This is a genomic window from Gammaproteobacteria bacterium, assembly GCA_016195665.1.
Taxonomy (GTDB): domain Bacteria; phylum Pseudomonadota; class Gammaproteobacteria; order SURF-13; family SURF-13; genus JACPZD01.
Window position 1 is genome coordinate 57,672 of record JACPZD010000005.1, and the last position, 52,323, is coordinate 109,994.

The 52,323-nt window shown below is 63.0% G+C and carries 42 protein-coding genes and 4 pseudogenes (1 of these 46 cut by a window edge); 19 read left to right on the forward strand and 27 right to left on the reverse strand.

What is annotated here, in order from left to right:
- From HY028_02615 to HY028_02635, 5 genes are all read right to left on the reverse strand, one after another.
- On the reverse strand, positions 1 to 161 hold the 5' end (the start) of the coding sequence (locus HY028_02615) for a phosphomannomutase/phosphoglucomutase (protein ID MBI3343756.1). It extends 1,219 nt beyond the left edge of the window; only the first 161 of its 1,380 coding nucleotides appear in the window; its start codon is at positions 159 to 161; the stop codon falls past the left edge of the window.
- Positions 162 to 332: 171 nt separating this feature from the next.
- A complete protein-coding gene (gene dut / locus HY028_02620; protein ID MBI3343757.1) occupies positions 333 to 788 on the reverse strand; it encodes a dUTP diphosphatase in 456 nt (151 codons plus the stop codon).
- A complete protein-coding gene (gene coaBC / locus HY028_02625; protein ID MBI3343758.1) occupies positions 769 to 1,977 on the reverse strand; it encodes a bifunctional phosphopantothenoylcysteine decarboxylase/phosphopantothenate--cysteine ligase CoaBC in 1,209 nt (402 codons plus the stop codon). The genes dut and coaBC overlap by 20 nt, the downstream gene beginning before the upstream one ends.
- A 107-nt stretch (positions 1,978 to 2,084) precedes the next feature.
- Positions 2,085 to 3,806, reverse strand: coding sequence for an EAL domain-containing protein (locus HY028_02630; protein MBI3343759.1), 1,722 nt, complete (start codon positions 3,804 to 3,806; stop codon positions 2,085 to 2,087).
- Between the two features lie 19 nt (positions 3,807 to 3,825).
- Positions 3,826 to 5,577, reverse strand: a complete 1,752-nt coding sequence (locus tag HY028_02635; GenBank protein ID MBI3343760.1) for a PAS domain-containing protein — start codon at positions 5,575 to 5,577, stop codon at positions 3,826 to 3,828.
- A gap of 320 nt (positions 5,578 to 5,897) precedes the next feature.
- Between HY028_02635 and radC the strand changes: the two genes are divergently transcribed.
- The 3 genes from radC (at position 5,898) to rpmG (ending at position 7,074) form a co-directional block, all read left to right on the forward strand.
- Positions 5,898 to 6,572: a DNA repair protein RadC gene (gene radC, locus HY028_02640; GenBank protein ID MBI3343761.1), complete on the forward strand. Its 675-nt coding sequence runs from the start codon at positions 5,898 to 5,900 to the stop codon at positions 6,570 to 6,572.
- Between the two features lie 98 nt (positions 6,573 to 6,670).
- Positions 6,671 to 6,907, forward strand: a complete 237-nt coding sequence (rpmB, locus tag HY028_02645; protein MBI3343762.1) for a 50S ribosomal protein L28 — start codon at positions 6,671 to 6,673, stop codon at positions 6,905 to 6,907.
- 11 nt (positions 6,908 to 6,918) lie between these two features.
- Positions 6,919 to 7,074: a 50S ribosomal protein L33 gene (gene rpmG / locus HY028_02650; GenBank protein MBI3343763.1), complete on the forward strand. Its 156-nt coding sequence runs from the start codon at positions 6,919 to 6,921 to the stop codon at positions 7,072 to 7,074.
- 371 nt (positions 7,075 to 7,445) lie between these two features.
- Here rpmG and HY028_02655 read toward each other — a convergent pair.
- The 20 genes and pseudogenes from HY028_02655 to HY028_02750 form a co-directional block, all read right to left on the reverse strand.
- Positions 7,446 to 7,655: pseudogene (locus tag HY028_02655) on the reverse strand (DUF2274 domain-containing protein).
- Positions 7,652 to 8,478 (reverse strand): annotated as a pseudogene (locus HY028_02660) (TrbI/VirB10 family protein). The pseudogenes HY028_02655 and HY028_02660 overlap by 4 nt, the downstream one beginning before the upstream one ends.
- A 2-nt stretch (positions 8,479 to 8,480) precedes the next feature.
- On the reverse strand, positions 8,481 to 9,494 hold the full coding sequence (gene trbG / locus HY028_02665) for a P-type conjugative transfer protein TrbG (protein MBI3343764.1): 1,014 nt from the start codon (positions 9,492 to 9,494) through the stop codon (positions 8,481 to 8,483).
- Positions 9,491 to 10,198, reverse strand: a complete 708-nt coding sequence (locus tag HY028_02670; GenBank protein MBI3343765.1) for a conjugal transfer protein TrbF — start codon at positions 10,196 to 10,198, stop codon at positions 9,491 to 9,493. Before HY028_02670 ends, trbG begins: the two co-directional genes overlap by 4 nt.
- A gap of 239 nt (positions 10,199 to 10,437) precedes the next feature.
- Positions 10,438 to 11,310, reverse strand: a complete 873-nt coding sequence (locus tag HY028_02675) for a type IV secretion system protein (GenBank protein MBI3343766.1) — start codon at positions 11,308 to 11,310, stop codon at positions 10,438 to 10,440.
- Positions 11,311 to 11,926: 616 nt separating this feature from the next.
- Complete coding sequence (locus tag HY028_02680; GenBank protein MBI3343767.1) at positions 11,927 to 13,006, reverse strand: HAD-IC family P-type ATPase; 1,080 nt, start codon at positions 13,004 to 13,006, stop codon at positions 11,927 to 11,929.
- Between the two features lie 32 nt (positions 13,007 to 13,038).
- Positions 13,039 to 13,182 (reverse strand): hypothetical protein, encoded by a 144-nt coding sequence (locus tag HY028_02685; GenBank protein MBI3343768.1) that lies wholly within the window; start codon positions 13,180 to 13,182, stop codon positions 13,039 to 13,041.
- 363 nt (positions 13,183 to 13,545) lie between these two features.
- Positions 13,546 to 14,784: an MFS transporter gene (locus tag HY028_02690; protein MBI3343769.1), complete on the reverse strand. Its 1,239-nt coding sequence runs from the start codon at positions 14,782 to 14,784 to the stop codon at positions 13,546 to 13,548.
- Positions 14,781 to 17,438: a cation-transporting P-type ATPase gene (locus tag HY028_02695; protein ID MBI3343770.1), complete on the reverse strand. Its 2,658-nt coding sequence runs from the start codon at positions 17,436 to 17,438 to the stop codon at positions 14,781 to 14,783. The genes HY028_02690 and HY028_02695 overlap by 4 nt, the downstream gene beginning before the upstream one ends.
- Entirely contained in the window at positions 17,435 to 18,007 is a 573-nt protein-coding gene (locus HY028_02700) for a DedA family protein (protein ID MBI3343771.1), read from the reverse strand. Before HY028_02700 ends, HY028_02695 begins: the two co-directional genes overlap by 4 nt.
- 16 nt (positions 18,008 to 18,023) lie before the next feature.
- Positions 18,024 to 18,467: a universal stress protein gene (locus tag HY028_02705; protein MBI3343772.1), complete on the reverse strand. Its 444-nt coding sequence runs from the start codon at positions 18,465 to 18,467 to the stop codon at positions 18,024 to 18,026.
- A 94-nt stretch (positions 18,468 to 18,561) separates the two neighbouring features.
- Positions 18,562 to 19,105, reverse strand: a pseudogene (locus HY028_02710) (HAD-IC family P-type ATPase).
- A 78-nt stretch (positions 19,106 to 19,183) separates the two neighbouring features.
- Positions 19,184 to 21,631 carry a cation-transporting P-type ATPase gene (locus tag HY028_02715; GenBank protein MBI3343773.1) on the reverse strand — a complete coding sequence of 816 codons (2,448 nt, stop codon included), beginning with the start codon at positions 21,629 to 21,631 and terminating at the stop codon, positions 19,184 to 19,186.
- A complete protein-coding gene (locus tag HY028_02720; protein ID MBI3343774.1) occupies positions 21,628 to 22,155 on the reverse strand; it encodes a dual specificity protein phosphatase family protein in 528 nt (175 codons plus the stop codon). Before HY028_02720 ends, HY028_02715 begins: the two co-directional genes overlap by 4 nt.
- A gap of 5 nt (positions 22,156 to 22,160) precedes the next feature.
- Positions 22,161 to 23,018: a lysophospholipid acyltransferase family protein gene (locus HY028_02725; GenBank protein ID MBI3343775.1), complete on the reverse strand. Its 858-nt coding sequence runs from the start codon at positions 23,016 to 23,018 to the stop codon at positions 22,161 to 22,163.
- A complete protein-coding gene (locus HY028_02730; GenBank protein MBI3343776.1) occupies positions 22,991 to 24,109 on the reverse strand; it encodes a hypothetical protein in 1,119 nt (372 codons plus the stop codon). Before HY028_02730 ends, HY028_02725 begins: the two co-directional genes overlap by 28 nt.
- A 35-nt stretch (positions 24,110 to 24,144) precedes the next feature.
- Positions 24,145 to 27,258: an efflux RND transporter permease subunit gene (locus tag HY028_02735; GenBank protein MBI3343777.1), complete on the reverse strand. Its 3,114-nt coding sequence runs from the start codon at positions 27,256 to 27,258 to the stop codon at positions 24,145 to 24,147.
- Positions 27,258 to 28,040 (reverse strand): efflux RND transporter periplasmic adaptor subunit, encoded by a 783-nt coding sequence (locus HY028_02740; GenBank protein ID MBI3343778.1) that lies wholly within the window; start codon positions 28,038 to 28,040, stop codon positions 27,258 to 27,260. Before HY028_02740 ends, HY028_02735 begins: the two co-directional genes overlap by 1 nt.
- Positions 28,041 to 28,291: 251 nt before the next feature.
- Positions 28,292 to 29,701, reverse strand: coding sequence for a TolC family protein (locus tag HY028_02745; GenBank protein ID MBI3343779.1), 1,410 nt, complete (start codon positions 29,699 to 29,701; stop codon positions 28,292 to 28,294).
- A gap of 159 nt (positions 29,702 to 29,860) precedes the next feature.
- The gene (locus HY028_02750) at positions 29,861 to 31,924 is read right to left on the reverse strand and encodes a heavy metal translocating P-type ATPase (protein MBI3343780.1); all 2,064 of its coding nucleotides are present in this window, start codon (positions 31,922 to 31,924) and stop codon (positions 29,861 to 29,863) included.
- Positions 31,925 to 32,230: 306 nt separating this feature from the next.
- Here HY028_02750 and cadR point away from each other — a divergent pair, with 306 nt between their 5' ends.
- The 15 genes from cadR (at position 32,231) to HY028_02825 (ending at position 49,351) form a co-directional block, all read left to right on the forward strand.
- Positions 32,231 to 32,662: a Cd(II)/Pb(II)-responsive transcriptional regulator gene (gene cadR / locus HY028_02755; GenBank protein MBI3343781.1), complete on the forward strand. Its 432-nt coding sequence runs from the start codon at positions 32,231 to 32,233 to the stop codon at positions 32,660 to 32,662.
- 360 nt (positions 32,663 to 33,022) lie between these two features.
- The gene (locus HY028_02760) at positions 33,023 to 33,796 is read left to right on the forward strand and encodes a hypothetical protein (GenBank protein ID MBI3343782.1); all 774 of its coding nucleotides are present in this window, start codon (positions 33,023 to 33,025) and stop codon (positions 33,794 to 33,796) included.
- A gap of 175 nt (positions 33,797 to 33,971) precedes the next feature.
- Positions 33,972 to 34,766: a hypothetical protein gene (locus tag HY028_02765; GenBank protein ID MBI3343783.1), complete on the forward strand. Its 795-nt coding sequence runs from the start codon at positions 33,972 to 33,974 to the stop codon at positions 34,764 to 34,766.
- Positions 34,767 to 34,785: 19 nt separating this feature from the next.
- Positions 34,786 to 35,460: a response regulator transcription factor gene (locus HY028_02770; protein MBI3343784.1), complete on the forward strand. Its 675-nt coding sequence runs from the start codon at positions 34,786 to 34,788 to the stop codon at positions 35,458 to 35,460.
- Between the two features lie 14 nt (positions 35,461 to 35,474).
- Positions 35,475 to 36,812 (forward strand): TolC family protein, encoded by a 1,338-nt coding sequence (locus HY028_02775; protein ID MBI3343785.1) that lies wholly within the window; start codon positions 35,475 to 35,477, stop codon positions 36,810 to 36,812.
- A gap of 9 nt (positions 36,813 to 36,821) precedes the next feature.
- Complete coding sequence (locus HY028_02780; GenBank protein ID MBI3343786.1) at positions 36,822 to 37,862, forward strand: efflux RND transporter periplasmic adaptor subunit; 1,041 nt, start codon at positions 36,822 to 36,824, stop codon at positions 37,860 to 37,862.
- Complete coding sequence (locus HY028_02785) at positions 37,859 to 40,906, forward strand: efflux RND transporter permease subunit (protein MBI3343787.1); 3,048 nt, start codon at positions 37,859 to 37,861, stop codon at positions 40,904 to 40,906. The genes HY028_02780 and HY028_02785 overlap by 4 nt, the downstream gene beginning before the upstream one ends.
- 97 nt (positions 40,907 to 41,003) lie before the next feature.
- On the forward strand, positions 41,004 to 44,174 hold the full coding sequence (locus HY028_02790; protein MBI3343788.1) for an HAD-IC family P-type ATPase: 3,171 nt from the start codon (positions 41,004 to 41,006) through the stop codon (positions 44,172 to 44,174).
- 80 nt (positions 44,175 to 44,254) lie between these two features.
- On the forward strand, positions 44,255 to 44,620 hold the full coding sequence (locus tag HY028_02795) for a PepSY domain-containing protein (GenBank protein ID MBI3343789.1): 366 nt from the start codon (positions 44,255 to 44,257) through the stop codon (positions 44,618 to 44,620).
- A gap of 124 nt (positions 44,621 to 44,744) precedes the next feature.
- Entirely contained in the window at positions 44,745 to 45,035 is a 291-nt protein-coding gene (locus HY028_02800) for a PepSY domain-containing protein (GenBank protein MBI3343790.1), read from the forward strand.
- A gap of 123 nt (positions 45,036 to 45,158) precedes the next feature.
- Complete coding sequence (locus tag HY028_02805; protein MBI3343791.1) at positions 45,159 to 45,416, forward strand: hypothetical protein; 258 nt, start codon at positions 45,159 to 45,161, stop codon at positions 45,414 to 45,416.
- A 242-nt stretch (positions 45,417 to 45,658) separates the two neighbouring features.
- The gene (locus HY028_02810) at positions 45,659 to 46,573 is read left to right on the forward strand and encodes an ABC transporter ATP-binding protein (protein ID MBI3343792.1); all 915 of its coding nucleotides are present in this window, start codon (positions 45,659 to 45,661) and stop codon (positions 46,571 to 46,573) included.
- Positions 46,573 to 47,325, forward strand: a complete 753-nt coding sequence (locus HY028_02815; GenBank protein MBI3343793.1) for an ABC transporter permease subunit — start codon at positions 46,573 to 46,575, stop codon at positions 47,323 to 47,325. The genes HY028_02810 and HY028_02815 overlap by 1 nt, the downstream gene beginning before the upstream one ends.
- Positions 47,326 to 47,338: 13 nt before the next feature.
- Positions 47,339 to 47,869: a hypothetical protein gene (locus HY028_02820; protein ID MBI3343794.1), complete on the forward strand. Its 531-nt coding sequence runs from the start codon at positions 47,339 to 47,341 to the stop codon at positions 47,867 to 47,869.
- Positions 47,870 to 48,055: 186 nt separating this feature from the next.
- Positions 48,056 to 49,351: a two-component sensor histidine kinase gene (locus HY028_02825; GenBank protein MBI3343795.1), complete on the forward strand. Its 1,296-nt coding sequence runs from the start codon at positions 48,056 to 48,058 to the stop codon at positions 49,349 to 49,351.
- On the opposite strand, the gene HY028_02830 is transcribed toward HY028_02825, so the two are convergent.
- Both HY028_02830 and HY028_02835 read right to left on the reverse strand, forming a co-directional pair.
- On the reverse strand, positions 49,323 to 50,807 hold the full coding sequence (locus HY028_02830) for a heavy metal sensor histidine kinase (GenBank protein ID MBI3343796.1): 1,485 nt from the start codon (positions 50,805 to 50,807) through the stop codon (positions 49,323 to 49,325). The two genes, HY028_02825 and HY028_02830, sit on opposite strands and share 29 nt — an antisense overlap.
- Positions 50,785 to 51,459, reverse strand: a complete 675-nt coding sequence (locus tag HY028_02835) for a heavy metal response regulator transcription factor (GenBank protein MBI3343797.1) — start codon at positions 51,457 to 51,459, stop codon at positions 50,785 to 50,787. Before HY028_02835 ends, HY028_02830 begins: the two co-directional genes overlap by 23 nt.
- Positions 51,460 to 51,624: 165 nt before the next feature.
- Here HY028_02835 and HY028_02840 point away from each other — a divergent pair.
- Positions 51,625 to 52,044, forward strand: a pseudogene (locus HY028_02840) (DUF4372 domain-containing protein).
- Positions 52,045 to 52,323 lie beyond the last annotated feature (279 nt).

Genomic DNA, 52,323 nt, shown 5'->3' on the forward strand with positions numbered 1-52,323 from the left:
CGCCCGTCGCGACCCACCGCCACGGTGTTTTGCTTGCGCGCGATGGCCTCGCTGCCGATGGCGCGGCCGATCTCACGCACGATGCCGGCGGTCAGTGTTTTTCCGACGATGCCGCGGATGTCGTAGGCCTTGAAGATGTTTTCTGGAATGTCCACCATCATTTTCCCTTCTCTCTTACTCAGGAGTCACAAAGTAAGGTTACAATCTTTATGATGTGACTCCTGAGTAAATACCCTGTTTTACCTGCCCCCACCCTGTCCCGCCCCCTAACATAGGGACTCAGCGGGAAGTGTAATCTTACTTACTGACCGATGAGTACAACTTGTAACGTGTCACTGCCGTCCGGAATGTCCGAATCCGCCCGCACCGCGCCGTGTCTCGTTAAATTCCTCGACCACCTCGAAGTCGGCGCGCACCACGGGCACGATGACCATTTGAGCGATGCGTTCGCCCACGGCGATGGCGAACGGTTCCTGGCCGCGATTCCAGCACGACACCAACAACTGCCCTTGATAATCGGAGTCTATCAGGCCCACCAGATTGCCGAGCACGATACCATGTTTATGACCGAGGCCGGAGCGCGGCAATAACACGGCGGCCAGCGAAGTGTCCGCGATATGCACCGCCATGCCGGTCGGAATGAGATGAGTCTCGCCCGGCTTGATGACCAATGGACCATCCAGACAGGCGCGCAGATCTATACCGGCCGAACCCTCCGTCGCATACTGCGGCAAGGGGAATTCTCCGCCGATGCGCTTATCGAGAATCTTAAGCTGAATTTTTTGCATGATACCTCTCGGCGATGACATAGATGAGTTCGCGCGCCAGCCGCTCCTTGGGCGCGCGCGTCAGCAGTTTGCCGCCGCCTTCCCAAAACAGCCTTAATTCATTTTCGTCGCTGTCGAAACCGAGGCCGGGTTGATTCACCCAGTTCGCGGCGATCATATCGAGTTTTTTCGCGGCGCGCTTGGCTTGCGCATTCAGTTCAAGATTCTCGGTCTCGGCGGCGAAACCCACAGTGAAGGGCGCCGGAGTCAATGCCGCGACATCTTCCAGGATGTCCGGATTACGTACCAGGGAAAGGGCGAATTTGTCTTGTGACTTTTTCATTTTCTGCGTAACGCTCTCGGCAGGATGGAAATCTGCAACCGCCGCGGCGGCAATGAAGATGTCGCTGTGCAGTGCGCGCGTGAGCGCCGCCTCGTGCATCTCTTGGGCGCTGACCACATCAATGCGCTCCACGCGCTCCGGTGCGGGCAATGCCGTCGGCCCGCTGATGAGCGTGACCCGTGCTCCTGCCTCGCAGGCGGCCGCCGACAGCGCATAACCCATCTTGCCGGAACTGCGGTTGCTGATATAACGCACCGGATCTATCGCCTCGCGGGTGGGGCCGGCGCTCACCAATACCCGTGCGCCGCTGAGGCTGCCGGTGGTAAAGATCCCCGCCGTCAATTCGGTAATCCGCGCCGGCTCCAACATCCTGCCGGGTCCGACTTCGCCGCAGGCCTGCGCGCCTTCCGCGGGGCCGAATAGACGCGCGCCGCGCTCTTCCAGAATTTTTTTATTGGCCTGGGTGGCGGGGTTAAGCCACATCTGCTGATTCATGGCGGGCGCCAGTGCGAGCGGCGCGGCCGTCGCAAGGCACAGGGTGCTCAGTAAATCATCGGCTAAACCGTGGGCGAGCTTGGCCATGAAATCGGCGCTGGCGGGGGCGATCAATACGACGTCCGCCCAGCGCGCCAGCGTGATGTGCCCCATGCCGGCCTCGCTGGCCGGATCGAGCAAATGCTGTTGTACGGGATGGCCCGACAAGGCTTGCAGGGTGAGGGGGGTGATGAATTCGCCGGCCGCCTGCGTCATGACCACCCGCACCTCCGCCCCCGCGCTGCGCAGGCGCCGCACCAGCTCGGCGCTCTTGTACGCAGCGATGCCTCCCGTGACGCCTAACAGGATGCGTTTGTTTGTTAGAGATGACATGGGGGGATTGTAACGCAGGGTGACGCCTAGAGACTACTAGGCGTGAGGCGTTAGAAGTGGGGAGTGAGGAGTGAGGAGTGAAATGCTGTTCCCCTCACTCCTCACCCCTAATTGCGCTTGCTGAACCCGTTGCCGTTTATAGAGACTACGGACGGGGTCGTATAATCCTGGGCGAAACACTGCTCGATCTCGGACGGCGGCAGCGGCATGCTGAAATAATAGCCCTGCATCTCGGTGCACCTCAGCGAGCGCAGGAACTCTAATTGCCTCATGGTCTCCACGCCCTCGGCGATGACTTGTAATTTCAAACTGTGCGCCATGGCGACGATCGCCGTGGTGATGGCCATATCGTCCGCATCGTCGGGGATCCCCTGTACAAAGGACTGGTCAATCTTCAGCTTCGTGACGGGGAAGCGCTTTAGATAACTGAGCGACGAATAACCCATCCCGAAATCATCTATGACAAGGTGGATACCGGTATTTTCTAATTCATGCAGGATATCGGAGGTTTCCACCCCCTGCATCATGCTTTCCGTCAGCTCCAGCTCCAGGCAGTTGGGGTCGAGGCCTGTTTCGCTTAGCACCTGATTGATGGTGCTCAGTAGCTGCTGCTGATGGAACTGCCGCGCGGAGAGATTGACCGCCATGCGTATGGGCGGGTAACCGGCGGCCTGCCAGGCCACGTTCTGCTCGCAGGCGGCACGCAGCACCCACGCGCCGATCGGAATGATCAAACCGGTTTCCTCCGCCACCGTGATGAATTCGTTCGGCGACACCAGCCCGAGATCGGGACTTTGCCAACGCAACAGCGCCTCCACGGCGATGATCTTTCCCGTGAGTAGATCAATCTGCGGCTGATAGCACAGAAACAGCTCTTCGCGATCGAGGGCGTGGCAGAGCCTGTTTTCCAACTCCAGGCGGTGCGAGGCCTTGTCGTTCATCTTGGGGGAATAGAGCTGATAGCCGCCCCCCTGCTCCTTGGCGCGATACATGGCGAGATCGGCGTTTTTCAACAGGGCCTCGGGGGTTTCACCGTCGTTAGGGAAGATGCTCACGCCGATGCTGGTGATGACGTTGAGGTCATAGCCCGCGATTTCGAAGGACTCAAAAATGGAGTTGTTGATCTTCTGCGCCACCCTGGCCACGTCGGTCGGATCCGCGACATCGCCGAGTATCAATGCAAATTCATCCCCGCCCAGTCTCGCCACCGTATCGCTTTCGCGCACATGAGTGGAGAGGCGATCCGCCATCGCCGTCAGCAATAGGTCCCCGACCGCGTGCCCCAACGTGTCGTTAACACGCTTGAAGCGATCCAGATCCATAAACAACACGGCCACCATGCGGTTATGGCGCGGCGCCTGCACCAGCGCCTGGGTCAGGCGGTCCATGAACAGGAGCCGGTTGGGCAGGTTGGTGAGCACATCGTGGGTCGCCATATGATGCAGACGTTCTTCCGAGCGCTTGCGCTCGATGGCGTAGCGGAGCGAATGGACCAGCAAGCGGGTGTCCACCTGGCCCTTGATCAAATAATCCTGCGCCCGGCACTGCACGGCCTGCAGCGCGAGCTCCTCATCGTGCAGGCCGCTCAGCACCACAATCGGCATGTGCGGAACCACCGTCTGCACTTGGGTCAGGGTGTCGAGCCCACGGGAGTCCGGTAGGGTCAGATCCAGTAACACCACGTCGAAGTGCTGTTCGCCGAGCCGTTTGAGCGCCTCGGCGAACAAGTCAACATGGGTAAGGGCGAAGTTGCCGGTGCGCGCCTCGGCCAGCATCTCGAGTACCAGCCTCGCATCCCCCGGATTATCCTCCACCAGCAAAATATGTATCGGCGTGCTTATGCTTGGCTCATGCATTTTTACTTACATCCTCTTTATCCGGCAGGGTGAAGTAAAAAGTACTGCCTGCCCCCGCCTCTGATTCCACCCAGATCCTTCCACCAAGACTTTCCACGATCTTCTTGCAAATTGCAAGACCTATCCCCGTACCGGTGGGCCTCGCCTGGCCTGGCAGCCGCTGAAATAGCATAAATATCTGGCTGGAAAACTGCGGGTCTATGCCAATGCCGTTGTCGCGCACCGAAAACTGCCAGGCGCCGTCCCTATGCTCTGCGCGGATGTAGATCTGCAGGGGTCTGTCGGCACGGAATTTAATGGCATTGCTGATCAAATTTTGAAACAGTTGCACCAGTTGGGTTTCGTTGGCATACACCGTCGGCAGCGGCTCACAGGTTACCGTGGCGTTACTCTCCTGTATGGCGATCTGCAGATTGCTCACCACTTCATTGAAGACCTTGTTGCAATCAACCTGCGTCAAGCCCCCTTGCGCCAACCCGGCCCGCGAGTAGGCCAACAGGCCGTCTATCATGCGCTGCATGCGCAGCGTGCCGTCCATCACGTACTGAATGAACTCATCGGCGTTGGGGTCGAGCCTGCCCTGGTAGCGCCTCGCCAACAATTGGGTGTAACTCGACACCATCCGCAGCGGCTCCTGCAGGTCATGGGCGGCGACCTGGGCCAATTCGCTCAGCCTGTCGTTGGAAGTCATCAACTCCACGGTGCGCTCTCTCACCCTATGCTCCAGCTCCTCGGTAAGTGTGCGCTGGCGCTCCACGGCGCGTTTCTGATCCTCGATGTCGGTCGCGCTGCCCAGCCATTTGATAATGCTGCCGTCCTGATCTCTAAATGGGGCGGCACGGAACAGGTGCCAGCGGTAAGTCCTGTCGCTCGGCCTCTTGAAGCGGTACTCGGCCTCATAGGCATCGCCTCTTTGTATCACCTTAGCCCAGCGTTGCAGGCAGCTCTCCACATCATCCGGGTGCAGCACCGCCTGCCAGCTTTTACCCTGACTCTGTTCGCGCGTCAGGGTGGGGTGGTTGTACCAATAGTGGTTATAGTAATCCAGCGTGCCGTCGGGCAGGGCGGTCCATACGATCTGGGGAACAGCAGCCACAGGCTTGCCGGGAGGCGGCTCTCCGCGCGGTTTCTCTTCCCTTTGACCTAAAGGGTGTTTCTCAAGGTTGACCACCGTTTTATGCGTGCCCGGTGCTGGTGGTTCACCTTCACCGCCGGTTTGTCCCACCTCATCCATACCCCGGCGTAGCTCGAGCTGGCTCACGATCTGCCGGCCCAAGGCATGCAGGGCCTCTCGCTGGTCCATATTGAGTCCGCCAAGGACATGATCCACCACGCACAACATCCCTAACATATCTCCCTTGGGCGTAGCCCACGCAATGCCCGTGTAAAAGCGGATGTTGGGTTCGGAACTTACGAAGGGGTTGGTGGCGTAGCGTTCGCCGAGGAGCGCATCGGGGATGACAAAAATATCAGAGTGCAGCCCCGAATGGGCACAAAACGACACATCGCGCGGGACTATCGGGGTAACTGGACCGGGTCTGGACTTAAACCACTGGCGATTGGCATCAACAAGGGTAATAAAGGAGATCGGTGTCCGGCAAATGTGCGAGGCAAGCCGGAGGAAGTCTTCGATGAGATCCTCGGGCACGGTATCCAGAATGTTGAAACGGCGCAAGGCATCCAGGTGTTCCGCTTCATGGTCAGGCACTTTCATCACGATGCCTTTTGGGGCGGTAGTGCTCACTTAGGTACCCATATTCGCACGACCATCGGCACGGCCAATGCACTCGGGGAAAAGTATAACAATATTTTGACTCCCCCTTCGAAAGGTATTGAGATGTCTATTTGTCATGTGTCATTTAAATGACATACCATTGGATGCAATGGGCAATTTTCATTCCATTTATAAAAAACGTATGGTTACCAGTTACTTAAAATAAACTGCCAATAATTAGTCAAGCTAACTGTAAAAATTCCCGACAGTTAACTAAGTCTTCAATCATGATGGTGTCCTGACAAATCACTATCGCTGAGGTAAGATTTAAAGTTCAGAGGCTGTGCCCCATGCCCATCACAGATTGGCCGTCCGAGGAACGCCCGCGCGAGAAACTGCTGCTGCGCGGCCCTGGCGCACTGTCCGACGCCGAGTTGCTGGCCATCTTTTTACGCACCGGCGTGGCCGGCAAGACCGCAGTGGATCTCGCCCGCGAGTTGCTTGCCGCCTTCGGAGGTCTGCGCCCGTTGCTGGAGGCGGAAAGTGAGCGCTTTTGCGCGGAGCACGGCCTGGGTGTCGCCAAGTACGCACAGCTACAGGCCGTGTTGGAGATGGGCCGCCGTCATCTACTCGAGACCCTCGCCCGCGGCGATGCCCTGTCCAACCCCGATGACACCCGTGACTACCTCAAGGCACGGTTGCGCGGCTATGCCCATGAGGTGTTCGCCTGCCTGTTTCTCGACAGCCGGCATCGCGTCATCAGCCTTGATGAACTGTTTCACGGCACGATAGACGGCGCCAGCGTACATCCCCGCGAGGTGGTCAAGCGCGCGCTGGCGCACAACGCCGCGGCTGTGATTCTGGCCCATAACCACCCCTCCGGCGTGGCCGAGCCGAGCGAGGCTGACCGTATGATTACCCATCGTCTGAAAGACGCGCTGGGACTGGTGGATATCCGGGTATTGGATCACTTCATCATCGGCGACGGGTGCGCGGTATCTCTGGCCGAGCGGGGGCTTATGTAGGGAATCGCTGATTAAGCCGGAGTTTTTGTAGGGCCACTTTGAATATCCGTGGGTTTTGTTATAAACTATGCAGCTTAATTGCTTGTGAGTGAAAGTGTATGTCCAGAGTATGCCAGGTTACGGGTAAGCGCCCCTTGAAGGGACAGAACGTGTCCCACGCCAACAACAAGACCAAACGCCGCTTCTTGCCCAATTTGCATAGCCACCGCTTTTGGGTGGAAAGCGAAAATCGCTGGGTGCGCCTGAGGCTTACCTCGAATGCTATGCGCATCATTGATAAACACGGCATTGATCACGTGCTCGCCGATATGCGCGGCCGTGGCGAGAAGGTCTAGGGGATAACGTTATGCGTGACAAGATTAAACTCGTTTCCAGCGCCGGCACGGGTCATTACTACACGACCACCAAGAACAAGCGCACTATGCCGGACAAGATGGAGGCCAAGAAATACGATCCGGTGATCCGCAAGCATGTGCTCTATAAAGAGGCCAAGATCAAATAGGGGTGGTGTCCTCAAGCCCATAAAAAATGTCCGCTATCAAGCCTTTTTTGGCGGCGGGCATGACGCGAAAAACATATATAAAGCAACAGTTTAGGGTGTTTCCTGGCGACTTTAGCCCACTGTAGGCTTGTAGGTTGGGGGCCACATAGGAGCCTTGCGGTTGCGGGTCTTGGCGTGCCAGAGCGGGCAACAAGGATGGAGGCGTCGGCCGCTTCCTTCGTAATCATATGCCAACCAATAATAAGGCTGATCCCCAAACGCGAACGCGCAGTTCGGAGACTGCGCGTTGGGGGGGCTTTGGCTGTGACTTTGCCTACGGAGGTATTGCTTCGCTGGGGTGACTTCTGCGACGCCGGCTTTGATGCGTCCCTTTTCTTGAATCCCCGATCCCCAGCCATGAAGGCTTCCAGCATGTGCGGAATCAACGTCACCGCATCCACAGATTCGCCGTAAGTCTGAGCATGCAGCGCCGCATAGCGGTCGAGGTCAGCCTTTAGGCTGGCTGGGCAGGCGAAGGTCAGCTTGACGCTTTCGGTCTTTGGGAGCGGACCGAGGCGAAGTTTTGTGGTGGATGCGCTCATCGTGACGTACCCCTCACAAAATAAAGTGGCTGATAGGGCCGCAGCACCAGATCCCGGTTGACGATGACGCGCACCGGCAGGCCGGGCCGCTCGGTCAGCGTTGGTTGCATGTTCATGTTGCGCCGGGTTATCTCCTGGCCGACCTGGTTCACAGAATCCTTGAGGTTGTCACGTCCGGCGATGATCACGCGATCACCACCATTGCGGTTTTCCGGTGCGGCCAGCTCGGCCCCGATGCCCAGCAAGGTAGTTAGCGCAGCACCGGCGAACACGCGATCCCAGTGCCAGTCCACGCCGTCTTCCAGACCCGCATAGCCCGCCGGATCGGTGCCGACCAGTTTGTCGAGCTTGAACGAGGATGTATCCGGGAGGATGACCCGATTCCACACCACCTGCACGCGGCTCTGCCCATAGCTCACCTGGCTGTTGTATTTGCCCAGCAAGCGCGAGCCCTGCGGGATTAGCACGTACTTGCCGGTGGCCGCGTCATAGACCGGCTCCGTCACCGTGGCGATGACATCGCCCGGCAGGTCGGACTTGATGCCCGTAACGAGCGCGGCGGCGATGACTGTGCCGGCCATGACTTGATACGGCGATGCGGGCATTTGCAGGTTGCCTGAATTGCGGGTTTCCGTAGAACCAGCTTTGTTCAAAAATGCTTCCTTCTGCTCTTGGTCGCCAGTCCGCCAACGAGGACGGCCAGCATACGCCGGTTCAAGCGCGTGACCGCACGCGGCTGGGCACGCAACGTCACGTTCTCGGGGGCCATTTTGGGCGGCAGGTCTGGCACCGGAGTGTCGGGGGTATTGTTCGCTTGGCTCATGGTCAGTTCCTCCGTGTCACGCCCACAATCCCATCCGTGCGCTCGATGCGAACGACGGCGGCCTTGTCCGCACCCAGCCGCAACTCGGCCGCGCCGAACAACCGGTCCACCACGTAGTAGGGAGAACGGAACCGGTAGTTCACGAGTTGGCCATCGCCCTGCGGCCCGATCACGAACAGCGGCGGCAGCTCGCCCTGCGTGATGCCGGCGGGGAACTGGATGTAGACCCGCTCGCCGTCGTCGAAGGCGCGCAGCGGCTTCCATGGTGGGCTGTCGCCGGTGATCGCGTAGCGGAACTTGATCTGTTCCAGCGACAAGCCCGAGTCCACCGGTGCAGAGGCTTGAGCCTGCTGCGCCTGCTTCTGCAAGGCCAGCATGCGATCCTTCGGGTAGTCCCAGGATGCCGAGGCCATCCACGCCTGCGGCGTCGAGGACAGTTCGAGCAGGTAAGTGCGACGGTTCGTGGTGATGACCAGGTTCGTCTTCAGCCCAATGCGCGTGGGCTTCACGAGGATGTTCACGCGCAGGCTGGCGCCGGAACCGCTGGCCGTGTCGCCGACGATCCAACGTACGGTGTCGCCAGCCGAGACCGTCACCAGTTCCTCACCCTGCTGCAGGGCGATGACGGTGACGCGACCCGGACTCGTGTAGACCTGATACAGCGCCCCATCGGTGTAGGGCCAGACCTGGATCGCGTTAATGTAGCCCTCTCGGCTCGGCGGCACGCGTGCTTCGGCATTGGCACGCGCCACGCGGGCCTTCTCGTCAGGCGATTCAGCGGCTGGCTTGTCTTCGGGCGTGTTCCCCAAGGCCTTCAACTGCTCGGGTAGCGGCAGCAGTTTGGGCACCTCAACCACCTCGATGGGCTTGGGCAACTCCGGCAGCGCGTGCGCCGCGATGGGCTCGTCCAGCGTGATGTCCGGCGGCGGCTTGCCGTGTGTGGCGCAACCGCTGACAGTCACCAAGGCGGCGCTCAGGATCAACGGCAAAGCGTAATTGCGGATTTGGGTTTTCATGGTTTCTTGGCTCCTTCGGTTGCGTCGAGTTCACGGCTCCAGGACAGGCCGTTGACGTAAATGCCCAGCGGGTTCTTGCGCAACCGCTCCTCGGTGCGCGGCGGTTGCAGCACGATGGACAGCACAGCCGTCCAGCGCTCGGCGCCAGAGGGCGAACCATTCACATAGCTGCGCTCGATCCAGCGCACCTGGAACGAGGATTCGCTGGCGCGCACGACGCTGGTGATCTCCACGGCCGTCGAGGTCTGGCCGATGCGCGCGAACGGATCGTTGGTGCGCGCGTAATCGTTCAGCGTGGCTGCGCCCTTGTCGGTGGTGTAGTCGTAGGCTTCGAGCCAGTTCTGCCGTACGACGATGGGATCGATCGACAGTGACCGCACGTCAGTGAGGAAGCGCGCCAGGTGGTAGGCGATCTGTGCGTCGTTGAGCTTGTACGGCGTGGCGGCTTCGCCCACCGCGCGCACCTGACCGCCAGCGGCGACTTCCACCACATAGGGTGTGACGATGGATTGTGCCGAACGCCACGCCAGTCCGCCCGCCATCAGCAGTGCGAGCGAGAGACATCCAAAAGCCATCAGCCGCCAGTTCTTCGCCTGCACGCGCGCACTGCCGATGCGTTGGTCCCAGACCTGCGCGGCGGCTTGGTAGGGGGTGACGGGTTCGGGCGTTTCCGAGTACCGCACCTGGTGTCGTTTGAATCGCATGAACTGTTCTCCTCAAGGGTTCGAGTTGTCGCGCAGGCTCGGACTGGCACCGCTGCCGCCGTGATCGCCTGAGCGCAGGGTGTGGGCGGCCGTCGAGACTGCATGGCTTGCTTGCTGTTTGCGACGCATTTGTTTGGCCCAGGCGGGCTCTGCCGCAGGGGGCTTGGCTTCAGCTGCATCGGCTGATTCGGTAGAACTGGCTGCCGCCGCAGGCGCAGCAGCGTCCGCGACGAAGTTCGCTACGCGATCCTTGACCGCTTTCGCACCGGCTGCGACGCGCTGGCCGACAGCACCGGCACCGCTCCTGGCCACATTGGCGACGCCAGCACCAGCAGCGCGCACACCACCACTGCCCGATGCTGCGGCACCAGCCTGGTAGGCCGACTTCGCACCGCTGGCCATCGTGCTCTCGCACGCCCAGCCGACGCCACTCCGCCGATGGCGGCGCGTGCTGCACCCGGCCCCATGCGCGCACCTGCGGCCACCGCAGCGCCACCCGTCGCGATAGCCGCGCCGCCAGCCACCGCCAATCCGGCGGCGCCCAGAGCAGTTCCGGCTGCGGCGCCCGCGCCGAGCTGTGGCGCTCCCGATACCAGCCCGGTTGCAATTCCCGGCTCGAAGATTCCCAGTCCCAGCATCGCCAGCGAGGCCAGCATGATTGTCAGCGCCAGATCGATAGAGGGTTCAGTGCCGGGCGGTGTTTGGAACTGTGCAAACAGTCCTATACCGATGCCGACGATCACCGCCAGCACCAGCACCTTGATGCCCGACGACACCACGTTGCCCAATACCCGCTCGGCCAGGAACGCGGTCTCGTTCCACAACGCAAACGGCAGCAGCGTGCCGCCCGCCATGCTGAACATGTTGCCGAAGTTGGAGCTGGTGCCCATCAAGATATACTTGAGGACGTTGCCGAAGGTGCGCCGGCCCTCGCGCACTACGTTGAGGTCGTGCTCGAGGAGCACCAGGTCGGCCGCCTCCTTGGCCACGTCCACGGCGCCGTCCACGGAGATGCCCACGTCCGCGGCGTGCATCGAGGGCGCGTCGTTGATGCCGTCGCCGAGGAAGCCCGCCACATGCCCACGCGCCTTGAGCGCGAGCAGGATGCGCATCTTCTGCGCCGGCGTGACGCGCGGCAAAACAGGTTGACACGCTCGGCCTGGACCTGCAGCGCGGGATCGTCCAGGCGCTGGATCTCGGCGCCGGTCAGCACACCGGCGACGGGTACGCCGAGCGCCCCGCACACGTGGCGGGTGACGAGATCGTTGTCGCCGGTGACGATCTTGACCGCCACGCCGCTCGCCTCGATGCTCTTCAGCGCCTGCGCGGCGCTCGCCTTGGGCGGATCGAGAAAGGCGGCGAAGCCGGCGAACACCAGTTCCGTCTCACCGGTGACCACGGCGTGGAGATGATCGGCCGGGACCTCGCGCCAGGCGATCCCGAGCACGCGAAAGCCCTCGCGGCTCAGCGCCTCGAACAAACGCTCGATGCGGCCGCGCGCCGCATCATCGAGCGGCAGCGGCGCCTCGGACGGTTCGCCCTCGTAGTGCGTGCACAGGCGCACGATGTCCTCGGGCGCGCCCTTCGCGACCAGAAGCCGCGCGCTGTCGCGCTCTACCAGCACCGACACGCGCCGGCGCTCGAAGTCGAACGGCGCCTCGCCGATCTTGCGCCAGGCGCTGACGTCGATCTGCTCGTGCGCGAGGATCGCCTCGTCAAGCGGGCTCTTCAGACCGGTCTCGAAATGGCTGTTGAGGTAGGCGAGATCGAGCACCCGCGCGCGCTCCCGCCCCTGCGCGTCCGGCGCTCGAGCCGGATGCGCCCCTCCGTGAGCGTGCCGGTCTTGTCGGTGCACAGCACGTCCATCGCGCCCAGGTCCTGCACCGCCGACAGGCGCTTGACGATGACGCGTTGTCGCGCCAGGCGCAGCGCCCCGCGCGCCAGGGTCACCGACGCCACCATCGGCAGCAGCTCGGGGGTGAGCCCCACCGCCAGCGCGACCGCGAACAGGAGCGACTCGAGCAGCGGGCGGTGGAAGAGCGCGTTGATCAGCAGCACGAGCAGCACGGTCAGGCGCAGGATGAGCAGGCCGAACTCGCGCGTGCCGCGCTCGAAGGCCGTGGCCGGCGGCCTGGTCGTCAGGGTGTCGGCGATTTCGCCGAGCGCCGTGGCCGGTCCGGTGCGGCAGACCAGCACCCGCGCCGCGCCGCTCACCACCGAGGCGCCCATGAACACGCTGTTCGCCGCGCGGCTCAGGTCGGCGTCCGCCGCCGCGTCCGCGGCATGCTTCTCGACCGGATAGGACTCGCCGGTGAACAGCGCCTGGTTGACGAAGAAGTCGCGCGCTTCGAGCATGCGCGCGTCCGCCGGCACGAGATCGCCCGCGGCGAGCAGCACGACGTCGCCCGGCGCCAGCTCCGCGACCGGCACTTCGCGGCTGCGGCCCGCGCGCTGCACCGTAGCGTGCACGGCCACCTGGCTGCGCAGCCGCTCCGCCGCGCGCCCGGCCCGGTGCTCCTGGACGAAGTCGAGGGTGACGCTGAGCAAGACGATGGCGCCGATGAGGACGGAGTCCGTGACGTCCTTCAGGAACGCGGTGACGGCGCTCGCCGCGAGCAGCACGAGCACGAGCGGGTTGCGGAAGCGCGCGAGGAATTGCAGGATCAGCGCCCGCTCGCGGCGCGGCCGCAGGACGTTCGGACCGAAGGTCTCCAGACGCTGCGCCGCCTCGATTTCCGCCAAGCCCTCGGGTCGCGCGTGTAGCGCCGCGACGAGCCCCGGCAGGAGTACCTGCCAGAATTGTTCCATGGATGGTTCACCGGGGTTTGGCATCGTTGCTCTCAATGCAAGCCGAAATAACGGAACAGCCGGACCTTCACGAAATCGAGCAGGGTCAGATAAAACAGCACGATCGCGAACAGCCCGGCCACGAGCGCAGGCGGCACGGCGGCCATGAGGATGCCGTTCACGGCGAGGGCGCTCACGAGCGCGATGTCCGCGACCGAGGCGATGAGCAGCCAGCGGCTCGGGCGCGAGCGCCAGAAATGCCCCCACGGCGATCAAGAGAAATATCCCGTAGTTGAAGTGATGAACATGAGTTCCACCAATGACTAAGAAAAAATCAGGTATCTTTCTCGCCATGATGAGAAGACTGAGCATCCTCGCGGAGACAAACGCGGCAAGGAAAACGAAGAACACGATGCGGGCAAGGTGTTTTGCGGAACCCTCAAGCATGGCTTCTTTACCTACCCCCAGTTATTGAGGAACCCATCATACCGGTCATCCCATAGGCGGTAACCATCGCAGCCGAGCCTGAAGTCGGTGGATTTTCATGCGGTGACATCGCCCTAGCGCACCAACACGTTGGCGGAGGTGGGACGGACATCCGGCAACGTGAAAACGATGGCCGCGCCGAGCAGAACATAAACCGCCATGGCGAGGACCGCCGCGTGATACCCGGCGGCGCTCTCGCCGACCACGGTGAGCGCGGCGGTCCAGGTCAGCGTGCCGAGGATGGATGCAGTACGTCCCGACAAGTTGTAGAGACCCCAGAACTCGCCGCTTTTCTCCACCGGCGTCAGCGCGGTCAGCATGACGCGGCTCGCTGTCCACACGCCCGCCAATCCCAGACCGGCCAACGGCCCTGCCACATAAGCAAAGAGGCGCTTGTCCTGGATCACGAGCACCGCCGCAAACAGCGCGAGCCAGAACGCCAGATCGAGCAGGATGGCGCGTTTCGGACCCCAGCGGCGCGTCAACGGCCCGAATATCAGCAATGCTCCCGCTGCCGCCATGACGATGCCGGGGATGAACAGCGCCGTCAGCTCCGCCGCCGCGAATCCCACGACATTACGGGCATAGAGGCCCATCAGGGTGATCACCGCGGCGGCCGCGTTCTCGTAGAGGAAGTCGGCAATCAGAAACTTGTACAGATCGCGGTGCCGGCGCGCCTGCCCGAGGCTTTGAGCGATGCGGGCATAGGCTTGGCGCAGAGCGAGCGCCGGAGCACGCCGCGCTTCGAAGTCGGGGGCGAGATACATGGCCGGGAAGGCGAGCAGCAGGTAGATCAACGCCATCGGCACAAACACGCGCCCTGCCTCGGCGTCCGTGGGCGCCAGCGGGCTCAGCAGGGCAAGGGTCGCCAGACCTCCCGCATAACCCGATCCCACCGCGATGCCGACTACCGTCGAGACGTTGCACTCGTTGGCGACGGCCGGCAGTAGCGCGGTGTAAAAAGTGAACGCGGCATTGACGCACACGTAGGCCACCGTGAACAGCAACACAGCGATCGCGAAGCTGGGGGCGAATTCGATGCCGGCGGTAAACGCGGCCGCCGCAAAAACGAAGACCCGCAGATAAGGCTGGCGCCGGCCGCTCACGTCGGCACTGGCGCCCAGGAGGGGTGAAAGCAACGCGACTATCACGTTGCCTGCGGTGAGCGCCCAGCCGAAATCCGCTTCAGGCTCGCCCAGAGCGTACTGAACGAATGCGCCGAAATAGACCGAGACGACGATCAGGGACCAGGCGGAATCGGCCGATTCGTAAACGAGATAGGACCATACTCGCCACCAGCACACGGGCTTCATGAATCACCTGTTTGCGAGCCATCGGGTGTCCGCCCGCGGACATACCATTTGCGCAGTTCTTCCAACATCAATATCCCGGCGGCAAAAGGGATGAGGAAAAGCCACACTTCCCTGGCAACCGGCGCGGTCCCCAGGAGGGCGTTGCCCCAAGGCGTATAGTCGATGAGCAGGATCAGCGCGAGCTCGAGTACGACGCCCCAGACGATCAAACGATTGCCGCGCAGTCCCGTGGACAGCACGGACCGGCTCGGGCTCCGGCACAGGAAGACGTTCACGATCTGCATCGCGACGATGGCGCTCAGGGTGGCGGCCGTGGCTTGCATATAGAGCGGATCGTCAGTCGTCAGCGGCTGCCCGTAGGCCCAGCCGCCGCCGTAGAGGACGAAAAAGAACGCCGCCATCGCGACTACTGCTTCGATCGCGCCCAGGAACAGGTACGCCCGCAGTGCCGTGGGTAAATTCAACAACCTCTCGCGCGGCGGGCGGGGAGGCCGCCGCATGACTTGAGGATCGGCCTTCTCGACGCCCAAGCCGAGGGCGGTCAGGGAATCCGTGCCCATGTCCACGGCCAGGATCTGGATGGGCGTCAGGGCCAGGGGGATCTGGAACAGCGCAAAGCCGAGGTAAGGGATCAGTTCGGGAACGTTGTGCGCCAGGATGTAGGTGAGAAACTTGCGGATGTTTTCGAAGACCGCCCGCCCTTCCTCGACGGCGGCCACGATACTGGCGAAGTTGTCGTCCAGCAGCACCATGTCCGCTGCCTCCTTGGCCACGTCCGTGCCCGCGACCCCCATGGCGATGCCGATGTGGGCGCTCTTGAGCGCGGGCGCGTCGTTGACGCCGTCGCCCGTGACCGCCACGATGTGACCCTTGCGCTTCAGGGCCTCGACGATGCGCAGCTTCTGATCCGCGCTGGAGCGCGCGAAAATGATTTCCTGGGCGTCCAGGGCGAGCTGCAGCTCGGTGTCGGAGAGCCTTTTCAATCTCTCGCCGGTGACGACCACCGCGTTCTCCGATCGTACCAGCCCGATCTCGCGCGCGATGGCCGCGGCGGTGCGCGGATGGTCGCCGGTGACCATGATGACCTTGATCCCCGCTGCGCGGCATTTGCCGATCGCCTCGGGCACCTCCGGCCGCGGCGGGTCTTCCAGCCCGGCGAGGCCGGTGAAGACCAGATCCTGCTCCAGGCGCTCCCGATCCCAGCCGGGCGCCAGTGCGCGGTGCGCGAAGGCGAGGACGCGCAGGCCCTGTTCGGCCATCGCCTCGTGCGCCGCCAGAACCCGTTCGCGCGACTCCGGTGCGAACGGACGCATCTCACCGTCGATTAGAATCCGGCGGCAGAGGGGAAGCACCGCCTCCGGCGCGCCCTTGCAATAGAGCACGGCCCCCTGCGGCGTCTCGTGCACGGTGGAGATGCGCATGCGTTCCGCGTCGAAGGGGATTTCGTCCACCCGGCGCGCGGCCGGGATTTCCGGCAGGATTTGCTGCGCCATCTCCACCAGCGCGATCTCCATGGGGTCGCCCAGATAGTGCGTTTCCCCTCGCTCCCGGCCTTCGTTGAGGTCGTGGCACAAGCGGGCGGCGACAAAGAACGGCTGATAGTGCTGTGCAAGCCGAGACGTTTGTTCGTCCGTGGGCGCCGCCTCGACGGCTGCGCCGAGGAGCAGCCGCTTCACGGTCATGCGGTTCCGGGTGAGCGTGCCCGTCTTGTCGGTGCAGATCACGGTGGTGGAACCGAGCGCCTCGACCGAGGGCAGATGGCGAATGAGCACGTTGCGCTTCGCCATGCGTTGCGTCGCCAGCACCAGCGCCAGGGTCAAGGTCGGGAGCAGGCCTTCCGGCACCATGGCCACGATGAGGCCGATGGCGAAGATGAAATCCGCCCAGTAGGGGATGCCCATCGCCCAGCCGATGGCGAAGAAGACCAGCCCGACCAGCACCGCGAGGACGCCGATCACGCGGCTCAGGTGCGCGACCTCCCGCCGCAACGGCGAAACGGTTTCCCCGCCCGTCTGGGTCAGATGGGCGATCTTGCCGAACTCGGTGTGCATGCCGGTGGCGAAGACGGCCGCCCTGGCCCGGCCCGACACCAGCGTGGTGCCGGCGAGCAAGACATTCTTGGCGTGGATGATATCGCCTTGTTCGGAAGGGCCAGCCTCGCGGGCCTGGGGCAGCGATTCGCCGGTGATCGTGGCGTTGTTGACCCGCACGCCGAAGGCCTCGACCAGCCGGCAGTCCGCTGGAATGTTATCGCCCTGTTCCAGGATGAGGACGTCTCCCGGCGCCAGTTGCTCGACCGGCAGCCGCACCGCCGCGCCGTCGCGCAATGCATTCGCTTGCTGTGGCAACAGCCGGCGCAGCGCGGCAAGCGTTCGTTCTGCGCGGTGTTCCTGCCAGAAGGAGAACAAGCCGCTCACCAGGATCACCGCCACGATGGCGTAGCCCAGCCGCGCCATGCCTTGCCCGGGGTCGCTCCATTCCGCCAGGAACGCCAGCCCCGCGGCGACCCACAGGATCAGGGAAAAGAACTGGACAAACTCCTTGGCGAGACGCAGCGCCAGCGGTTCGCGCGCAGCCTCCGCCACGCGGTTGGGGCCGTATTCCCGCAACCGTGTCGCGGCTTCAGCCGAACTCAGTCCTTCGAGGTCCGTCATGACCGTCTCTCCCTGCACTTGCGCCACGCGTAACCGAGCAGCCCGAGCAGCGCGCCGGCGGCAAGCACCGTGAGGAACAGATATTCCTCGTAATGCCGGATCTGCGGCAACAGCGTGTCCATGACGTTGCTGAACGCATAACCGGCGGTTGTGACGGCTACTACTGCCCAGAGCAGTGCGCCGAGCGCATTCAGCGCCATGAAGCGCGCAGCGGGCACTGTACTCATACCAATGACCATCGGGCCGACAGTGCGCAACCCGTAGAGAAAGCGCACAATCACGATGGCGGCCGTGTGATGCTTGTCGATCAGGCGCCGCGCGGTCGCGGCCCGGCGCTCGAGCGCTGGGAAGCGCGCGAGGAAGGCGTTACCGTGGCGGCGGCCGAGGAAGAAATAGAACAGATCGCCGGACCAGCCGCCGGCGAACGCCGCCGCCATGACCCAAGGCAGATCGAGATAGCCGCGGTGCGCGGCGATACCGCCGAGCACCACGACGGTCTCGCCTTCCGCGACGCTGCCGACGAACACGGCCCAGTAGCCGTAGGCGGCGATGAGCTCCTGAAGAGACATCGCGGCCGCGCGGCGCTCAACCGCCGCGGATCAGCAGCACCGGCTTGGAAGCGAGCCGCGCCACGCCCTCCGCGACACTGCCCAGGAGCAGCCGGCGCACGCCGCGCCGGCCGTGGGTGCCGATGACGATGAGGTCTGCGGGCCACGCCTCGGCCTCGGCGGCGATCATGTCGGCGACGCGATGGCCGAAGGTCTCGATCTCGAGCAGCTTCGTTTCCGCCGTCATGGCCGCCTTGCGCATCTCGGCATCCGCCTTCTCAAGAATCTTGCGACCGGATTTTCGAAAGGTTTCCTGGACCTCTGCGAAATCGCCGCCCTCCGGCCAGTTGAGCGAGACCTCGTCAACCACGTGCACCACGCGCAACTCGGATCGCTGCTCCTTGGCCAGCCGGATGGCTTGCTGCAAGGCCAGGTCCGACGTAGCGCTGCCGTCCACCGCCACCAGGATATGTCCGAACATCGCTTGCCTCCGCGTTCGCTGCCAAGAGAACGAAAGCTTAACATCATCCCGTGGCGACCAGCCATCCGTCCCGGTTCGATGCATCTCGTACAGGCTACACGGTGCCTTTGATTGAGACGCGCCCCGTCCGCAACCCATTCCCCACGGCGAGCAGCTCGCTCGCCTCGTGCACCAGCACCGTCACCGCCACGCCGAGAACGCCGGTGACGGCGAGCGCGATCGTCGCCGTAAGAATCGCAATGGAGAAGACGATGTTCTGCATACTCACCCGCCGTGCTTGGCGACCGAGACGCAGAACCTCCTCCACCTTCGAGCAGATCGTCGGCCATGAGCGCGACGTCGGCGGCCTCGATCGCGGCGTCGGTGCCGGCGACATCCATGGCCACGCTGCAGGTGGCGGCGGCGAGCGCCGGGGCATTGTTCACGCCGTCGCCCGCCATGAGCACCGCGCCGTATTGCTTTTCCAGTTGCCGCACGGCCGTGACCTTATCCTCCGGTTTGAGATCGGCCCGAACATCGTCGATGCCGGGCTCGCGCGCGACCGCGTGCGAAGACCAAGACGCCGGCAACGGCCGGATGCATCGCGATTCAGCCCACAATGTTTGCAAGAGACCTGTCACATAGCCAGTCATCTGCATCGCTTCTGCGGAAGCACAACTACCCCGCGCGTGCCGCGCCGAGGGCGAACGGGTGGTCGGCGGAGGAGCGACACGCCCTCAACGCACGTCATGCGCAGTCTGCCGGTTCGGTGCATGCAGTTTTGCGAATTCCGCCAGCGCAGCAATGAGCGCCCCCAGCCCTGCCGCGAGCCCGAGCTGCGCGAGCGGCACGGCCTCGAAGCGCAACGCCTGGCGCAGGAACGGCAGGTAGACGGCGGCGAGCAGGAACATGAGCGCCGCTAGCGCCCAAAGGTTCATCACCCGGTTGGTGAACAGGCCGTGCCGCAGTATCCACTCCTCGTCGCAGCGCGAGACAAAAGCGAGCACCACGTGCCCAGCCATCCAGGCGGCGAGCGCGCAGGTCTGCACCGCGCCTGGCGCGAGCCCCTGGCTCCGGGCGAGCGCGTAGGCCGCCATCACGGCGGCGAACAGCAGCGCGCCCTTGAGCAGGATCGCGCGCACCGTGGATGCGTCGAGGAGCGCGTCTCTCGCGTGCCGCGGGCGGCGGCGGTAGATATCTTCCTCCGCCGGCTCGGTGACGAAGCCGGCCGAGGCGGCGAGGTCCATGAACAGCTCGAGCAGGATGATCTGGATGGGCGAGAACGGCAGCGGCAACCCGAGCAGCACGGGCAGCAGGAAGATGGCGATGAGGCCCACTTTCACGGAAAGATAGTAGGCCACGCCTTTGCGCAGGTTGTCGAAGAACTTGCGTCCCTCGAACACGCCGCGGGCGATGGTGACGTAGTTGTCGTCGGCGAGCACCGCCTGCGCCGCCTCCTTGGCGACGTCGGTGCCCTTGATCCCCATGGCGATGCCCACGTCGGCGGCCTTGAGCGCGAGCGCATCGTTGACGCCGTCGCCGGTCACCGCCACCACCTCGCCGTTGCGTTGCAGCGCCTGGACGAGACGGTGTTTGTGTTGCGGCGTGGCGCGCGCGTAGACCGACACCTCCCGCACCGCCTGGGCCAACGCCGTATCGCTCAGCCGGTCCAGCTCCGTCCCCGTCAGCACCCGCTCGGCGGGGATGCCGACCTCGCGGGCGATGGCGGCGGCGGTAGCCGGGTGGTCGCCGGTGATCATGACGGTGCGAATGCCGGCGGTGGCGACGCGCGCGAGCGTCTCCTTCACGCCTAGGCGCGGCGGGTCGGCGAAGCTCACCAGGCCGGCGAGTTCAAGACCCCGCTCCAGCTCCTCGAATGGCTGATCCGACTCCCGGGCGTCGAGCACCCGTGTCGCCGTGGCGATGACACGCCGCCCGAGCGCCGTTTCCGCGGCGAGCCTTTCGGCCATTTCGTGCGAGACGGTCTCGCAAAGCGCGAAGACCTCCTCGGGGGCGCCGGAGACGTGCAGGCGCAGCCCCCCGTCCGCGCGCCGGATCACGGCTTTGGTCCGCCGGCCGTTGCCCGGCTGGCGCAGCCGCACGATCTCGCCCGCGGGCAGCGTCATGCCCAAGGTGCGCGAGCGTTCGACGACGGCCTGCTCCAGCGGATCAAGCACGTGCGCCGACAGCGCCCCGAGCGCATCACCGATGACCCGCGCCTCGCGCTCCGGCGGATGGACGGCGGCCACGTGCAGGCGGCTCTCGGTGAGCGTCCCGGTCTTGTCGGTCACGATGACGGTGGCGTCGCCCAGGGTCTCGGCAGCGCGCAGACGCTTGACCAGGAAATTCTGGCGCGACAGCGCGTAAGAACCGAGCCCCAGCACCATGGTGATGATGATGGGCAACTCCTCGGGGATGGTGGCGAAGGCAAGCGACAGCCCGGTGAGCACCATCTCCCGGAAGTCGCCGCCGCGCAGCCAGCCGATCAGCGGGATCGCGATCGAAAAGAACAACGCCACCCACACGAGCTTGCCGGCGAGCGCCTTCATGGCGAGCTGCAACGGTGTCTTCGGCGGCTTCACCTGCGCAAGCTCCGCCGCCATACGCCCGAGGCGCGTGTCCGCGCCCGTGGCCGTCACCCCGGCCTCGGCCTCCCCACCTGTCACCACCGTGCCGGCGAAAACTGCCTCGCCTGCGGCCTTTTCCTGCGGAAACGACTCCCCGGTCAGGGCCGACTCGTCGAGCGCCAGGCTCATGGCCTGGGTCAGGCGCGCATCGGCGGCCACGCGCGTGCCCGGCAGCAGCACCAGCACGTCGCCCGGCACGATCTCCTCGGTGTCGACAGAAATGACTTCGCCATCGCGCCGCACCCGTACGCGCGGTGCAGCGGTGCGATCGAGCGCGGCGATGGCGCGCTTGGCGCGGAACTCGTTGCCAACCTCGACTGCGACCAGCGTCAGGATGATGGCGAAGATGGTGAGCGCGTCGCCCAAGCCACCCCAGAGGCTATAGAAGAAACCCACGGCGAGCAGGAGCAGGAGCAGGATCATCGGCTCGGTGACTTCCTCCGCGGCGATGCGCCAGAAGCGCACCGGCGCGGGCGTGAACAGGCGGTTGCGACCATGACGAACCAGTTGCCGCGCCGCCTGCTCCGCAGTGAGACCATTGCTTGCTCTGGGATTCATCGTGCGGCTCCGAAGTTTTCGAGCACGGTCTTCCAACCGATCAACCAGCGGTTATGTCCATAACGCATCATCTCCTCGTAGGCGCGCTGCACGCTCCAGCCCTCGACGCGGATGCGGTAGGCGGCGATTACGACGCCGGTCCGGTCGCTTCCCCGGTCGCAGTGGACGAAGACCGGCTGGTTGGCGGGGTCGGTAATCAGCGCTAGAACCTGTTCGATCTGCTGCCGGCTCGGGGCGATGAAAGGGTGCAGGGGGACATGAATAAATTTCATCCCGGCCCGTTGCGCCCATTCACGTTCTTTCTTGACCTCGCTCGGCTCTTTTTCGAAAAGCCCGCGTTCCAGGTTGACGATGGTTCTGACGCCCATCTGGGCAAGCTGCTGCACCCCCTCTGCGCGCGGCCTGCCGCCGCGGAAGAGGTTGCGGTTGACCTGGTGGAAGTTCGGGATGGAGGGCGCTTCGTCGGCGAGAACTGCGGGGACAGCCAGCACCAGAACGATGGCGAGCATTGTTGGCCTGAGCATGGTCGTCACGCCCTCTCCTTCAGCCAATGGTATTGGTCTGGATATTTCATTATGACCCTTTCGAAAGTCCGGCTAAGCATCTGCAAGTCCTGCCCGATATGATCCGTTCCTCTTGGGCGGCACGGTCTCAGCACGGTAATCCGACAGCGGCCATCCTCTTCCCGGACGCAGAACACCGGAAGGACGGGGGCTCCCGAGCCGAGGGCGAGCCATAGGGCCGAAGGCGAGAAGGAAACCTCGCGGCCGAGAAAGGATACGTCTACTCCTCTTCCGGGAAGGCTCACATCCAGCATCATGCCGACCACGCCACCTTTATGGAGCGCGCGAAGCAGCGCATCCATGGCTCCTTCCCCGGGGTGGGCTGTCTCGATCCCATGGGCGCGTCTACGCCGCGTCTGCATGGATTCGATGTACGGATTCTTCGACCGCCAAGCCACCGTCGTCGCGGGGAACCCATACAAGGCAAGACCTGCGCCGGCCAACTCCCAATTTCCCATGTGAATGGAGACAAGGACGGCGCCGCCCTTGCCCTGGAGGGCAGAGGCCCGGAGATGTTTTCTTCCGTAAATGCGGAAATTCTCCCGGCGAAAGGAGGCGATCCGCGCGATCTCAGCCAGATTCAGGATATAGTTTTGAAACTTCTTGAACAAAATTTCGTCTTCCCTTCCGGACAAGCCGCAAGCTCTTAAGCGGGCCAACCAGAGCGCGCGCCAGCGGAACGCCACATGGTAATAGAGGGCTCCCAGTGCCAGACAAGCGCGCTTTACCCACGTGTACGGCAGGTGTCTCGCCATGAAGGCGAGGAACCAGATGAGGGCAAAGAATGGCAGCCCCCTTACGTACGGCCAGAAAGCGCTTGCCATTTTTCCAGCGTCTTTTCGCAGACTTCCTCCGCTGCGCGCGGCCTTCCCAGCCGCGCGGCGTTTTCCCGAAGCTGCGCGAGCCGGTCCGGCCGCCTCGCGAGAAATGCCGCCTTGGACACCAAGTCGGCCTCGTCCCTTGCCCAAAGGGCGGCGCCCTCGTTGACCAGGAAATCGGCATTGAAAACCTCCTGTCCGGGTATCGGCCGGTAAAGCAGCATGGGCAGCCCCGTGCAAAGCGCTTCCGAAACCGTTAAACCTCCGGCCTTCCCAATCATGAGATCGGATAGGGACAACAGCTCGACCATCCGATCGGGCACGAAACCCAAGGGGAGGATGTTGGGAAAGTGTTGGGAAAGCCGTTCGATGCGGGAGAGCAAATGTGCGTTCTTGCCGCAAAGGACGAGCAGTTGAATGGGCAAAGGGGCGAGGCGTCGGCTAAGCGTTTCGATATAAGCCATTCCCCAACCGCCGCCGCTCAGCAGAAAAACAGGGGCGCCTGACATTCGGTGTTTGCTTCTCGCCTTTTCCCGGTCAACCGGCAAGGAGAAGGAAGCCCTGACTGGAATTCCGGTCACTTCGATCCGCTCCCGGGATATCCCTTTGCCGATGACGGCCTCCTTGACTGCATCCGCGCCGACGAAGTAGAGATCGGTGGCGGGATGCACCCACTGGCTGTGGACACCAAAGTCCGTGACGACCGTCGCGGACAGATGGCCCATTTCACGTTGGAGTTCCGAAGCGACCTGCCCGCAGATCGGATAGGTGGAAATAACGATGTCGGGGCGGTGAGCGCGGAGAAACCTGCGCGCCTTTCCAAGCGCCATCAGGTTGAGCAGCCGGGAAGCCCGGGAAGCGGACAGCCGGTCGGTCATGGCGAAAAACGCGCCCCACGCCCATGGCCAGTACGTCGTGACCCTCCGGTACAGGTAGGCTGAAATCCACGCCACAGCCGGGGTAAAGGTCTCGAAGTAATCTACGACCTGCACCTGCACGCGCGTCGGATAATGTTCCCGGAGATGGGATGCCAGCGCCTCTGTCGCGCTGCGGTGTCCTTCTCCGTAAGGAGCCGTGAAGATAAGCACCTTGATCATTGTTCCCCCGCACGCTTCACGAACAGCCGTACGTTTCAATCTCGTTCCGCTGCGAACCTCGCGTACCGCAACGCCAAGCTCGGCATGACCAGCAGGTTGAGCGCGGTGGAGGTAAAGAGCCCGCCCAGAATCACCAGCGCCATCGGCCCTTCAATCTCCCGCCCCGGATCGCCGCTGCCGAGGGCGAGCGGCAGCAGGCCCAAGGCAGTGGCGAGCGCCGTCATCAGGATCGGCGTCAGCCGTTCCATCGCACCGCGCACGGCCGCTTCAGGCCCCCAGCTCATGCCTTCGACGGCGACCAGATGCTCATAGTGGGAAAGCAGCATCACGGAGTTGCGCAGGGTGATGCCAAAGAGTGTAACAAATCCCACTAATGATCCGAGGGAGACGCCTCCTCCCGTGGCGAACACGGCGAGCACGCCGCCGGCGAGGGCGAAGGGAAGATTGAGCAGCACCAAGGCGAGATTGCGCGCGTGTCCAAGCACCATCCACAGCATCAAGCCGATGGCGGCGGCGGCGATCACCGAATGGACGATCAGATCGCGGACCGACGCCGCCTGGGCCACGGCAGTGCCGCCGAACTCCACGTAGTTGCCCGGCGCCAGGCGGACGTCCTGAGCGATGCGCTGCTTCGCCGCCGCGACGAAGGAGACCACGTCCCGGCCGGCGACGTTGGCCGTTACGGTCTGCACCCGCCGGGCGGCGTTGTGCAGCACGGCATAACGCCCCGCAGTGGCATAGACATCGGCAAGCTGATCGAGGCGCATGACGGCACCCGCCGCATTGTGCAGCGGCAGCGCTTGAATGTCGGCGATACTGGCGCGCCCGGACGGCGACAGGATGACGTTTACGTTGAACACACGGTTGCCGTCATAGACCTGGCCCGCTATGGACCCCTGAAAGGCGGTCTGCACGGCGTCGAGCACGTCCACTGCATCGAAACCCCAGCGCGCCAGCGCCTCGGAGCGCAACCGGATTCCGATCTGCGGGGTGCCGGGCGGCGACGGGATCTGGACCTCGGCGGCGCCGGGCGCCTGGCGCAGCGTTTGCGCGACATGCCGGGCTTCGGCGTCGAGGGTGTCGAGGTCGTCGCCGTAGACGTTGACGACCACCGAAGCGGTGTAGCCGGACAGGGTTTCCTCCACCCGCTCGGTCAGGAAGGTTTTCACCGCAAAGTTGGCGCCGGGGATGGATGCCAGGGCATTGCGGAGGTCGGCCTGGGCGAACTCGGCCGCCGCTCCGGACAGGGGTTTGAGATCGACCTCGAATTCGCTGTAGTGGGTGCCATTGGTATCATCTGCCTTTTCTGCCCGCCCGACCCGCTGGCTGACCGCGCGCACGAAGGGCAGCCGCAGCAACTCGGCCGTCGCCTGGCGGCCGAGGCGCAACGACTCGGCGAGCGAGGTTCCCGGGATCGCCGACATGTGGACGATGTAGTGTCCTTCCTTCAACTCCGGCAGGAAGCTTCCGCCGAAGAAAGGCAAAGCCGCGAGGCCCGCCAGCGTCGCCAGCGTCACCACCGCGATCACCAGGCGATAGCGGCGCTCGACCCCGGCGATCAACGCCCGGTAGTTTTCCTTCAGCCAGCGGGCGACGGGGGCGTCGCGCTCGGGCAAAGCGCTCTGCGGCAGGATCGCGAGGCAAAGCGCAGGGGTGAGCGTGACGGCCACCAGCAGCGACGCCAGCGTCGCCAGCAGGTAGGCGATCGCCAGCGGCGAAAACAGCCGGCCGGCCAGGCCCGGCAGCGTAAGTATCGGCAGAAAAACCAGGGCAATGGCCAGAGTCGCGTACACGACGGCGCTGCGCACCTCCAGGGCGGCATCGAGCACCCCCTGCGCAACCGGCGCCGGCTCCGGCGCGTGCCTGTTTTCCCGCAGCCGCCGATAGACGTTTTCCACGACGATAATCGCATCGTCCACCAGAAGCCCGATGCTGATCGCGAGTCCACCGAGGGTCATGGTGTTGAGACTGAAACCCTGCTGGCTCATCACGGTGACCGCGGCGAGCAGCGACAGCGGGATGGCGGCCAGGGCGATGGCCGAGGTGCGCCAGTTGAACAGGAACAGCACCACCACCGCCACGACCAGCAGTCCGCCGAAAGCGAGCGAGTGGCGGGGGTTGCGGGTGGCGGTCTCGATGAAGTTGGCGGGCCGGAACACGCCGGCATGCAGCGCGATCTGTTCGGCGGCCAGCGCCGGGCGCAGTTCGGTCAGCGAGCGCTCCACCGCTTGGGTGACGGCCAGGGTATTGGCCCCGTATTGCCCGGAGATCACTAACTGCACGCCCGGCACGCCGTCGACCGTCGCCGCGCCAATGGGCGGCTCGGGCGCCGCCCTGACCTCAGCAACATCAGCCAGGGTCAGGTTGGCGCCATCGTGCTGGCGCAACACGGTGCGCGCGAGTCGTTCGGCGCTCAGGGACTGGCCATAGGTTTGCAGGACGATGCGCTGGTTGGGGTTATCGATGAATCCGGCGCCGCGTACCCCGGTGGCGCGCCGCGCGACATCGAGGATATCGCCGAGGGCGAGCCCGTACTTGACGAGCCGGTTCGCGTCGACCTGGATCTGGTATTCCTTCACCTCGCCGCCGAAGACCGCCACCTTGGACACGCCGGGAACGGCGAGCAGGCGCGGCTTGAGCGTCCAGTCGGCGAGCGTGCGCAACTCCATGAGCGACCGCTGCTGCGAGGTGAGCCCGATCACCAAAGCCACGCTGGTGGACGATGTCAGCGGAGACATCGCCGGGGCCTGCACCCCGCTGGGCATCCGCGTGGCCAGCTCGGTGAGGCGCTCGGCCATGTTCTGCCGGTCGCGATAGACATCGCTCTTGGGATCGAAGGTGGCAGTAATAACCGACAGCCCCTGGATCGACCGGGAGCGTAAAGCTTGTACGCCCGGCACGCCGTTCACGGCATTCTCGATGGGCTGGGTCACCAATACCTCGACCTGTTCCGGCGCGAGGCCCGGCGCTTCGGTCTGGATCGATACCTGGGGCGGGGCGAACTCCGGGAAGACGTCGTAACTGGCGCCGGTCAGCGCATAGAGACCGTAACCGGCGAGCAGCAGCGCGAGGGCGATGACGCCGCCGTGGTAGCGCAGCGAAAAACCGATGATGCCGGCTAGCAGGCCGCGGCGGGGAGATGGTTCCATTAGTCCCCCTCGCCGGTTTGCACTTGGCCGCGCAACTCTTCCGAGAGGAGCGTCTGGGCGCCGCGCACCACGATGCGCATCGCCGCAAGGCGCGGCGCGAACCAGCCCCCGGCGACCGGCACCGCGCCCGTCAGCTCGTGGCGCACGAACCTGCCCGGCGCGCTTTCGACGTAATACCACATCTTGCCTTGCCACGAAACCACGGCGGCTGCCGGAATCGTCACCCCGGTCTCCTGCGGCCCGATGGGCAGGCGGGCAGTGAGCGTGGTTCCCGGCAGCAAGCCTTCGGCCGCTGCCGCATAGAAAAAGGCGGGGCCCTGGATACGCGGGTCGGTCTGCGGCGAAGGCGAGATCAGCTCCGCCGTTCTCAAGACGCCGTCATCACCGGCTACGCTCACCTTGCCCGGCGGCACCGGCAGACGGCTGCCTGAGGGTGCGGCGATTCGCAACAGCATCTCTTTCTGCATCGCCAGGCGTTGGAACAGCGGCATGTCATTTACGATGGCCGCCGTCAGCACCGCGCCCCAGGTCTGCCGGCTTTCCTGCCTGATTGCGTTGACGGCCGCCTGCGCCGACCGTTCGGCTGCCTGGTCGCTGCGCCAGGCAGCTTCGGCGGCCTGCAATGCCTTGTCCGAAATATTCCGGTCGTCGCCGTGCAGTGCCTTGAGCCGTTCATACTCGCGGCGCGACGCTGCCAGCGCCGCCACGGCTTTGTCGGCCAGCGCCGCCGCTGCTACGTAACGATTGCGAAGATCGGTCAACGCTTGAGGTGACAGGACCATGGCCAGGGCTGCAGTTTCCCCGCGGCGGGTCGTCTGTTCTACGGCGGCGACGCCGATGTCCGCCAGTTTCTGCGTCTGCGGATCGAACGTCACTGTGGTGCCGTCCTCCTGGGAGACCACGCGCGACGGCGCCGAGACGGGCCTTTCCCGCGCCTGCTCCTGAGCGAGTTCCTTGCGGCCCTCGACGAAGCTCCAGATGGCCAAACCGGCCACGGCCGCCCCGATCCCGAGCAAGATGAAGGTTTTTTTTCTCATGGCCGTTCTCCGTCTCGATGTGATTTCGACTCGATCACCTGCTCCGCCGTGACGGCGAGCGCGTTGGCGCCGATCGGCCGGCGCAGCGCATCCTCCAGGCGCCCCAGGGACTGTTGCGCCTGGGATAAGGCATTGATGCGCGCCAGTTCGGCCGTTACCGTTTGGTATTGGGCGGACAGCCACGCCAGCCGGTCTGCCTCACCCGCCTTGAAGGCCGTGGCGACGGCGCGCTCGTTCTTCTGCTGATCCTGTAGCAAGGCGTCGGCGGTCTCGAACATCTGGATGGCACGACCGTAGCCCGCCAATGCCTCGTCCACTTTGGCGATCGCCATGGCTTGAACAGCCAAGAAGGCCGTGGCTGCTTCCTCGCGGCGCGCTTTGGCCTCAGCGATGGGGCCTTCGTTGCGGTTCAGCAGCGGCAGCACGAGGGAGAGGCCGAGGGACCATTTCACCTGGCCGGCATCCCAGAGGTAGCCGGGGCCGAGCGAGATGTCAGGGTATTGCTTGGCGATTTCCAGTTGCAGCGCGGATTGGCTGGCCTCGTACTCGGCCAGGGCTGCAAGCACATCCGGCCGGCTCAACAGGGCTTCGCGCCGAGCTTCCACCGGTGGTAATGCAGCGACCGGCGGCAGTTGCTCGAAGGAATCGAAGGAGATGGCCGCACCGTCGAGGGCTACGGCGGGAACGCCAATAGCCGCAGCGAGCCGCGCGAGGTTTTCCGCGACCTGCTTCTGGTTCCGCCGCAGGGCCAGCACGGCCTGGTTGAATGCAAGGCGCGCCTGGGTCAACTCGGGTTGTGATGCGTAGCCCACGGCAAAGCGGCGCTCCAGCATGCGGGTGATCTCCGCCTGGAGGTCGCGCTGACGGCGCACCAGGGCCTCGGTCGGGTAGGCCGCCAGAAGATCGGCCCGCACGCGGCTGCGCACTTGCCATACCGTTTCGGCTTCCCGCAGCTTGGCGGCCTGGGCGAGGCGTTGTGCGGTTTCGATGCGGTAATCACGCTTGCCCGCAGTTTCGATCGGGATAGCGAAGCCCAGCCCGTAGGTCCACGGCGACTGCCCCGCCGCCGCATCCATGTTGCGTTGGAACGATACGCCGGCCGTTGGATTCGGTCGTCCGCCCGCCGTGACGATGGCGGCTTCCGCCGCCAGTCTCCGGGCTTGGGCGCGATCGAGGTCGGGGTGGTAGTGGAGGGCGGCCAGGGTGAGTGTGTCGAGGTCCCAGGATTTCGGCGGCCAGGCGGTGTCATGACCCAGACTGCTCTCGAAGAATTGCCTGACGTCCGGCGCGTCCAGGCGCCGCGATTCGACAGCAGTTTGCTGCGTACCCGGATTGATCGGCTTGGCCGTATAAGTGGCGCAGCCGGCGAGCAACAGTACCAGGCAGGCAATCGACAGGCGTTTCATGGTCTCCTTTCTCCACGTACCGATGGTCCGCAAGTTCTATTCGAGCTGGGAATGATAGAGATGGAGGAGGAACGGGAAGATGACGGCAACCTGTCCGTTTGGTCATTTTCACGGTGGACCCGAACGCGAAATGGACTTCCCGGCTTTTAACGGACACCCCTACTGACGCACAAGCCTTAGACCGTTAGCAACCACCAGAAGACTCGCTCCCATATCCGCGAATACCGCCATCCACATCGTGCCCATGCCCAATAACGTGAGCACTAGAAACACGGCCTTGATGCCCAATGCCAGCGTGATGTTCTGTACCAGTACCGTTCGGGTGGTGCGCGACAGGCGAACAAAGCGCGCAATCTTGTTCAGGTCATCGTCCATCAGCGCCACGTCAGCAGTCTCGATAGCCGTATCGGTGCCAGCCGCGCCCATGGCAAAGCCGATGTCGGCTCGCGCCAGGGCGGGTGCATCGTTGATGCCGTCGCCCACCATGCCGACCTTGCCGCTCTGCGCGTAGCCTTCGATTGCGCGCAGCTTGTCCTCTGGCAGTTGATCGCCCAAGGCTTCGTCAATTTGAACCTGGGCCGCGATGGCTCGCGCGGTATGCGCGTTGTCGCCGGTTAGCATGACTGTTTTAATGCCCAACTCATGTAGCGCCCGGATCGCGGCGCGGCTGCTGTCCTTGACCGTATCGGCTACTGCAAACAGGACGAGCACGCGCTCGCCATCGGTAAGCGAAATGACCGTCTTTCCTTGCTCTTCCAATTCGCCGAGCTTTGCCTCCAAGAGAGGCGTGCACACACCGAGCTCATGGATCAGCCGATGGTTGCCAAGCTGGTACGACACGCCGCCAACCGTTCCGCGCACGCCTCGCCCTGGAATGGCGGCGAAGTCGGCCACATCAAAGAGGACGGTGCCGTTCTGCTGTCCGGCTATGGCTATGGCGTGGGAGACAGGGTGGTCGGAGCGTGCGGCGAGACTGGTCGCAATGCGAACAGCATCCAGTCCGGTCGATTGCTCCGGCAAGACAGTATCGGTCAACGCCGGTTTGCCGTGCGTGATGGTGCCGGTCTTGTCGAATGCCAGCCATGCGAGCTTGTGGCCTTCTTCGAGATAAACACCGCCCTTGACCAAAATGCCGTGGCGGGCCGCTGCGGCCAGACCGCTGACAATGGTGATGGGAGTCGAAATAACCAGGGCGCACGGACAGGCAATGACCAGCAGAACCAGCGCCCGGTATATCCAATCGTGCCAGCCTCCACCAAGCAGAAGCGGCGGCACAAGGGCCACTGCTAAGGCGAAGGCAAACACTGCTGGCGTGTAGACCTTGGCGAACTGATCGACGAAGCGCTGGGTTGGCGCACGTGCGCCTTGAGCTTCTTCGACCGCATGAATGATACGTGCTAGGGTCGAATGCGTGGATTCCGCAGTGACCCGGAATTCAAATGAGCCAGATTCGTTGATTGTCCCGGCGAACACACTGTCGCCAGTCGATTTCTCAACCGGCAAGCTCTCGCCAGTAATGGGAGCTTGGTTGATGCTCGACCGCCCAGCCGTCACCACGCCATCGAGGGCGACGCGCTCACCCGGTTTGACCCGCACGATTTGGCCGATGGCAACAGCCTTGGCCGGCATATCTGCCCATTTGCCGTCCGCCTGCTGCACTGTTGCCAGCTCAGGCGTGAGCTGCACCAAACTGCGGATGGCATTGCGTGCCCGATCAAGCGACTTCGCTTCGATCAACTCGGCAAGAGTGAACAGAACCATGACCATTGCCGCTTCCGGCCACTGCCGCAGCAATACCGCACCAGTCACGGCAATGCTCATAAGGGCATTGATATTGAGATTGCCGTGGCGCAATGCGATCCAGCCCTTTTGATAAGTGCCCATGCCGCTGATGATGATGGCAACAAGTGCCAGGAGTGCTGCCAACCATTCTGGCAAGCCAATCCAATGGATGGTTTCCGCACCCAGAGCGGCCACGCCGGCCAGTGCCAACGGCCACCAAGGGCTTACCGACCGCCTCGGTGGCGCGCCGCCTTGGCTGCTTGTCTCCATCGGCTCGGTACTCATGCCCAAGTCGCGGATGGCCGCCTCAACGGCGGGTAGCGTGTCGTTCCGATGAACAACGGTCAGCACTCGCTGCATGAGGTTGAATTCCAGCCCTTGCACTGCGGCCATGCCACCCAGCTTATTGCGGATCAACGCTTCCTCGGTTGGGCAATCCATCTGGGCAACGCGTAGACGAGTGAGTGTGCAGCCGGCCGGAATATTGGCCGAGATTGGACGCGTGTCGTCTGATGGCATCGCTTGTAACGGATCGGCAGCGCAGCACTCATGACCATGGCCGTGCGAATGCCCACGATCGTGATGAGAGTGCAAATCGTCGTGAGCGTGGGAATGGTCGTGGCCGCAAGTGTGGTGAGCATGGGTAGTTTTTACGGGGCGATAGAGCATGGCGCGTTCCAATCGTCTGAATATTGCGCATTTCACACCCTGAAGTTACTATAGGGTCAAGCGTTTTGGAGCCTCCCCATGAAAATCGGTGAACTTGCCCTGGTGGCGCAGTGCACGGTGGAAACCGTGCGTTACTACGAAAAGGAAGGGTTGCTGCCCGCACCAGCACGGACGGCAGCCAACTACCGTAGCTATGGCGATTACCACGTCGAGCGTCTCCGCTTCATTCGCAGCTGTCGTGCTTTGGATATGACGCATGAGGAAATCCGTGCGCTGCTGGGTCTGATGGACCAGCCTGCCGGTGATTGTGGCGGCGTCAATCAACTATTGGATGAGCACATCGCCCACGTTGATGTGCGTATCGCTGAGCTGTCCCAGCTCAAGCAGCAGCTCAGCGAGTTGCGTCAGTGCTGTCAAAGAGAGCAAGCCGTGGATGCATGCGGCATCTTGCAGGGGCTAGCATCAATGAAAACAGAACCACGGCATAAACGGCATACCCATGTCGGGTGAACAAGGCTTAGCGTACGATTTTTTCTGTTTCGTGAGCTGCCCCCAAAACGCGCGCAGCGTGCGTTCGAGCTGGGTTCAGGTAGCGCTGATTAGGTAGGAAACGTCAGCGTGACAGCCGTGCCGCGATCAGGCGACAACAACCGAGGCCGTAAGCGGGCCGCGCACCCGATCACGAGATTGCTGCGCTGTCTGGTGGTGGAAATGGATTCCGTCCCCGGCAGCTTCGCTGACCAGAGGTACCGGATCGCTCCGAGTCGGCGGCCGCTAATTCCTGGCTAATTCTCGATTGCTATCTTTCCCGTCACGCGAGTGTCCGCGTGACCTGAAATTATCGTGAACCCCAGGAGAATCAAAATTAAAATGCTTACGCGCGAAGACGCATTGCACATGCTGAACAAAGTGCCGGAAGTCACGCTTTACTTCTGGATCATCAAGATCATGGCCACCACTGTCGGCGAAACCGGGGCCGACTTCCTCAGCTTCAACCTGAAATTCGGGCTGACCGGGACATCCGTCGTCATGGCCTTCCTGCTGTCGGTTTCCCTGCTTATGCAGCTGCGGGCCAAGAAATACGTCCCGTGGCTATACTGGGTTAACGTCGTGCTGATCAGCATCGTCGGCACCCTCGTCACCAACAACCTGGTGGATAACTTCGGCGTCGCACTGGAAACAGCCACGGCGGTATTCGGCCTGGCCCTGCTGGCGACGTTCGCCCTCTGGTACGCCAGCGAGAAAACGCTGTCGATCCACTCCATCTTCACGACCAAGCGCGAGCTGTTCTACTGGGCGGCCATCCTGTTCACGTTTGCCCTGGGCACCGCGGCGGGAGACCTCGTCGCCGAGAGCATGAAACTCGGCTACGCCCATTCGGCCCTCGTGTTTGGCGCGATGATCGCCGCCGTCACTGTGGCTTATTCCGGGCTCAAGGCCAATGCCGTCCTGGCTTTCTGGTTCGCCTACGTGCTGACGCGTCCCCTGGGCGCCTCCTGTGGCGATTGGCTGTCCCAGCCGATCAAGAACGGCGGGTTGGGGATGGGCACCGTGACGACGAGCCTGATGTTTCTCGCGACCATTCTCAGCCTGGTTGTTTTTCTGAGTGTGACCCGCAGGGACGTGATGCCCCGGACAGCTTGAGCATGCCGGGGTTCGCACTTCCGGCGTTTGGCAGCGCCTGGCCCATCCTTGGCGAAGAGCGCCGCTTCGTTGCGCCGGTGGTATGCTGCCTGCAACGCCCTTACCGGTGCATATTTTCCGGGTTGATTGAGAAAGGCTGGGTGAGACAATGAACGCAAGTGAACATGGATTTCGTATGAAAAACACGACTAAAGAGACATTGAGCAAGGTTCCGGAGGTCACGCTGATTTTCTGGATCATCAAGATCGCGGCCACCACCCTGGGAGAAACGGGCGGTGATGCCGTCTCGATGTCGATGAACCTCGGCTATCTAGTCGGCACGGGGATATTCGCGGTGATTTTTCTCCTGGCCGTGGCTGCTCAGATCAGGGCGAAGCGCTTTCATCCGCTTCTGTATTGGACGACCATCATCGCCACCACCACCGTCGGTACGACGCTGGCGGACTTCGCCGACCGCTCCCTTGGGATTGGCTACATGGGCGGAGCGACCCTGCTGTTCGTGCTGCTGATGGCATCCCTGGCGATCTGGTACAAGACGCTGGGTTCCGTCTCGGTGGATAGCGTCGGATCGCCGAAATCGGAAATGTTCTACTGGGTGACCATCATGTTTTCCCAGACCCTCGGCACTGCGTTGGGCGACTGGACAGCTGACACGGCTGGGCTCGGCTACGGGGGAGGCGCCATCGTGTTCGGCGCCTTGCTGTTGATCGTCGTCTCTGCTTACCTTTGGACCCGGATTTCCCACACGGTGTTGTTCTGGGCGGCCTTCATCCTGACCCGTCCGCTGGGCGCGGTGGTGGGGGATTTTCTGGACAAGCCCATCGCATCCGGTGGGCTGGCCTTGAGCCGCTATACCGCATCGGCGGTGCTGCTGGCATTCATCCTTCTGTGCATCGCTCTGTTCCGGCAGCGGCCGGCCCGGCATGAGCCTCGACGTTCAAGTAATAATGTCTCGCTGGGTAGTGAATGAAGGGTGAGGAGACGGGACGATGCGCATCCTGCTGGTCGAAGACGACCCGATGATCGGTGAGGCGGTGTCAATGGCCCTCAAGGATGCCGCCTACGCCGTGGACTGGGTGACGGACGGCGCTGCCGCCGACAACGCATTGCGTCACGGCGAGCATCAGGCCGTCTTGCTCGACTTGGGCCTGCCCAAACGCGATGGACTGGAAGTGCTGCGGCGGCTGCGGCAAGAGGGCAACGCGGCGCCGGTCATCGTCATTACCGCCCGCGACGGCGTGGATGACAGGATCAAAGGGCTTGATTTCGGGGCCGACGACTATCTGGTGAAGCCGTTCGATGTCAACGAATTGCTGGCTCGTCTCCGGGCGGTCATCCGCCGCCAGGGCGGACAGGCCGCGCCGGTATTGACCAACGGCAAGATCAGCCTCGACCCGGCAACAAGGGAGGCTCGCTGCGGCGATGTCGTGGAACTGCTCAGCGCGCGGGAGTTCGCCTTGTTGCATGCGCTGCTCTTGCGCCCGGGCGCGATCCTCACTCGCGCTGAGCTGGAGGAGCGGATTTACGGCTGGAATGAGGAGGTGGAGAGCAACGCCGTGGATTTCCTGATCCACGGCGTGCGCAGGAAACTCGGCGCCGATGTCATCAAGAACGTGCGCGGTGCGGGCTGGATGGTGGCGCGGCAAGATACGGCGGAGAAATAACAATGAAACATGGAATGTTGCCGCTGGTACTGATCATGGCGGGGCTGGCGGGCTGCGCGAGCTACACGCCAAAATCTCTGCCGGAGCGCGCGAACCCAGCGCCATCGGTTGCCGCCATCGAAGTGGCGCCGGAGCGATTGCCCTTTCGCGACCTGTCTTCGCATCGCTTCAATACCGCCGATGGTCTGGACATGACCGAGGTGGCCATGCTGGCGGTGGCCAACAATCCGCAGCTCAAGGTGACTCGCGACGAGGCCGGCATCGCACGCGCCCAGGCCTTTGCCGCAGGGCTTTTACCCGACCCGCAAATGAGTTTCAGCAGTGATTTCCCGACCAACGGGACATCCGGCAATACCAGCGCCTTCCTTCTGGGACTGAACTACGATGTGAGGGCATTGCTCACGCATTCTGCCGTCAAGAATGCAGCGCAGGCGGCAGAGCGGCAGACCGATCTCAACCTGCTGTGGCAGGAATGGCAGGTGGTTGGACAGGCGCGCCTGCTGTTCGCACGCAGTCTGGGCCAGCAACAACTTCTGACTGTGCTGAAAAAAGAACGCGCCCTTGTGTTTTCCCGCTACCAACGCACGCAAGCGGCTTTGGTCCAGGGCAACTTCACTCTGGACGCGGCCAATGTCGATCTCGCCACGCTGCAAACGCTTGATACCGGCATCAACGATCTTTCGCGCCAGATCAGCAGCAATCTACACGGCCTGAACGCGCTCCTCGGCCTCGCACCGAATGTCCACCTGCACCTCATCGGCGATGCTCAGCTGCCGACCCTTGATGAAGCCAGGATAAGTTCGGACATTGAGAAAATCGGCGAGCGGCGTCCCGACCTGCTCGCCCTCCAGGCGGGTTACGAAAGCCAGGAGCAACGCTTCCGGCAGGCAGTGCTGGCGCAGTTCCCCGCGCTCAACATCGGCCTGACCCGCGCGCGGGATACTTCCGGCCTTTATACCCAGGGTTTCGGCATTACCCTCAGCTTGCCCATCTTCAATCGCAACCGGGGCAATGTCGCCATCGAAAAGGCCACGCGTCAGCGCCTTCATGACGAGTACCAAATGCGAATCAACAGTGCCGCTGCCGATATCGCCCGTATTCTGCAAGACCAGAAACTGCTCGAAAAGCAGCTGCAAAACGTGGCGTTCGGCGTGGATGTGCTTGCCCATGCCGCAGACAATGCCCAGGCCGCTTTCGATGCGGGCAACATCGACATGCTGGCATATACCAATCTGCGCACCGCCTTGCTGGCCAAGCAGGCAGAGGCGATAACGCTTAAGCAGACCCTGCTGGAACAGCGCGTGGCTCTGTTGACGTTAATCGGCGGCGAACTTCCCGTCCGGAACAAGTAAGGGCACACCATGAAAGAAAAATTGTTGGCGATGATGCTGGCCATCGTGATGAATCTGCCCCTGGCGGCATCGGCTGCGACTGCCGTTGATGAGCCGAGCGTGCTGGTCAAAACCGAGGCGTTGCGCAAGCAAATGGTGTCCGAAACCCTCACCGTCTATGGAACGGTGATGCCCGCCACCGGCGCGGCTGAGAACGTGAGTTTTCCGCGCCCGGTGCAGGTCGCCCGTCTGCTGGTGGCGCCGGGGCAGGTGGTGAGGCGTGGCGAACCCTTGCTGGAACTGTCCACCGAGGCGACTGCGGCAGCGGCTTATCGTCAGGCCGAATCGGCGGAGACTTTCGCGCAGGGCGAACTCAAGCGCATGGAGGATCTGGCAGCCCAGCAACTGGCTACCCACTCCCAGGTTGCCGCGGCCCGCAAGGCTTTACAGGATGCGCAGTCTGCCCTGGCGGCCCAGCAGAAACTGGGTGCCGGACTCAACAATCAGACCGTGAAAGCACCCTTTGATGCGTTGGTGGCGGCTATCAGCGTACAGCAAGGAGACCGAATCCAGCCCGGCGCAACGGTAATGCAACTGGCGCGATCGGGCGCGCTGCGTGCGCTGCTGGGCGTCGAGCCTGAAGATGCGGGCCGGGTGCGGGTAGGGATGCCGATACGGCTGTCCTCAGTATTCAGTAGCGGGGAAACCGTGAATGCCACGGTGTCACAGGTCTTCGGCGCAATCAATCCCCAGACGCGCCTGGTGGACGTGGCGACACGGCTTGCGGGCCCAACCAGGGGACTGCTGCCGGGCATGCAGGTGCGCGGGCTTATCGACCTCGGTGGCCAGGAAAGCTGGGTCGTGTCACGTTCTGCCGTGCTGCAGGATGGGCGGGGCGCCTATCTGTACCAGGTGAGCGATGGGCACGCCAAACGCGTTGACGTTACGGTCGGCGTGGAAAGCGGCGGTATCGTTGCGGTGTCGGGCAAGCTGGATGAGCGCCTCAAGGTAGTGGTGCTCGGCAACTACGAGTTGAAGGATGGCATGGTCGTGCGGGAGAAGGCACGATGAATTTTTCTGCCTGGATGGCGCATCGCCGATCCATTCTGTTTTTCCTGTTCATGCTGGCCGCAGCGGGCCTGGTCGCCGCCTTCAAGCTGCCGGTAACGCTCTTTCCCAACGTCGATTTTCCACGCGTGCTGGTTTCCCTGGACGCCGGCGACCGCCCTGCGGAACAGATGGAGGTGCAGGTAACCATGCCGGTGGAAGAAGCGATCCGGCGTGTTCCGGGCGTTCAGAATGTGCGCTCCACGACCAGCCGGGGCTCTGCCGAAATATCGGTTAACTTTGCCTGGGGGACGGACATGCCGCTTGCCGCTTCCCTGGTCAGCCAGGCGGCGGCGCAGATTCTGCCGCAACTGCCGGCCGGCACGCAGATCGCCACCAAGCGGATGGATCCGACGGTGTTCCCCATTCTCGCCTACAGCATCACTTCGGACGTCCACTCGCTGACTGCGCTTCATGATCTGGCCCAGTATCAGCTGCGTCCCCTGCTTTCCGGGGTGGAGGGGGTGGCGCGGATTCAAGTCGTAGGCGGCGCGATCGAGGAATATCACGTCATCGTCGATCCCGCGCGCCTGCAGGCATACGGCCTGGCCATGGGCGATGTGTCGCGCGCATTGGCGGCGGCCAACGTGGTCACTGCGGTAGGCCGGTTGGAGGATCATTACAAGCTTTATCTGGGCATCGCCGATACGCGCCTGAAGAGCCTGGACGATATCCGCCAGACCGTGCTCAAGACCGGTGCCAACGGCCTGGTGCGCCTGGAGGATGTGGCAGGCGTGGTGCGCAGCACCGTGCCGCAATGGATACGCGTGAATGCCGACGGCCACGACGCGGTTTTGCTGCAGGTTTATCAGCAGCCTGGCAGCAACAGCGTGCAAATAGCCCGCAGCATCAAGGCCAAGCTCGACGCCTACAGCACCCGGTTACCCAGGAACGTGAAGATTGCCAATTGGTACGATCAAAGCCAGCTGGTCATTGCATCCGCCGCAAGCGTGCGCGACGCCATCATGATCGGCATAGGACTGGCTGCGCTGGTCTTGCTGGCTTTTCTGCGCAACCTCAAGATCACCCTCATCGCCATCATCGTGGTGCCCGCCGTGCTCTCCGCCACGGTGGTGCTGCTCACGGCCCTGCACATGAGCTTCAATATCATGACCCTGGGCGGGATGGCCGCCGCGGTGGGGCTCATCATCGATGATGCCATCGTCATGATCGAGCACATCGTGCGGCGCCTGCGTGGCGCCGCGGATCACCATGGCCGGGTACTCGATGCCGCACGGGAATTCCTGCGCCCATTGACCGGCTCGTCTGCTTCCACGGTAATCATCTTCATCCCGCTCGCTTTTCTGGAGGGGGTGACCGGCGCGTTCTTCAAGGCGCTATCGCTCACCATGGCGGCCGGGCTGATCATTTCGTTCATGGTCACCTGGCTGGCGGTCCCCATTCTGGCCGACCATCTGCTCAACGAAAAGGACGCCAAACAGAAGGAAGGCGGCCGCCTGACCGAGTGGATGCACGGGAAATACGACTGGATCATGCGCCGCATCCTCGCCCGGCCGATGCTGATACTGGTTGGGATCATGCCGTTGATGGCGCTGGGCTGGGTCGCCTTTCACCAGGTTGGCTCCGGCTTCATGCCATCCATGGACGAGGGCGGCTTCATTCTGGATTACCGTTCCGAACCCGGCACCTCGCTCGCCGAAACCGATCGCCTGCTGCGGCAGGTGGAGAGCATCATCCGCGCCAATCCCAATGTGGACACCTATTCCCGCCGCACCGGCACGCAGTTGGGCGGCATTCTTACCGAAGCCAACGAGGGGGATTTCTTTATCCGTCTCAAGCCCGAGCCGCGCGCCCCGATCGACGAAGTGATGAGTCAGATTCGTATCCAGGTCGAGCAGCAGGTTTCTGGCCTCAATATCGAGATGGCGCAGTTGATGGAAGACCTCATCGGCGATCTGACCGCCGTACCGCAGCCGATCCAGATCAAGATATTTTCCGACGATACCGCCTTGCTCCAGTCCCTGGCGGAGAAAACCGCTGCCGCCATCGCCAGAATCAAGGGCGTGGTTGAAATACGCAACGGTATCAACCCTGCCGGCGACGCCCTCGACATCAAGGTCGACCGTGTCAAGGCTTCTCTGGAAGGCGTCGATCCCGAGGCTGTGACGCGCATGGTGCAGGATGCTCTGGCCGGGCAAGTGACGACCCAGATTCGCAAAGGCGTCAAAATGATCGGCGTGCGCGTCTGGGTTCCTGAGCAGTTGCGGTCGACCGAAAACGATCTGGGCCAGCTTCTCCTGCGTGCGCCGGACGGCCATCTGTTTCCCCTCAAGCGCGTGGCGCGAATTTCAACGATTTCCGGCCAGCCGCAAATCGGGCGTGAGAATTTCAAGCGCATGGTCGCGGTGACGGCACGCATCAGCGGGCGCGACATGGGGTCTACCATTGCTGACGTGAAACAAGTCATGGACGCCCCGAACATGCTCCCCCAAGGCGTCTATTACGAACTCGGCGGCCTTTATCAACAGCAGCAAATCGCCTTCAAGGGGCTGATCGCCGTGTTCGCCGCCGCAGTGGCGTTGGTTTTCCTGTTGCTGCTGTTCCTCTATGAGCGCTTCCAGATCGCACTCTCGATCATGGCCATTCCGCTCCTGTCCATATCCGCGGTGTTTGTTGGCTTGCGGGCCACAGGCATTGAACTCAATATCTCGGCCATGATGGGCATGACCATGATTGTCGGCATCGTTACCGAAGTGGCCATCTTCTACTTCTCCGAATTGCAAAGCCTGCCGGCCGGCATGGTGCGGACCGAGGCATTGATCGTGGCGGGGAAGAACCGCATGCGGCCCATCGCCATGACCACGCTGGCGGCCATTCTCACCCTGCTGCCCCTGGCGCTCGCCATCGGGCAGGGCTCGGCCATGCAACAACCGTTGGCGATCGCCATCATTTCGGGGCTGGTGGTTCAGCTGCCTCTGGTGCTGCTCGCGATGCCGGTGCTATTCAGTCTTCTCGACAAGACAAGGCACGCAAACGGAAGTGCTTGACCCGGGCGGCCTCGACGACGCGGATCAACGCCTGGGGTGTTGGCGCAGCCCATAGCGCAGGGCCGGGCGCGGCCCTGAATGACTCAAGGATGCAGCCATGCCAAATAGTTTTGACGGCCTGAGTGACGCGGAAGTACAGGCGCGCCGCGAAAGAGGCGAGGCCAACCGGGTGTTGGAACCCGTGAGCCGGGCGGGATGGGAGATTGTTCGCGCAAATGTCCTTACCCGCTTCAACGCGCTCCTGGGTTCGCTATTCGTCGTCATCCTAGCGGTGGGGCCATGGCAGGACGCGTTGTTCGGCGGTGTTCTCGTCATCAATTCCCTGATCGGAATCATTCAAGAACTGCGGGCAAAACGGACGCTGGAGCGCCTCGCGCTGCTTAGCCAGTCCGAGGCACGTGTGGTTCGCTCGGGGCGCATCATCGAAGTGCCGGCAACGGAGATCGTCCTGGATGACGTTCTCGATCTGGCCCCCGGCAATCAGATTCTGGTGGACGGCGTCCTGCTTTCAGCCAACAGCCTGGAGGTGGACGAGTCCCTTCTCAGTGGCGAAGCCGAACCAGTGCCCAAACTGGCGGGCGAGACAGTGCTCTCGGGAAGCTTTGCGATTGCCGGGAACGGGCGCTACCGGGCAACACGGGTCGGATCGGCCGCCTACGCCAACAGCCTCGCCAAAGAGGCCAGGCACTTCACCCTGGCGCACTCCGGGCTGCGCGCCGGGATCAACCGGATGCTCCGCTACGTCACATGGGCGATTGTCCCGACAGCCCTGCTCCTTTTTGGGAGTCAGGTCATCGCACAGACGCATCTGGCCGGCGCGCTGCTTTTTTCCGCCGCCGGCGTGGTTGCCATGGTGCCCGAGGGCCTGGTGCTGCTGACCAGCGCGGCGCTCGCCCTGGGGGCGATTCGATTGGCGCGGCGGAAGACGCTCGTCCAGGACCTCCCGGCGACCGAGACCCTGGCGCGAGTCGACGTGATTTGCCTCGACAAGACCGGCACGCTGACCGAGAGGGAGCCCGAGATCGAGCACGTCGAGTTGCTGGCCGCCCATCCCGGCGCGCTAAACGCACTGGCGGCACTCGCGGCAACAGACCCCAATCCGAATGCCACCTTGCGGGCAATCGGACGCACCTATCCCAACGCACGTGGCGTTGTTTCCACCGGCCTGGTGCCGTTCTCGTCGGTGCGCAAATGGAGCGGCGCAACGCTTGACGAACTGGGTGCCTGGGTTATCGGAGCCCCCGAGGTGCTCCTGGCCAATATCCCGGGAAGCGAAACCGCGCGGGCCCGTGCAGAGAACCACGCCCGGGCCGGGCGGCGCGTGCTTCTCCTTGCCAGCACGGACAGTGAACTTGCCCCGGATCGCTTGCCCCCCGATCTTGTTCCGGTCGCACTCGTGCTGCTGGCCGAACGGCTCCGTGCCGACACAGCCGAAACACTGCGGTATTTCGCCGAGCAAGGCATCACGGTAAAAGTGATTTCGGGAGATCATCCCGGCACGGTAAGCCAGGTGGCGATGAAAGTCGGCGTGGCGGACGCCGCCGCGCCTGTAGATGCACGGCAGTTGCCGGAGAATTCGGCGGCGCTCTCCGATCTCGTGGAAACACGCACGGTGTTTAACAGGGCGTCGCCACAAGAGAAGCGGTCGATCATCGCGGCGCTCCAGGCGAGAAACCACGTGGTCGCCATGGTGGGGGATGGCATAAACGACATCCTCGCGCTCAAGCAGGCCGACGTCGGCATTGCCATGGGCGCCGGAACCGGGGCTGCGCGCGCGGTCTCGCAACTTGTCCTGCTCGACAACCGGTTTGCGAACCTTCCCTTTGTCGTCGCCGAGGGCCGCCGCGTGATCGGCAACGTCGAACGGCTGGCTGTGCTGTTCCTGACGAAAACCGTCTATGCCATGCTCCTCGCTTTCGCCGCGGGGATTGCGGATGTCACCTTCCCTTTCCTGCCTCGCCATCTGACCCTGGTCGGTTCTCTCACGATCGGTATTCCGGCCTTCTTCCTCTCTCTCGAATTTAATGCGGAGCGGGCCCGTCCCGGTTTCGTCGAGCGTGTCCTCCGTTTCGCGGTGCCTGCGGGACTCGTCGCAGCGCTTGCCACTTTTGCCGCCTACGCCCTCGTTAACGGCTATCTCGCGGGAAGCGCCAACGAGGCACGCACTGCCGCAACAGTTGTCCTGTTCTCCATAGCTTCGTGGGTACTCGCCATTCTGGTCAGGCCCCTCGGACCGGCTCGCTTGCTTCTTATCGGCGCCATGCTGGCCGCGTTTGCAACGGTTCTGGCCGTGCCGCCGCTACGGGCATTCTTTGCACTGGAACTGTTACCGGCCGGGGCGTGGTTTGCCGTTGCCGGCATTGCCATAGCCGCCGGCGCCGCTTTGCACAGGAGTTCGCAAGCGGCGGCCCGCTCAAGGCCCGAACTGGCGAGGGGCCGGCGCTTTCAGTGGAAGGAGATACTGGCTTGGCTGATCAGCCGGGAAAGTCCGAAATGGTTCCTCGTCTCCGCCGCACTTCTCATTCTCGGCGGCGCCTGGCTGTTCTTCGGAGTATTGGAGGATGTGTTAAGCCACGACCCGCTGGTGGAAGTAGATGTCATCGTCTACGGCCTCCTGCAGAAACTGCGAACCCCGGCAGTGGATAGTCTGATGGTCGCGATCACGGAGCTGGGGGACGTCCAGGTATTGCTGCCGGTGATCTTGGTCGCCTTGGCGTGGTTCATCGCCCATCGCCTCTGGCATACCGCAGGGTATTGGCTCGCTGCAATAGGCGTGGCTGAGGCCCTGGTCAAGGTGCTCAAGCTGACCCTGCATCGGCCGCGGCCCGGTCCGTTCTACGGCGGGGTCGAACAGTTTTCCTTTCCCAGCAGTCACGCCACCTTGAGCATTGTCGTCTACGGGTTTCTGGCATTCCTGCTATGCCGTGGGGAGCAACACCGCCTGCGCAAGGCGTTCGCGCTCGCAACGGCACTACTGATTGCGCTGATCGCTTTCTCCCGGCTGTATCTGGGCGCACACTGGCTGTCCGACGTGCTCGGCGACCTGAGTTTCGGGGTGGCATGGGTCGCGGCGTTGGCCGTGGCCTACGAATATCAATCCTATGAGAAGCTTAAGCCCAGGCGGCTGGCGGCAGTCATGCTTGCGACCCTTGCGATCGCGGGAACCGTCCATATCGCTACAGATCACGCCGTCGATCTTGAGCGCTATGCATACCAGCCCGTACCGGTGGAGAAATGGAGATCGGGCGGCGCGCTAACTCCGCCCTAATTTTCGGGGGGTAGAGTGGTCATCAAGGTGGATGCAAAAAGCGTTTACCGAATTTCGATCAACTCTACAGGAGCATCATCATGCGCAGCAAAAAATCCCTTTTGTTCGGTGTCATCGGCGTGACCGCACTCGGCGCCTCCTTGGCCTTCGCCAGCGTGAACGGCGCCAAGGAAGGGCAGGAGAACGACGCGGCCTTGCTATCCCAGGCCAAGATCAGCCTGACCCAGGCGATCGCGGCGGCCGAGCAACACATCCAGGGCAAGGCCGTCCGCGCCGAGCTGGAAGACGAAAACGGCACCCTCGTCTATGGCGTGGAAGTGACGCGCGGCACACAGACCACGGACATCAAGGTGGACATCAACGACGGCAAGATTCTTTCCGCCCAGGCGGATCAGGCCGACCATGAAGCGGAAGGCCGTGAAGGTCAGGAACAGGGCGAAGACTGATCCAGCCCCGGCTTCACGGGCTTTATTGTTGTGTAACGGGGGCGGCGCTTGCCGCCTGCTCCCAAACCAAACCGGAGAGGTAGATGAATACAGATACGATTCGCAACACAGCATCAAAAACCGCATGGCGACCGTGCTCGGCCTGGTCCTGGCGATGGCCGCCGCCCATGCGTCCGCCTACACGGGCCAGAAATTTGCAGGAGAGGCTAAAGTCAGCATGGAACAGGCCCGGACGATTGCCCTCAAGGCCCATCCCGGCAAAATTACCGACGAGGAACTGGAGCCGGAAAAAGGCGGCAGCGGCCTGCGCTATTCCTTCGACATTCAACGTGGCAAGGTCACGCAGGAAGTTGGCGTGGACGCAAGGACCGGCCAAGTACTGGAAAATGCCCCGGAAGGACCCAATGCGGATTAACCCCCGGCAAGACGCATCGCGGATTGTATTGGGTACTGCATTGAACTAAACTGGAAAAGCTGACATCGCCCAGGTTTCAAGGGCGATCAAGGCGAATTCACCAACTTTTGAAAGGAGATTCAAATGAACAAGCTATTGCCCGCTCTCGTCGCTGCCGCGTTTGCCACGGTGACGGTCTCCGCTTTCGCAGCGGACGCCGCTGCGCCCGCGGAGGCGCCAAAGGCCGAAGCCGCTAAACCCGCCAAACCTGTGGAAAAGATGGTTAAGAAGCACAGGAAAGAATCGAAGAAGGCCGAAATGAAGGAAGAAAAGGCCGAAAACAAGAAGGAAGAAATGCACGAGACCAAGAAACAGGAAATGAAGGAAGAAATGAAGAAATAGCAGGGCAGGCAGGGACGCGCTGGACATTGCTTCGGCAAGCCAGCGCGACACCCGAAAATCGATTGCTTGTGCAGGTCCTTGCCAATGGAGATTCGCAAGGGTTTCTCCATGGTCTCGCAGAAGGCAGGCGCGAGGCCCCCGTGACAGGGATGCGCGGGGAAAACCCAATTCCGGGAGATTGCCGGGAACGGCGTGTTCCTTTCGAACCTTAATGCCACCCTCATTCAATTAGGGAGAGAACAATGCTGGTCGAAATACACAAGCTGAAGCTCAACCTTGGCGCCCATGCGATATTGCGGGACGTCAATCTGACTTTGGAAAAAGGTCAGATCTATGGCCTGCTCGGACCCAACGGCGCGGGCAAAAGCACCACCATTTCCGTCGTCACCGGGCTGCGGGCGCCTTCGTCCGGCTCGGTCAGGGTGCTGGGTCTCGATCCTGTTGCCGATGCGCTCCAACTGCACCGCCGGATTGGCGTGCTGGCGGAGCAGGCGGGATTCTATGACTGGATGAGCGCCGGGGAATACCTGCGCTGGGTCGCCAGCCTCTATCAAATGACGCCAGACAACGCCGAAATCGCCCGTCTGCTGGGCCAGGTTGGCCTGGAGGGCGAAAGTCCGGCGCCGATCGAGACCTATTCCCGCGGCATGCGGCAGCGGCTCGGTCTGGCCCGCGCGCTCATCAATCAGCCTGAACTGCTGATCCTGGACGAGCCCACCAACGGCCTGGATCCGCGCGGGCGCCGGGAAATCCACGACGTGCTGCTCGACTTGAGCGCGAACCACGGCGTGGGCATCCTGCTGTGCACGCACCTGCTCGACGATGTGGATCGGCTGTGCATCCGCATCGGCATCATCGCCGAAGGGCAGACTCTGCTGGAAGGTTCCATTGCCGACCTGCTGTCGTCGCAGCGCGCAGCGGTGCGCTATCGGCTGCGGATGGAGCCCGGCGAGTCGGCCGAGCGGCTTCCCGCCGACATCACCTTGCTGGCCCGCGCGGGCGACTGGTGGCATGTGGAAATCGCAAGCCACATCGAACCTGCCGGCGCATGGCGCAAGTTGCTGGACGCCGGCCTGCGCATCGATGAAATCCACCGCGAGGGCGGCGGACTCGAGGAACTCTATATGGCGGTGACCGAAGCGAAGGAGGCAGCCTGATGAACCCGATCACCCTGATCGCGCGCAAGGAAGGCGGAGAGTTGCTTCAGAGCGGGCGCGGCCTCGCCTGGCTGCTGGCGCTCTCCGTCATCATGTCGGTGCTGAGCCTGCTGCTGGTGAGCAACACCGAATTGAGTTTGCTGGACAACGCGCAAGTGGTCTACATGGTGATGGGCACTGTCACCGCCCTGGGTGCGCTCCTCGCCGTGGTGCTCGGCAGCGACACCGTGGCCGGCGAGCGGGAGCGCGGCAGCCTGATGCCGCTGCTGCTGACGCCGGTCAACCCGTCCCAGATCGTGTTCGGCAAGATGGGCGGCCAGGTCGCGGGGTGGGTCGTCATGTACCTGCTCAGCCTGCCCTATGTGTGGGCGGTCGGGTCGAGCGGCCAGAACCTCGCCCAGGCAGTGGTCTATCTGGCCCTGTTCGGCACGCCGGTGGTGCTGGGCTTCGGTTTTCTCGGCATCGCCTTGTCGGCGCGCCTGCGCAGCGTGCGTTCCGCCCTGGTCACCTCGCTCATCGCGCTGATGCTGCTCGCCAGCCCCCTGCTGCTGGGGCCGAGCCTGCGGCAAAGCACCATCGGCAAGCTGTTCGACGCGGTGAATCCGTTCTCGGCGGCCGTGAACACGTTCGACAGCGTGGTGATCGATTCGCAGCCGCTGGCGATGCAGCTCACCCGTCTCGGCGTCACCCTGGTCTGGCTGGTGTTGACGGCGGCTTTCGCCATTCGCAGCGTGCGCAAGATGGAAATATGAAGGGGATCCGACCCTGAAAAGAACCGTCATCCGCGTGCTGCTGGGGCTATCGCTGCTGGGCTTGAGCCCTGCCTGGGCAGCCGATTCCCTGAACATCTCGCTGGCGCCGGACCCGGCCAATCCGCCTTCGCCGCAGATGGGCGACTGGCTCAAGTTCCGCAGCACGATCAGCAACCCGGGCGGTCAGCCGGCCCATGGCATCGTGGCATGGATCAGTCTGGTGCAGGTGGATCCGGGACACGAGCAGCCGGTGGATTTGGAGGATTGGAGCGCGCACAAGGCGGTGACCCAGGCCGTCCTGCAACCGGGGCAGCAGGTCAAGGTCGAGTGGCCCATGCGCCTCATCCAGGCCGGTTCCTACCGGGTGGTGATCAGCGCAGTGGATCGGGAAACGGGGCGCGTGATGACCAGCCCGTTCGTGGATTTCCAGGTGCGGCGCAAGCCCGTGGTGGAATCCGCGCGCATCCTGCCGGTCGCTCTCGGCGTCCCCGCGCTGGTTCTGGGCGTCATGGGTTGGCGCCGCTTCGGCCGCCGGCGCGCCTGAGCAAAGCTCGTCGCATTTCGGGAGAAATGCCGGTGTATGAGAAGATAGTTCAGATGAGAACCGTCTTCCATGAACTGAAGTAAAAGGCGTCCTTGTGGACTTGCTGATCCGCGGCACGCGCGGGAAGCCCGGGAATGCCGCCAGGCAAAACACACTTGGCGTGGTCATGGCACCGGAGCCCCCTACATGACGCACTCGCTGCAAAGGCATCTGTCATTGATGCTGGGGGCTGCCGTCGTGCTCTCTGGCTTTGTCGCCGGCCTGGCGTCGTTCATTCTCGCCTACGGCGAAGCGAAGGAATTCCAGGACGACATGCTGCGCCAGATCGCGGTGCTGAACGGAAAGGGCGCCATGGGGTACGGGCGGCCGCAAGAAACGGACATCGCCATGGACGACCAGGAGTCCCGCATCCTGATCATTCAACTGCCACCCAACCCCCGTCCGGATTGGCTTCCCGCCGGTCTGCGGCCTGGGTTTCACACTCTGGACAGCAGTCTCGGGCGGCTTCGGGTATTCATTCATGATACCCCTGTGGGAAAGCGTACCGTCGTCGCACAACCGACTGATGCACCCGACGAGATCGCGACCAACAGCGCCCTGCGCACCCTTATCCCCCTGCTGCTTCTGCTGCCCGTGCTGGCTTGGCTGATTGTGCGTATTGTTCGACGGGAGTTCGCTCCAATCTCCAGGCTGTCCAAGAACCTGGACAGCCAGGCGGCGGATCGGCCCAGCCCGGTTCCTGACGCGGGCCTTGCGGATGAAATCACCCCCTTCGTGCACGCCATCAACCGGCTGCTGGACAGGATGAATCAATTGATGGCCCGACAGAGGCGCTTCATCGCCGACGCGGCCCACGAACTGCGCAGCCCGCTCACCGCCTTGTCGGTGCAGGCCGAAAACCTGCTGCAGGCCGACTCGCTGGAAGCGGTGAAAGAACGGGTCGGGCCGCTGCAAGCCGGCATCGAACGAGCGCGGCAACTCACCGAGCAGCTCCTGAGCTTGGCCCGGGCCCAAGCAGGGACGGCCGAGGAAGCCGTTATCGATATCCCGGCTATGGTGCGCGAACTGATCGGGGAATTCCTGCCTCGGGCCGAGGCAAAGAAGATCGACCTCGGGCTTGATGAACGCGCGCGCTTTTCGCTGCGCGCATCGCCGCAGTCGCTGCGCCTGATACTAGGCAACGCCTTGGACAATGCCCTGAAATACACGCCGGCCGGCGGCGAGGTGACAGTCCGGCTTCTGGCCGAAGGCGAAACCGCGGTAGTTGAAATCGTCGACAATGGGCCGGGGATTCCGTCCGAGGAGCGCGAACGCGTCTTCGACGCCTTCTATCGCATGCCCGGCTCCACCGTGACGGGCAGCGGCCTCGGCCTGGCCATCGCCAGGGAAACCGCATCCCGCCTGGGCGGGGTTGTGATGCTGCGCGAACGTGAGCGCGGTCCGGGGCTCGTCTTCAGTTATCGCCAGAGACGGGAACCCTGATCGGCGCCCTCGTTGCATCCTGGGGTATCTCGCGGTGATTGATAGGAAACGTCAGCGTAACGGCCGTGCCACGATCAGGTTCACTTTGGATCGAGACGGTCCCACCATGCAACCGCATGATCGACTGGACGATGGCAAGACCGAGACCGGTGCCTTGCCCCAGCCGGGGGCGCGCCCCGTCGGTGCGGTAAAAACGATCAAGGACATGCGGCAGGTCTTCGGGGGCAATCCCATGCCCCGTATCGGTGACAACAATCTCGGTCGCGTGATCAGGTATCGCTTTTGCGTCGACCACAACGCTTCCACCGCTTGGGGTATGGCGCAATGCATTCGCGACAAGATTGCTGAGCGCGCGCCGCAAGAGAGCGGAATCCGCGATGACGCTGCCGGCACAGTGATTGACCAGCGCGACGCCCAACTCGTCGGCCATCGCCTGGTAATAGGCGAAAACCGCCGCCGTTGCCTGCTCGATGTCCAGTGATCGCTTATCGAGTTGCGCATCCGGCTGTTCGCTGCGGGCGAGAAACAACAGGGCATCCACCATATGCGAGAGCCGGTCGTATTCGTCCGCCGCCGATTCGATGCAGGCCCGGTAATCCGAGACCGGCCGGTCCTTCGACAGCGTGATCTCCGCCTCGCCCCGAAGGATATGGAGCGGCGTGCGAAGTTCATGGGCGATGTCGGCCGAGAAACGCGAAATGCGGGCGAAGGACTCCTCGAGGCGCGACAGAAGGCGATCGAAGTTCTTCGCCAGCGGCTTCAACTCCGTGGGCCAGGCTTCCTCGCCGATGCGGCGGTGCAGCTGTCCCGCGCCGAGTTCATCGACGATCGTGGTGAGCCGGGAAACGGGCTGCAACCCGCGGCGGGCAAGCAGGTAGCCCGCGGCCAGTGCGATCGCCAGGGCAGCGGAGACGGCCAGCAGCAGAACACGCCGGTAGCTCGCCAGAAATTGTTCCTCTTTTGTCAAATTCATCGCCGCGTTCACGGTGAAGCGCGAACCAAGCTCGAAGCTGCCGGACATGACGCGGTAGGTTTGCCCGTCGGGCGCGAACCAGCTCAAACTCTCGCCATTCCCCTGGATGCGGGCGGCCGCGAACGGTCCGCCATCATCAAACAGGCGGCTGGACACCGGGCTTTCCGCGATGATGCCTGCATGCGCATTCCGCACGCGGATATAGATGCCGGGAAGCGTTTCCGATTCGTGTTGAACTTCTTCTCGCAACGCCGCAAGGTTGTCGGGATGGAGCAGCAGAACCGCGCGCACCTCGGCGATCTTGCCCGCCAAGAGCCGGTCGTCCTCCTGGTGAAGCCGCTGGGTGAGCACCCAATACAGCACGCTGCCGGCGGAAGCAATCAGTACCACGCTGAGCAGGGCATACCAGAGGGTCAGGCGGGCGGCGATGGACCCGGACTCTCCCATGAGACTGCTGGGCTCAGTCCCGTTCTTCGAGGACATAGCCCACTCCTCGTAAGGTATGAATCAGTTTCCGGTCGCAGGGATCGTCCACCTTCCGTCGCAGGCGGCGCACGGCGACATCGACCACGTTGCTGTCCCCATCGAAATTCATGTCCCAGACCTGCTCGGCGAGCCGCGTCCGGGTCACCACCTCGCCCGGATGCCGGAGCAGGTATTCCAGCAGCCGGTATTCCTGAGGTGCGAGGTCGAGCAGCTTTCCCGCCCGGGATGCCTTGTGCCGCAACAAATCCATATCGAGATCGCCGAGGCGAAGTACATCTATTTGACGCGCCGGCGCCCGCCTCAGGATGTTGCGCACGCGGGCATTCAGCTCGGAAAAGGCAAAAGGCTTGACCAAATAGTCGTCGGCGCCCAGATCGAGACCCTTCACCCGGTGGGCGACGGCATCCAGGGCGGTGAGGAGAATCACGGGCTGGTGCGGACGCTGTGTCCGGATATCCTGAAGCACCCGCCAACCGTCCTGCCTGGGCAGCATGACGTCGAGCACAATTACGTCATACTCCCCGGTAAGCGACAGGTGAAGCCCATCCACTCCATCGGCGGCGACATCGGCCGCGAAGCCTTCCTCGGTGAATCCCCGTTTGACGAAGGCAGCCGTCTTGGGCTCGTCTTCAACGATCAAGATTTTCATTGTTTGTCCCTTGCCAGTAGTGTCCGGTTAATTTAGCAATTCATTCGCCGAAGCCAAGCATTGGCGCGGGTTATAGGGCAATTTATGTTGGTGTCGATTTGAAATCAGTTTACCCCTATTCCGGTTCGAGTAACCTCCAGAGGTCGATACCTCTGGAGGTGAGCTATAAACTTGGGCAAGACGTTGTTCGCGCAACTCATGGAATTTGCGCCGTGGACCCGCTTTACGCGCATCGTGGCCCGTTATGGCGGCGATTCCAGAGTGCGCAGCCTGGGTTGCACCGGGCAATTCCGCGCCATGGCCTTCGCACAACTGACTTACCGCGAGAGTCTGCGCGATATCGAAACCTGTTTGCTGGCCAATCAGACGAAGTTGTATGGGATGGGCTTTCGCACGCCGGTCAGGCGTTCGACGCTGGCCGACGCCAACGAGGGGCGCGACTGGCGCATCTGGGCAGATCTGGCAGCCTTGCTCATCTGGCGTGCACGCAAGCTGTATTGCAACGAGAGTTTCGGTATCGAACTGGACAACACTGTCTACGCCCTGGATGCGACGACCATAGGCTGGTGCCTGTCGTTGTTTCCATGAAGGAGCACATGGAAGCGAGGGAGCGATAGCGGACGAGCGGTGTGCGACGCCCCCCGCGTAGCCGTAGGGCCGGATGTTTTGTCGGAGTCCGCGCGGTAGCACGGGTGGAGACAAAATAGGAGGCAACCGGCACGGCGTAGAGTCACTGTGGGCGCCATGTCGCGCAACGAAGTGTAGCGACGTGGCGGACGCAGGACGAACGCGGGCCGCCGGAGGCAATACTCGTCGCCAATTTTTCGCTCCCGAAATCGGATGGATCCATTTCGGGTTTCGCGA

What these genes read in the sequence shown, in the direction of transcription:
- dut (MBI3343757.1), bottom strand. Translation starts at nt 788, where the DNA reads ATGCAAAAAATTCAGCTTAAGATTCTCGATAAGCGCATCGGCGGAGAA.
- coaBC (MBI3343758.1), bottom strand. Translation starts at nt 1,977, where the DNA reads ATGTCATCTCTAACAAACAAACGCATCCTGTTAGGCGTCACGGGAGGC.
- radC (MBI3343761.1), top strand. Translation starts at nt 5,898, where the DNA reads ATGCCCATCACAGATTGGCCGTCCGAGGAACGCCCGCGCGAGAAACTG.
- rpmB (MBI3343762.1), top strand. Translation starts at nt 6,671, where the DNA reads ATGTCCAGAGTATGCCAGGTTACGGGTAAGCGCCCCTTGAAGGGACAG.
- rpmG (MBI3343763.1), top strand. Translation starts at nt 6,919, where the DNA reads ATGCGTGACAAGATTAAACTCGTTTCCAGCGCCGGCACGGGTCATTAC.
- trbG (MBI3343764.1), bottom strand. Translation starts at nt 9,494, where the DNA reads ATGAAAACCCAAATCCGCAATTACGCTTTGCCGTTGATCCTGAGCGCC.
- HY028_02670 (MBI3343765.1), bottom strand. Translation starts at nt 10,198, where the DNA reads ATGCGATTCAAACGACACCAGGTGCGGTACTCGGAAACGCCCGAACCC.
- HY028_02675 (MBI3343766.1), bottom strand. Translation starts at nt 11,310, where the DNA reads ATGCGCATCCTGCTCGCGCTCAAGGCGCGTGGGCATGTGGCGGGCTTC.
- HY028_02680 (MBI3343767.1), bottom strand. Translation starts at nt 13,006, where the DNA reads ATGGAACAATTCTGGCAGGTACTCCTGCCGGGGCTCGTCGCGGCGCTA.
- HY028_02690 (MBI3343769.1), bottom strand. Translation starts at nt 14,784, where the DNA reads ATGAAGCCCGTGTGCTGGTGGCGAGTATGGTCCTATCTCGTTTACGAA.
- HY028_02695 (MBI3343770.1), bottom strand. Translation starts at nt 17,438, where the DNA reads ATGACGGACCTCGAAGGACTGAGTTCGGCTGAAGCCGCGACACGGTTG.
- HY028_02700 (MBI3343771.1), bottom strand. Translation starts at nt 18,007, where the DNA reads ATGTCTCTTCAGGAGCTCATCGCCGCCTACGGCTACTGGGCCGTGTTC.
- HY028_02705 (MBI3343772.1), bottom strand. Translation starts at nt 18,467, where the DNA reads ATGTTCGGACATATCCTGGTGGCGGTGGACGGCAGCGCTACGTCGGAC.
- HY028_02715 (MBI3343773.1), bottom strand. Translation starts at nt 21,631, where the DNA reads ATGAATCCCAGAGCAAGCAATGGTCTCACTGCGGAGCAGGCGGCGCGG.
- HY028_02720 (MBI3343774.1), bottom strand. Translation starts at nt 22,155, where the DNA reads ATGCTCAGGCCAACAATGCTCGCCATCGTTCTGGTGCTGGCTGTCCCC.
- HY028_02725 (MBI3343775.1), bottom strand. Translation starts at nt 23,018, where the DNA reads ATGGCAAGCGCTTTCTGGCCGTACGTAAGGGGGCTGCCATTCTTTGCC.
- HY028_02730 (MBI3343776.1), bottom strand. Translation starts at nt 24,109, where the DNA reads ATGATCAAGGTGCTTATCTTCACGGCTCCTTACGGAGAAGGACACCGC.
- HY028_02735 (MBI3343777.1), bottom strand. Translation starts at nt 27,258, where the DNA reads ATGGAACCATCTCCCCGCCGCGGCCTGCTAGCCGGCATCATCGGTTTT.
- HY028_02740 (MBI3343778.1), bottom strand. Translation starts at nt 28,040, where the DNA reads ATGGTCCTGTCACCTCAAGCGTTGACCGATCTTCGCAATCGTTACGTA.
- HY028_02745 (MBI3343779.1), bottom strand. Translation starts at nt 29,701, where the DNA reads ATGAAACGCCTGTCGATTGCCTGCCTGGTACTGTTGCTCGCCGGCTGC.
- HY028_02750 (MBI3343780.1), bottom strand. Translation starts at nt 31,924, where the DNA reads ATGGATTGCCCAACCGAGGAAGCGTTGATCCGCAATAAGCTGGGTGGC.
- cadR (MBI3343781.1), top strand. Translation starts at nt 32,231, where the DNA reads ATGAAAATCGGTGAACTTGCCCTGGTGGCGCAGTGCACGGTGGAAACC.
- HY028_02760 (MBI3343782.1), top strand. Translation starts at nt 33,023, where the DNA reads ATGCTTACGCGCGAAGACGCATTGCACATGCTGAACAAAGTGCCGGAA.
- HY028_02765 (MBI3343783.1), top strand. Translation starts at nt 33,972, where the DNA reads ATGAAAAACACGACTAAAGAGACATTGAGCAAGGTTCCGGAGGTCACG.
- HY028_02770 (MBI3343784.1), top strand. Translation starts at nt 34,786, where the DNA reads ATGCGCATCCTGCTGGTCGAAGACGACCCGATGATCGGTGAGGCGGTG.
- HY028_02775 (MBI3343785.1), top strand. Translation starts at nt 35,475, where the DNA reads ATGTTGCCGCTGGTACTGATCATGGCGGGGCTGGCGGGCTGCGCGAGC.
- HY028_02780 (MBI3343786.1), top strand. Translation starts at nt 36,822, where the DNA reads ATGAAAGAAAAATTGTTGGCGATGATGCTGGCCATCGTGATGAATCTG.
- HY028_02785 (MBI3343787.1), top strand. Translation starts at nt 37,859, where the DNA reads ATGAATTTTTCTGCCTGGATGGCGCATCGCCGATCCATTCTGTTTTTC.
- HY028_02790 (MBI3343788.1), top strand. Translation starts at nt 41,004, where the DNA reads ATGCCAAATAGTTTTGACGGCCTGAGTGACGCGGAAGTACAGGCGCGC.
- HY028_02795 (MBI3343789.1), top strand. Translation starts at nt 44,255, where the DNA reads ATGCGCAGCAAAAAATCCCTTTTGTTCGGTGTCATCGGCGTGACCGCA.
- HY028_02800 (MBI3343790.1), top strand. Translation starts at nt 44,745, where the DNA reads ATGGCGACCGTGCTCGGCCTGGTCCTGGCGATGGCCGCCGCCCATGCG.
- HY028_02805 (MBI3343791.1), top strand. Translation starts at nt 45,159, where the DNA reads ATGAACAAGCTATTGCCCGCTCTCGTCGCTGCCGCGTTTGCCACGGTG.
- HY028_02810 (MBI3343792.1), top strand. Translation starts at nt 45,659, where the DNA reads ATGCTGGTCGAAATACACAAGCTGAAGCTCAACCTTGGCGCCCATGCG.
- HY028_02815 (MBI3343793.1), top strand. Translation starts at nt 46,573, where the DNA reads ATGAACCCGATCACCCTGATCGCGCGCAAGGAAGGCGGAGAGTTGCTT.
- HY028_02825 (MBI3343795.1), top strand. Translation starts at nt 48,056, where the DNA reads ATGACGCACTCGCTGCAAAGGCATCTGTCATTGATGCTGGGGGCTGCC.
- HY028_02830 (MBI3343796.1), bottom strand. Translation starts at nt 50,807, where the DNA reads ATGTCCTCGAAGAACGGGACTGAGCCCAGCAGTCTCATGGGAGAGTCC.
- HY028_02835 (MBI3343797.1), bottom strand. Translation starts at nt 51,459, where the DNA reads ATGAAAATCTTGATCGTTGAAGACGAGCCCAAGACGGCTGCCTTCGTC.